The 57,411-nt window shown below is 42.8% G+C and carries 63 protein-coding genes (1 of these 63 only partly in view); 41 read left to right on the top strand and 22 right to left on the bottom strand.

What is annotated here, in order from left to right; all coding sequences use genetic code 11:
- On the top strand, window positions 1-851 hold the 3' portion of the coding sequence (locus tag TV75_RS15705; protein WP_044339747.1) for a tripartite tricarboxylate transporter permease. 664 nt of this gene lie to the left of the window's left edge; only the last 851 of its 1,515 coding nucleotides appear in the window; its start codon lies beyond the left edge, outside the window; its stop codon occupies window positions 849-851.
- A 45-nt stretch (window positions 852-896) separates the two neighbouring features.
- On the opposite strand, the gene TV75_RS15700 is transcribed toward TV75_RS15705, so the two are convergent.
- Together TV75_RS15700 and TV75_RS15695 are read right to left on the bottom strand one after the other, a co-directional pair.
- Window positions 897-1,592 carry a response regulator gene (locus TV75_RS15700; protein ID WP_044339746.1) on the bottom strand — a complete coding sequence of 232 codons (696 nt, stop codon included), beginning with the start codon at window positions 1,590-1,592 and terminating at the stop codon, window positions 897-899.
- Window positions 1,593-1,604: 12 nt separating this feature from the next.
- Window positions 1,605-3,191 (bottom strand): ATP-binding protein, encoded by a 1,587-nt coding sequence (locus TV75_RS15695; RefSeq protein WP_082051314.1) that lies wholly within the window; start codon window positions 3,189-3,191, stop codon window positions 1,605-1,607.
- A gap of 154 nt (window positions 3,192-3,345) precedes the next feature.
- Between TV75_RS15695 and TV75_RS15690 the strand changes: the two genes are divergently transcribed.
- Both TV75_RS15690 and TV75_RS15685 read left to right on the top strand, forming a co-directional pair.
- Entirely contained in the window at window positions 3,346-3,759 is a 414-nt protein-coding gene (locus TV75_RS15690) for a potassium channel family protein (protein ID WP_044339744.1), read from the top strand.
- Between the two features lie 142 nt (window positions 3,760-3,901).
- Entirely contained in the window at window positions 3,902-4,267 is a 366-nt protein-coding gene (locus TV75_RS15685; protein ID WP_172655790.1) for a YbaN family protein, read from the top strand.
- Window positions 4,268-4,398: 131 nt separating this feature from the next.
- Here TV75_RS15685 and TV75_RS15680 read toward each other — a convergent pair whose 3' ends face one another.
- Window positions 4,399-4,845: a hypothetical protein gene (locus TV75_RS15680; RefSeq protein ID WP_044339743.1), complete on the bottom strand. Its 447-nt coding sequence runs from the start codon at window positions 4,843-4,845 to the stop codon at window positions 4,399-4,401.
- Between the two features lie 10 nt (window positions 4,846-4,855).
- Window positions 4,856-5,194 carry an ASCH domain-containing protein gene (locus tag TV75_RS15675; protein WP_044339742.1) on the bottom strand — a complete coding sequence of 113 codons (339 nt, stop codon included), beginning with the start codon at window positions 5,192-5,194 and terminating at the stop codon, window positions 4,856-4,858.
- 161 nt (window positions 5,195-5,355) lie between these two features.
- Between TV75_RS15675 and TV75_RS15670 the strand changes: the two genes are divergently transcribed.
- The 4 genes from TV75_RS15670 (at window position 5,356) to TV75_RS15660 (ending at window position 8,015) form a co-directional block, all read left to right on the top strand.
- Entirely contained in the window at window positions 5,356-6,294 is a 939-nt protein-coding gene (locus TV75_RS15670) for a DMT family transporter (RefSeq protein WP_044339741.1), read from the top strand.
- 141 nt (window positions 6,295-6,435) lie between these two features.
- Complete coding sequence (locus tag TV75_RS15665) at window positions 6,436-6,984, top strand: DUF3189 family protein (protein ID WP_044339740.1); 549 nt, start codon at window positions 6,436-6,438, stop codon at window positions 6,982-6,984.
- A gap of 110 nt (window positions 6,985-7,094) precedes the next feature.
- Entirely contained in the window at window positions 7,095-7,238 is a 144-nt protein-coding gene (locus tag TV75_RS22155; RefSeq protein ID WP_172655788.1) for a hypothetical protein, read from the top strand.
- 141 nt (window positions 7,239-7,379) lie between these two features.
- Complete coding sequence (locus tag TV75_RS15660) at window positions 7,380-8,015, top strand: FMN-dependent NADH-azoreductase (protein ID WP_044339739.1); 636 nt, start codon at window positions 7,380-7,382, stop codon at window positions 8,013-8,015.
- Between the two features lie 41 nt (window positions 8,016-8,056).
- Here TV75_RS15660 and TV75_RS15655 read toward each other — a convergent pair whose 3' ends face one another.
- The 4 genes from TV75_RS15655 to TV75_RS15640 all read right to left on the bottom strand — a co-directional run bounded on the left by TV75_RS15655 (window position 8,057) and on the right by TV75_RS15640 (window position 12,285).
- A complete protein-coding gene (locus tag TV75_RS15655) occupies window positions 8,057-9,331 on the bottom strand; it encodes an MFS transporter (RefSeq protein WP_044339738.1) in 1,275 nt (424 codons plus the stop codon).
- A 33-nt stretch (window positions 9,332-9,364) separates the two neighbouring features.
- On the bottom strand, window positions 9,365-10,660 hold the full coding sequence (locus TV75_RS15650; protein ID WP_044339737.1) for an ectonucleotide pyrophosphatase/phosphodiesterase: 1,296 nt from the start codon (window positions 10,658-10,660) through the stop codon (window positions 9,365-9,367).
- 172 nt (window positions 10,661-10,832) lie between these two features.
- Entirely contained in the window at window positions 10,833-11,624 is a 792-nt protein-coding gene (locus tag TV75_RS15645) for a polymer-forming cytoskeletal protein (RefSeq protein WP_044339736.1), read from the bottom strand.
- Between the two features lie 25 nt (window positions 11,625-11,649).
- Window positions 11,650-12,285, bottom strand: a complete 636-nt coding sequence (locus TV75_RS15640; RefSeq protein WP_044339735.1) for a DUF4004 family protein — start codon at window positions 12,283-12,285, stop codon at window positions 11,650-11,652.
- 215 nt (window positions 12,286-12,500) lie between these two features.
- Between TV75_RS15640 and TV75_RS15635 the strand changes: the two genes are divergently transcribed.
- Complete coding sequence (locus TV75_RS15635) at window positions 12,501-14,552, top strand: catalase (RefSeq protein ID WP_044339734.1); 2,052 nt, start codon at window positions 12,501-12,503, stop codon at window positions 14,550-14,552.
- A gap of 356 nt (window positions 14,553-14,908) precedes the next feature.
- Entirely contained in the window at window positions 14,909-17,035 is a 2,127-nt protein-coding gene (locus TV75_RS15630; RefSeq protein WP_044339733.1) for an ATP-dependent Clp protease ATP-binding subunit, read from the top strand.
- 138 nt (window positions 17,036-17,173) lie between these two features.
- On the opposite strand, the gene TV75_RS15625 is transcribed toward TV75_RS15630, so the two are convergent.
- Window positions 17,174-17,686: a CBO0543 family protein gene (locus TV75_RS15625; protein WP_044339732.1), complete on the bottom strand. Its 513-nt coding sequence runs from the start codon at window positions 17,684-17,686 to the stop codon at window positions 17,174-17,176.
- A gap of 115 nt (window positions 17,687-17,801) precedes the next feature.
- On the bottom strand, window positions 17,802-18,545 hold the full coding sequence (locus TV75_RS15620) for a Cof-type HAD-IIB family hydrolase (RefSeq protein ID WP_044339731.1): 744 nt from the start codon (window positions 18,543-18,545) through the stop codon (window positions 17,802-17,804).
- A 151-nt stretch (window positions 18,546-18,696) separates the two neighbouring features.
- Here TV75_RS15620 and TV75_RS15615 point away from each other — a divergent pair, with 151 nt between their 5' ends.
- The 4 genes from TV75_RS15615 to cphA all read left to right on the top strand — a co-directional run bounded on the left by TV75_RS15615 (window position 18,697) and on the right by cphA (window position 24,751).
- A complete protein-coding gene (locus TV75_RS15615; RefSeq protein ID WP_044339730.1) occupies window positions 18,697-20,466 on the top strand; it encodes an ABC transporter ATP-binding protein in 1,770 nt (589 codons plus the stop codon).
- Complete coding sequence (locus TV75_RS15610; RefSeq protein WP_044339729.1) at window positions 20,463-20,786, top strand: MGMT family protein; 324 nt, start codon at window positions 20,463-20,465, stop codon at window positions 20,784-20,786. Before TV75_RS15615 ends, TV75_RS15610 begins: the two co-directional genes overlap by 4 nt.
- A gap of 525 nt (window positions 20,787-21,311) precedes the next feature.
- Window positions 21,312-22,106 carry a cyanophycinase gene (locus TV75_RS15605; protein ID WP_044339728.1) on the top strand — a complete coding sequence of 265 codons (795 nt, stop codon included), beginning with the start codon at window positions 21,312-21,314 and terminating at the stop codon, window positions 22,104-22,106.
- 14 nt (window positions 22,107-22,120) lie between these two features.
- Entirely contained in the window at window positions 22,121-24,751 is a 2,631-nt protein-coding gene (gene cphA / locus TV75_RS15600) for a cyanophycin synthetase (RefSeq protein WP_044339727.1), read from the top strand.
- Window positions 24,752-24,826: 75 nt separating this feature from the next.
- Here cphA and TV75_RS15595 read toward each other — a convergent pair whose 3' ends face one another.
- The gene (locus tag TV75_RS15595; RefSeq protein ID WP_044339726.1) at window positions 24,827-26,449 is read right to left on the bottom strand and encodes an ABC1 kinase family protein; all 1,623 of its coding nucleotides are present in this window, start codon (window positions 26,447-26,449) and stop codon (window positions 24,827-24,829) included.
- A gap of 147 nt (window positions 26,450-26,596) precedes the next feature.
- Between TV75_RS15595 and TV75_RS15590 the strand changes: the two genes are divergently transcribed.
- The 3 genes from TV75_RS15590 (at window position 26,597) to TV75_RS15580 (ending at window position 28,258) form a co-directional block, all read left to right on the top strand.
- Entirely contained in the window at window positions 26,597-26,917 is a 321-nt protein-coding gene (locus tag TV75_RS15590) for a hypothetical protein (protein ID WP_044339725.1), read from the top strand.
- A gap of 87 nt (window positions 26,918-27,004) precedes the next feature.
- Window positions 27,005-27,346: a VOC family protein gene (locus tag TV75_RS15585; protein WP_044339724.1), complete on the top strand. Its 342-nt coding sequence runs from the start codon at window positions 27,005-27,007 to the stop codon at window positions 27,344-27,346.
- A gap of 411 nt (window positions 27,347-27,757) precedes the next feature.
- Window positions 27,758-28,258, top strand: a complete 501-nt coding sequence (locus TV75_RS15580; protein WP_044339723.1) for a DoxX family protein — start codon at window positions 27,758-27,760, stop codon at window positions 28,256-28,258.
- 95 nt (window positions 28,259-28,353) lie between these two features.
- Here TV75_RS15580 and TV75_RS15575 read toward each other — a convergent pair whose 3' ends face one another.
- From TV75_RS15575 to TV75_RS15570, 3 genes are all read right to left on the bottom strand, one after another.
- Window positions 28,354-28,539, bottom strand: coding sequence for a YfhD family protein (locus tag TV75_RS15575; protein WP_044339722.1), 186 nt, complete (start codon window positions 28,537-28,539; stop codon window positions 28,354-28,356).
- Window positions 28,540-28,644: 105 nt separating this feature from the next.
- Window positions 28,645-28,770: a YfhE family protein gene (locus tag TV75_RS21610; RefSeq protein WP_082051312.1), complete on the bottom strand. Its 126-nt coding sequence runs from the start codon at window positions 28,768-28,770 to the stop codon at window positions 28,645-28,647.
- Window positions 28,771-28,841: 71 nt separating this feature from the next.
- Window positions 28,842-29,747, bottom strand: coding sequence for a TIGR01777 family oxidoreductase (locus tag TV75_RS15570; protein WP_044339721.1), 906 nt, complete (start codon window positions 29,745-29,747; stop codon window positions 28,842-28,844).
- A 90-nt stretch (window positions 29,748-29,837) separates the two neighbouring features.
- Here TV75_RS15570 and recX point away from each other — a divergent pair, with 90 nt between their 5' ends.
- The gene (recX, locus tag TV75_RS15565; protein ID WP_044339720.1) at window positions 29,838-30,644 is read left to right on the top strand and encodes a recombination regulator RecX; all 807 of its coding nucleotides are present in this window, start codon (window positions 29,838-29,840) and stop codon (window positions 30,642-30,644) included.
- Window positions 30,645-30,703: 59 nt separating this feature from the next.
- The gene (locus TV75_RS15560; RefSeq protein WP_044339719.1) at window positions 30,704-31,117 is read left to right on the top strand and encodes a hypothetical protein; all 414 of its coding nucleotides are present in this window, start codon (window positions 30,704-30,706) and stop codon (window positions 31,115-31,117) included.
- A 43-nt stretch (window positions 31,118-31,160) separates the two neighbouring features.
- Here TV75_RS15560 and TV75_RS15555 read toward each other — a convergent pair whose 3' ends face one another.
- Window positions 31,161-31,832: an SDR family NAD(P)-dependent oxidoreductase gene (locus TV75_RS15555; protein ID WP_044339718.1), complete on the bottom strand. Its 672-nt coding sequence runs from the start codon at window positions 31,830-31,832 to the stop codon at window positions 31,161-31,163.
- Between the two features lie 522 nt (window positions 31,833-32,354).
- Here TV75_RS15555 and TV75_RS15550 point away from each other — a divergent pair.
- The gene (locus TV75_RS15550) at window positions 32,355-32,681 is read left to right on the top strand and encodes a YfhH family protein (RefSeq protein ID WP_044339717.1); all 327 of its coding nucleotides are present in this window, start codon (window positions 32,355-32,357) and stop codon (window positions 32,679-32,681) included.
- 39 nt (window positions 32,682-32,720) lie between these two features.
- Here TV75_RS15550 and TV75_RS21605 read toward each other — a convergent pair whose 3' ends face one another.
- Complete coding sequence (locus TV75_RS21605) at window positions 32,721-32,879, bottom strand: YpzG family protein (protein ID WP_082051311.1); 159 nt, start codon at window positions 32,877-32,879, stop codon at window positions 32,721-32,723.
- Window positions 32,880-32,910: 31 nt separating this feature from the next.
- Window positions 32,911-33,075 carry a small, acid-soluble spore protein K gene (locus TV75_RS15545; protein ID WP_044339716.1) on the bottom strand — a complete coding sequence of 55 codons (165 nt, stop codon included), beginning with the start codon at window positions 33,073-33,075 and terminating at the stop codon, window positions 32,911-32,913.
- Window positions 33,076-33,226: 151 nt separating this feature from the next.
- On the opposite strand from TV75_RS15545, the gene TV75_RS15540 reads away from it, so the two are divergent.
- Window positions 33,227-33,502 (top strand): YfhJ family protein, encoded by a 276-nt coding sequence (locus TV75_RS15540; protein ID WP_034762572.1) that lies wholly within the window; start codon window positions 33,227-33,229, stop codon window positions 33,500-33,502.
- 43 nt (window positions 33,503-33,545) lie between these two features.
- Here the strand turns inward: TV75_RS15540 and TV75_RS15535 are convergent, their stop codons facing one another.
- A complete protein-coding gene (locus tag TV75_RS15535; protein ID WP_044339715.1) occupies window positions 33,546-34,532 on the bottom strand; it encodes a metal-dependent hydrolase in 987 nt (328 codons plus the stop codon).
- Between the two features lie 90 nt (window positions 34,533-34,622).
- On the opposite strand from TV75_RS15535, the gene TV75_RS15530 reads away from it, so the two are divergent.
- Window positions 34,623-34,931, top strand: coding sequence for a hypothetical protein (locus TV75_RS15530; RefSeq protein WP_044339714.1), 309 nt, complete (start codon window positions 34,623-34,625; stop codon window positions 34,929-34,931).
- A 49-nt stretch (window positions 34,932-34,980) separates the two neighbouring features.
- Window positions 34,981-36,087, top strand: a complete 1,107-nt coding sequence (gene mutY / locus TV75_RS15525; protein ID WP_253275550.1) for an A/G-specific adenine glycosylase — start codon at window positions 34,981-34,983, stop codon at window positions 36,085-36,087.
- Between the two features lie 40 nt (window positions 36,088-36,127).
- Here mutY and TV75_RS15520 read toward each other — a convergent pair whose 3' ends face one another.
- A complete protein-coding gene (locus TV75_RS15520) occupies window positions 36,128-36,352 on the bottom strand; it encodes a hypothetical protein (protein ID WP_044339713.1) in 225 nt (74 codons plus the stop codon).
- Window positions 36,353-36,455: 103 nt separating this feature from the next.
- Here TV75_RS15520 and fabL point away from each other — a divergent pair, with 103 nt between their 5' ends.
- The 10 genes from fabL (at window position 36,456) to nikC (ending at window position 46,960) form a co-directional block, all read left to right on the top strand.
- A complete protein-coding gene (gene fabL, locus TV75_RS15515) occupies window positions 36,456-37,199 on the top strand; it encodes an enoyl-[acyl-carrier-protein] reductase FabL (RefSeq protein ID WP_034762580.1) in 744 nt (247 codons plus the stop codon).
- 76 nt (window positions 37,200-37,275) lie between these two features.
- On the top strand, window positions 37,276-37,482 hold the full coding sequence (locus TV75_RS15510) for a gamma-type small acid-soluble spore protein (protein WP_034762583.1): 207 nt from the start codon (window positions 37,276-37,278) through the stop codon (window positions 37,480-37,482).
- A 497-nt stretch (window positions 37,483-37,979) separates the two neighbouring features.
- Window positions 37,980-38,243, top strand: a complete 264-nt coding sequence (locus tag TV75_RS15505; protein ID WP_082051310.1) for a YgaB family protein — start codon at window positions 37,980-37,982, stop codon at window positions 38,241-38,243.
- A gap of 250 nt (window positions 38,244-38,493) precedes the next feature.
- Window positions 38,494-39,024, top strand: coding sequence for a nucleoside tri-diphosphate phosphatase (gene ntdP / locus TV75_RS15500; protein WP_044339854.1), 531 nt, complete (start codon window positions 38,494-38,496; stop codon window positions 39,022-39,024).
- 164 nt (window positions 39,025-39,188) lie between these two features.
- Window positions 39,189-40,937, top strand: coding sequence for an ABC transporter ATP-binding protein (locus tag TV75_RS15495; protein ID WP_044339712.1), 1,749 nt, complete (start codon window positions 39,189-39,191; stop codon window positions 40,935-40,937).
- Window positions 40,938-41,252: 315 nt separating this feature from the next.
- Window positions 41,253-42,269, top strand: coding sequence for an ABC transporter ATP-binding protein (locus TV75_RS15490; protein ID WP_044339711.1), 1,017 nt, complete (start codon window positions 41,253-41,255; stop codon window positions 42,267-42,269).
- Window positions 42,244-43,209: an ABC transporter ATP-binding protein gene (locus TV75_RS15485; RefSeq protein ID WP_044339710.1), complete on the top strand. Its 966-nt coding sequence runs from the start codon at window positions 42,244-42,246 to the stop codon at window positions 43,207-43,209. The genes TV75_RS15490 and TV75_RS15485 overlap by 26 nt, the downstream gene beginning before the upstream one ends.
- A gap of 74 nt (window positions 43,210-43,283) precedes the next feature.
- Window positions 43,284-44,873, top strand: a complete 1,590-nt coding sequence (locus TV75_RS15480) for an ABC transporter substrate-binding protein (protein WP_156142485.1) — start codon at window positions 43,284-43,286, stop codon at window positions 44,871-44,873.
- 157 nt (window positions 44,874-45,030) lie between these two features.
- Complete coding sequence (locus TV75_RS15475) at window positions 45,031-46,035, top strand: ABC transporter permease (RefSeq protein WP_044339708.1); 1,005 nt, start codon at window positions 45,031-45,033, stop codon at window positions 46,033-46,035.
- A gap of 28 nt (window positions 46,036-46,063) precedes the next feature.
- Complete coding sequence (gene nikC, locus TV75_RS15470; protein WP_044339707.1) at window positions 46,064-46,960, top strand: nickel transporter permease; 897 nt, start codon at window positions 46,064-46,066, stop codon at window positions 46,958-46,960.
- Window positions 46,961-47,007: 47 nt separating this feature from the next.
- Here nikC and TV75_RS15465 read toward each other — a convergent pair whose 3' ends face one another.
- Together TV75_RS15465 and TV75_RS15460 are read right to left on the bottom strand one after the other, a co-directional pair.
- The gene (locus TV75_RS15465) at window positions 47,008-48,090 is read right to left on the bottom strand and encodes an FUSC family protein (protein ID WP_044339706.1); all 1,083 of its coding nucleotides are present in this window, start codon (window positions 48,088-48,090) and stop codon (window positions 47,008-47,010) included.
- 273 nt (window positions 48,091-48,363) lie between these two features.
- The gene (locus TV75_RS15460) at window positions 48,364-49,650 is read right to left on the bottom strand and encodes a glutamate-1-semialdehyde 2,1-aminomutase (RefSeq protein WP_044339705.1); all 1,287 of its coding nucleotides are present in this window, start codon (window positions 49,648-49,650) and stop codon (window positions 48,364-48,366) included.
- A 202-nt stretch (window positions 49,651-49,852) separates the two neighbouring features.
- Between TV75_RS15460 and TV75_RS15455 the strand changes: the two genes are divergently transcribed.
- From TV75_RS15455 to perR, 8 genes are all read left to right on the top strand, one after another.
- Window positions 49,853-50,863 (top strand): ABC transporter ATP-binding protein, encoded by a 1,011-nt coding sequence (locus TV75_RS15455; protein WP_044339704.1) that lies wholly within the window; start codon window positions 49,853-49,855, stop codon window positions 50,861-50,863.
- A gap of 49 nt (window positions 50,864-50,912) precedes the next feature.
- The gene (locus TV75_RS15450) at window positions 50,913-51,704 is read left to right on the top strand and encodes an ABC transporter permease (RefSeq protein ID WP_044339703.1); all 792 of its coding nucleotides are present in this window, start codon (window positions 50,913-50,915) and stop codon (window positions 51,702-51,704) included.
- Between the two features lie 3 nt (window positions 51,705-51,707).
- A complete protein-coding gene (locus TV75_RS15445) occupies window positions 51,708-52,493 on the top strand; it encodes an ABC transporter permease (RefSeq protein WP_044339702.1) in 786 nt (261 codons plus the stop codon).
- A 61-nt stretch (window positions 52,494-52,554) separates the two neighbouring features.
- Window positions 52,555-52,959 carry an ion channel gene (locus TV75_RS15440; protein ID WP_044339701.1) on the top strand — a complete coding sequence of 135 codons (405 nt, stop codon included), beginning with the start codon at window positions 52,555-52,557 and terminating at the stop codon, window positions 52,957-52,959.
- Between the two features lie 78 nt (window positions 52,960-53,037).
- The gene (gene bcp, locus TV75_RS15435; protein WP_044339700.1) at window positions 53,038-53,502 is read left to right on the top strand and encodes a thioredoxin-dependent thiol peroxidase; all 465 of its coding nucleotides are present in this window, start codon (window positions 53,038-53,040) and stop codon (window positions 53,500-53,502) included.
- Window positions 53,503-53,728: 226 nt separating this feature from the next.
- A complete protein-coding gene (locus TV75_RS15430; protein ID WP_044339699.1) occupies window positions 53,729-54,679 on the top strand; it encodes a D-2-hydroxyacid dehydrogenase in 951 nt (316 codons plus the stop codon).
- 1 nt (window position 54,680) lies between these two features.
- Window positions 54,681-55,229, top strand: a complete 549-nt coding sequence (locus TV75_RS15425) for a cob(I)yrinic acid a,c-diamide adenosyltransferase (RefSeq protein WP_044339698.1) — start codon at window positions 54,681-54,683, stop codon at window positions 55,227-55,229.
- 93 nt (window positions 55,230-55,322) lie between these two features.
- A complete protein-coding gene (perR, locus tag TV75_RS15420; protein WP_374056235.1) occupies window positions 55,323-55,763 on the top strand; it encodes a peroxide-responsive transcriptional repressor PerR in 441 nt (146 codons plus the stop codon).
- Window positions 55,764-55,844: 81 nt separating this feature from the next.
- Here the strand turns inward: perR and TV75_RS15415 are convergent, their stop codons facing one another.
- Window positions 55,845-56,195, bottom strand: a complete 351-nt coding sequence (locus TV75_RS15415; protein WP_044339696.1) for a YgzB family protein — start codon at window positions 56,193-56,195, stop codon at window positions 55,845-55,847.
- Window positions 56,196-56,349: 154 nt separating this feature from the next.
- On the opposite strand from TV75_RS15415, the gene TV75_RS15410 reads away from it, so the two are divergent.
- Window positions 56,350-57,216, top strand: coding sequence for a nucleotidyltransferase-like protein (locus TV75_RS15410; RefSeq protein ID WP_044339695.1), 867 nt, complete (start codon window positions 56,350-56,352; stop codon window positions 57,214-57,216).
- Window positions 57,217-57,411: the final 195 nt, after the last annotated feature.

The raw sequence follows: 57,411 nt of genomic DNA, 5'->3' as shown, positions 1-57,411 counted from the left end.
TCTCACGGAATGAAAATACATTGAAAGGGAAGAGTGCTGTTGGAAGTTTAAAGCTTGAGAAGAAGGAATTAAAGGAGATGGCAGGCCCGATTGGCCGTCATTCCGTCCTTGGCTTTATTCTGGGAGTCCTGCCTGGAGCAGGGGCAACGATCGCTTCATTCCTTTCCTATATTTCAGAGAAGCGTTTATCCAAAGATCCATCTTCCTTTGGAAAAGGGAATATCAAGGGACTTGCCGCTCCTGAAACATCCAATAATGCTGCGACAAGCGGGGCGTTTGTTCCGTTATTAACTTTAGGTATCCCAGGGTCTGGAACGACTGCTGTATTACTGGGTGCCTTACTTGTTGTGGGGGTGCAGCCCGGTCCATTGATGCTTCAGGATCACCCCGACGTATTCTGGGGAGTCATCGCAAGTATGTATATCGGGAACCTTTTTCTCTTGATCCTTAACTTACCCCTTATCCCGGTACTGGCAAAAATCTTATATATTCCGAAGCAGCTATTGATCGCCCTGATCATTGTGTTCTGTTTAATAGGGGTATACGCAGTCAGCTTCAATACGTTCCATCTGTACTTGCTTGTAGGATTTGGCGTGTTAGGCTACTTATTGAAAATGTTCAAATTCCCTGCTCCACCATTTATTCTTGCGTTTATTCTGGGTGGAATGATGGAGCAATCGTTCAGACAGGCGATGACGATTTCAAACGGGTCTTACAGTGTGTTTTTTCAAAGTAATATCACCATCGGATTACTGATTGTTTCATTCCTTTCCCTTGTTCTGCCTACCATCTTAGGAATTACGAGAAGAGGGAAGGCTACGGAAGCCCAGGATCTGAAAAAAGAAGCATAATCAATAGAAAAGCAGTGAAGGCCTCAGAACCTCACTGCTTTTCTATTATTTTTGAAAGAAATATTTTCTCTGGGGTCTCCCGACACCTCCATATGTAAGCTCCACTTTAATCTTCTTTTGTGAAACAAGATACTCCAGATAGCGTCTGGCCGTTGTACGGGTCACGCCGACTTCCCCTGCCATTTCCTCAGCCGTAAAACCTTGACCATGATCGGTGTTTGCTATCCTTTTGAGTATGGAATCCAATGTAAGCGTATCGATCCCTTTCGGCGGTTGTTGGACGGTTTGAATAGTACTCGTGCTTTTCTTTCTATTAAATAGGGTATCCACTTCATGTTGGCTTTCGACTTGAGAATCATTCATTCTTTCTTTATACTGTTGATATTTTAGTAGAGTATCCTGAAATCGGTTAAAGATAATGGGTTTCAGAATATAATCGAATGCCCCGCCACGGATGGCATTGGAGATATGTTCCGTTTCCTTTGCTGCTGTGACCAGGATGACGTCCGTGCTGCGATAATGCTTTCTGATCTCCCATAAAAAGTCACTCCCGGTTCCATCAGGAAAGTAGACGTCAAGTAAGATTAAGTCAGGTTTAATGACGGGTAAAACCTTTTTTGCTTCTTCGATGGTAGTGGCGATTCCGCCAACCTGAAATCTGTCCATTTGGGCGATATACTGACCGTTGATTTCAGCTGTTTGAATATCATCTTCTATAATGAGTACGTTCCACTTACGCAATACTTTCTCCCCCTAATGTTGCTTTGGAATACTGACGGTAAACAAAGCTCCCCCAAGTTCACTATCTTCCACTGTCATGTACCCGTTCAGATGCTCCACACTTCTTTGCACCAGGTGAAGTCCGATGCCCCTGTCTTTGCCGGCTTTTGTAGAATAGCCCCTTTCAAATACAGAGTCTATATCCTGGATTCCCGCACCGCTGTCTTCAATTTCAAAAATAAAATCATCACCTAAATCAGTCATAAACAATTGAACCCGCCTGTTATGCAATGGCTGGAATAAGACTTCTTCAAAGGCATTATCAAGGATATTCCCTATGATGGTAATCAATTTTTCTTGCTGCACATCTATAAGTGGCGTTGTAATTGAACTATCAGGATGAATCGAGAAAGAGACCTTCAACTCTTGAGAGCGATTATATTTCCCAATGATCAGACCTGCCAGGACAGGATCAGGAACCGCTTTCAATAGAAATTGAATTAAGTCTTCATATCCAGAGGATTCCTCCTGTATGAGGGCTAATGCCTCTTCGTGATGGTGAAGTTGAATGAGACCTGCAATCGTATTCAGTTTGTTCCTGTATTCATGTGTCTGTGAGCGCAATATGCCTGCATATTCCTGCACCTGGGAAAGTTCCTTAGTGAGCTGATCGATTTCATCTTTTCTCCTGAAGCTGGCTACCACTCCGACGATTTCGTCCTCTTCAAGAATAGGGAGCCTGTTGACGATGAGATCATGATGATTCAACAAAATCTCATCATCCAGCTGGCTTTCCCGCGTTTTTAGAACATCCATCATTTTCGTATCGGGAATGACTTCCAGAATATGTCTCCCCCTATTGGAGGATTGATGATCAAGAGCCAGGATACTGTGGGCTTTAGCATTTATTTCCGTAATTGATCCATGTTGATCGATTGCGATGATTCCTTCCCTGACCGATTCGATGATCGCCCGCTTTTCCTTGAACTGCATGGCGATTTCAGCAGGCTCCAAACCAAAAATAGCTTTTTTGATTCCTTTCCCTATAAAAAAGGAGCCGATGATTCCGAATAACAGAATGACGCCAACAAGTATCAGTACCTTAGTACGATAGGGAATGACGATGTCATGGATACTGTCTTCAAGAAATCCGACTGACACTACCCCGATGATTTCTTTTTGATCGTTTCTTATAGGAACTTTTCCTCTCACAGATGGTCCTAATGATCCCCGTGCATGAGAAACATAAGATTCACCCCTTATTAAGGCTCTTTCATTGTCTCCACCTACCATCTTTTTCCCGAGCCGTTCAGGCATGGGGTGAGAGTATCGGACAGAGTCTCTATTGCCTACAACAATAAAGGTGGCCCCTGTTTCTTTTCGAATATCTTCTACCAGAGGCTGGATGATCTCTTCCGGCTGATTCGTCTTAAAGGCTTCGATGACAGCAGGCATCTTGGATACAGACTGTGCCACCGCCAAGGCTTGCTTTCCTTTCAAATCCGTCAGCGTGTCTGATAACATTCTAAAGAAAATAATCGACAGGGATAAAATCAAAATCGAAAGAAGTGCCAATACAATAACGATAATCTTAGATTGAAGTGAGAACTTTTTCATCATGGGTTCCTTCTTTTCGGAAAATTCTATTATTACTAGAATAAAAGAGTTGATGGGTTTGTACAAGGGGAGACGAGAATCTACTATAGATGAGTTTTAAACATACAACACGTGGTATATGAAAAATAGTTCATAAAAGAGGAGGATTCACAACGTTTTGGCAAGTATCGTCACAATCGGAGCCATCATATTCATACTGGTAAACTTAATCTATTTCTTTAAGGATAAGCATTTCAAATACAGTTATTTTAGTACAACGCTATTTTATAAGCTGTTTTTCGTACTTCTCGGCATCATGATTGCATTTGCTGTCCTCTATTATGCCCTGTCAATTGATAATCCCATGCTGCGTGTCAGTTCACCCAGTGGCAAGCCGGTGGAGCATACATTTCTCAATTATCTCTATTATAGCGGGGTGACGATCCTTTCAGTCGGGTACGGAGACTATATCCCGACAGGCCATATCCGATTCTTTGCACTGCTTGAAGCAGCTATCGGATTGCTGCTTCCGACGGCTTATTTTATGAAGGTTTTGGAGTCGAAGGGAAAAGAGAATAGGGGGAATGAATAGAAGAGAGGATCTGATTTTGGTGAGAGTGTGCTGCATCAAGGTCAGGTTCTTTTTGTTTCTTGAAAGCTTCAATCATCATCAATAGAATAGAGAGGGAACGAACGGGTAAAAGGGAGTGGCCGTAATAAAGAAGATTAAGAAAATGATTTATATATTAGCAGGTTTTTTATTTATGGGGATCGGGGTTGTAGGCATCGTGCTGCCGCTAATCCCGACAACTCCATTACTATTGTTGGCATCCTTTTTCTTTGTGAGGGGATCCGAACGATTTGAAGTCTGGTTTAAAGGCACCAGTGTGTATAAGAAGCATTTAGAAGGCTTTATTCGTCATCGATCAATGACACTGCGGCAGAAGATTACGCTGCTTATTTTTTCAGACATCATGATTCTCATACCGCTGATTTTATCGGATAGTCTGATTGTTAAGGTGATCCTGAGTTTGATCATTGTGTATAAGTATTATTATTTTATTTTTAAGATAAGGACTGTAGCAGTACGGAGAGATTAATGGTGAGGGGGTCTTCACGGGAGTGTGGTCCTCGAGGCTTCAATCTTTAATGTAATTCCATTTCCAAAAATAGCGTGTACCAGGTACAAATGACATCCATTGTACCTGGTACACGCTTTGAGTCAGCTCCATTACACCCACAAATTCGGCTTCACGACCATAAACCACAGCATCGCGAGCAAAAGAATGAGATAAGTCCATACTGTTCTGTTTAATTTACCCACCAGCCATTCCCGGTCGGCGTCCTTCTCTGCAAACTTCCGTAGTGTCGGTGAGAACGCTCTTGCGAGAAAGAACAGGGAGCAGAACATGATGACCAGGGTCATGATGATCCACGGTGTAGTCCACGTCCAAGGTCCTAGCAGAACCAGGAGGATTCCTGTCCCGACAAGCACGTGTCCCGCATGCTTGGAAAGTCGGACAGTGAAGCGGAACGTGTCCAAGTACGAAGGAAGGACGGACTCAGAAGCGGTCCGTAATTTTTTCATCATCGGCAATAGGATGAAGAATGGGCCGATGGAAGCCACGACGCTGATCACATGAAGGTAGATGAGCGTTCTGTAAAATAAATACTCCATCCGTCGTACTCTATTCGTTCACTAATGTGAATTCATGCACCCATACTTTCATGCTGGGGTGCCATGGCATGCCGGGGTGATAAGAGAGGATCGTTTCTTTATACTCCTCCACCGTATTAAAGCCTTCCTGCTTGGCTTGATCATCTGTCAGCTCACCAAGTGATTGGGAGTAGACGCTTTCTACTATGTATTTCTTTCCTTGAAGCTCCATGATTTCTCCAATATCAGCGTATCGTCCGTTTCTGCGGGTTGCCGTTTTCTCACCCTTAATCACTTTCTCAACGTCCTCAGCTTTAGTAACCAGACGGTCGATCGTACACGTTTTTGGCGGTAGTTGTTGATTTGTCATTTTTAAAACCCCTTTCGACCTTTACTATAGCATAGTCCGGGTTAAGGAAGAATGTCGTGTGCTAAAATTGTTTCACGAATCGAAATGATTTTCTGGCAGAGAACGTCACCCGGTGCTATGATGGGGGAATACTAAATAAAGAAAGAAGGCCTCAGGGAGAAGTGAAAAAGTGGCAAACGTATTTGATACTTGTGTTCATCATGTTGATTTGGGGCTTTAATGTGCCTGCATTAAAGGTATTGGTGAGCGAATTTACGCCTGTAACGATTACATCCCTTCGCATCTTAACGGCAGGGATTACCGTATTTATCATTCTTGGTATCATGGGGAAAATTAGAAAACCAACGGCCAAAGAGTTCTTGTTCATTATCTCGGGTGGATTGTTGAATGTCGTCAGTCATCATTATTTTTTATCAGTTGGGTTGACCGGAACATCGTCGACTAATGGGGGACTGATCCTGGGAACGGGACCGTTGTTGACGGCTTTAATGGCGACGATCATCCTTCGAAACCGACCTACGGTGATTAAAATCCTCGGATTTCTATCCGGGAGTGTCGGGGTGACGATCATAGTGTTGTCGGGGGGAGAGGGATTAGGCGGCCTTAAGACCGGGGACCTGTTTATCTTTATCTCCATCTTTTCACAGGCCTTAAGTTTTATCATCATCAGCAGGGCAGCCAAAACGTTGGACCCCCGATTACTTACGGGGTATATGATGGTGTTCGGCTCCATTGTCTTGTTTGCCATTAGTCTGGTTACAGAACCGGGGGCATTAAAAGAAGTGGGAAGTGCCACAGGATCCATATGGTTTTTATTCTTTGCTTCTGCCATTTTAGCAACGGCAGTAGGGCACATGATTTACAACCATACGATTGGAAAAATTGGAGCCGCCGAAACATCGATCTTCCTGAACCTCAACACCTTTTTCTCCCTGGTTGGAGCGGCCATTTTCCTTAATGAAACCGTGACGTTTTACCACCTGATCGGATTGGTGTTCATCGTGCTTGGAGTCGTCTGTGGATCCGGTACCCTTGAAGAAATCGTCATCAGAAGAAAACAAAAAAGATTCCTAAAAGAAAAACAGAGCCATCAGATGTAGATGGCTCTGTTTTTTTTATTAACGGGATAATCATCCGGTAGACACAGGGGAATATAAAAACTACCTGCAAATGGCAATGTGGATAGTCCTCTTTCTTTCTGCCCATACTGAAGGAAAAGGTATCTCCGATAGGGTGGTTCAATGATATACATTTACAATGATTTTGGCGGGACTCATACAACCTCTCTTGCAGCAGCATATCACCTGCACATTTTAAAGCCTTCAAAAAGCCCATTAACTAAGAACGTCATCCTCGATATACCTTACTTCAACCAGCTGACGAAAAAAGAGGCAGGACAAATCCTTTTTCGCGGGATGGACGAAGAGAATAACCCCGTATATACAATAGGAAGGAGATCATCAAAGTATGTCGTACCGGCACTGACTGATTTGAGTACCATCCTCCTTAGAAGATACGGAGAAAAGGAGAAAGTCATCATTTCCAACACCTCGCCGACTGTTCCTCCCCTCATGACCGCCGGGGGATTCCTTTCCAGGGAGCTTGGAATCGATTGGATCGGTGTTCCCCTACTTGTGAAGGGGGCACAGCAATGTCACGAACTTATTTATCACCTCGTTAGGGAAACGAAACAAGCGGCCAAAGCTTCCCATGAGCAGGTAGTTATATTGGAAAATAAAAAATATCAATATAAAATTGGGAAAAAGGATATATTCTGGAAAAATAAATAGTATAATAAGTAGATACTACTGGGTAAAAGGTCTGTCTGCAGACAACTTGGGACGAACTGAATAGACCTGTACATAAAGGTAATACTACAGTAAAAACGGAGGTGCCGACATTGGAAGGTAAACCATTTCACTTTGATGGCAGTCACCATTTCGCAGCAGGAGAAACACAAGAGAACACTCCATTTGAACTAACAGACGAAATGAGAAAAAATATCGGGGGAAACCCCTTTGAAGCGGTCCGGGAAGAAGAGTAGTAATCACTTAACCCGATCAAGAATTGGATGTTGTCCATCAGACAGCATTCTTTTTTTGTTTATATCAGCGAAACTTGGATAATTCCATCTTTTCTTCACAAAATAATACGGCGAATATTATGAGTAAAGGATGGATGAAGAATGGCACAAGTATTGTATATTACGGCACATCCCCATGATGATACACAATCATACAGCATGGCGGTAGCAAAAGCATTTATGGATACATATAAAGAGGTGAATCCTGACGATCAAATCGTTCACATCGATCTGTATCGTGAACATATTCCCCATATAGACGCTGATGTGTTTAGTGGATGGGGGAAACTGCAAACGGGAAAAGGGTTTGAGGAGCTCTCATCAGAAGAAAAGTTGAAAGTGAATCGCCTCAATGAGTTATCAGAACAGTTTATTTCTGCTGATAAATATGTGTTCGTTACCCCATTATGGAACTTTTCCTTTCCACCAGTGATGAAAGCGTATATCGACTCTGTGGCAGTTGCCGGTAAATCGTTTAAGTATACAGACCAGGGACCTGTAGGATTATTGACAGACAAGAAAGCGATTCATATCCAGGCAAGAGGAGGGGTTTACTCAGTAGGACCTGCAGCCAGCATGGAAATGGGTCATCGTTATCTGGACATCATCATGCAATTTTTCGGTGTACCTTCCTTTGAGGGCGTATTTGTGGAGGGGCATGCGGCGATGCCTGATAAAGCACAAGAGGTCAAAGAGAATGCCATTTCAAGGGCGAAGGATGCCGCTCATACATTTTAAAAAAAGGGAAGAGCCTGAACATATGCGTTCAGGCTCTCTTTTTATACAATAGTAGGCTTCTCAATCTCATCTCCTTTTGGCTCAGGGACGAAGGCAAGAATGACAAGTCCGATGATGAAGAGGACAACGAGACTGAAAACACCGCTATTGGACTCGCCTGTCACCTGGGCGGTCACTGCCACTAACAAAGGTCCTAGGATCGAGGCGAATTTACCAAAGATATTGTAAAAACCAAAAAATTCATTTGCGTTCTTCTTCGGGATTAATTTTGCAAAGTAAGCCCGACTAAGTGCCTGTATGCCACCTTGGGAAGAAGCAACGAGCATTGCAAGGATCCAGAAGTCCATTGTGGTCTCCAGGAAGTAAGCGTAAATGCAGACGATGATATAAACGAATATCCCTACATACAACATCTTTTTCCCCGTGAATTTCTCTGCCAGCCTTCCGTAAAGAATTGCAAAAGGCCCAGCCACCACCTGAGTAACAAACAGAATGATCAAGAGATTAGTGGATGTGATCCCTAGGTCCGTTCCGTAGGCCGTGGACATCGTAATGATGGTGCCGACTCCGTCGATATAAAAGAAATAAGCAAGAAGAAACAAAAATAATGCACGGTATTTCCTGATTTCTTTCATCGTTCTACCTAGACGCTTAAAGCTATTGGCAACGGGATTCTTTTCACGCTCGATAAAGTAGCGCTGGTGGACATTTTTTAGTAATGGAATGGCGAATAGTCCCCACCATAAAGCGGTAATGATGAACGCGATTTTACTCGCAATGGTAACAGAGAAAGGAAGTACCCCATTTTGAGACAATATGATGATGGCGATACTTATGATAAAAGGAATCGTGCTTCCGATGTAGCCGAATCCAAATCCACGGGATGACACCCGGTTCATCCGTTCTTCTGTCGTTACGTCAGTTAAAAAGGCATCATAGAAAACATTGGAGCCTGCTGAACCGACCGCTGCCACTGTATAAAAAATTAACAGAAGCAGCCACTGATCACTTGGAACGAAAGCAAGCAGGGCAGTGAATATGACACCCAGGGCAAAGAAGAAGGTAAAGAATTTCTTCTTGTATCCTTCATAATCGGCAATCGTTCCGAGAATCGGACCGATCATAGCGAGAATAAAGGTGGCAATCGCAATGGTGTACCCTAAGTAAGCGGTTGAATTGGCGGCACTGACCCCTGCATTAGTAGCGGCAGCCTTATAAAATAGCGGAAAGACTGCGGTCGAAATGATGATGGAATACGCTGAATTTGCCCAATCATAAAAGATCCAGCTGCTTTCTTCTTTTGAAAAACGCTTCATTTTTCTTCCCCCTAAGGAAACAAAATCTTTTCTTTATATATCCAGCAATTCTTCGATCACTTTTCCATCTGTCTCACCCAGGTTAAGGCCCAGAAGGCGTGCAAGTGTTGGGCCTTCATCGACTAAATGCATAAATGGAATTTCAACATTTGACCGGATGCCTTTTCCGGAAGCCATGAAGATGGTGGAGTAGTCTTCTTTGTCAGGAGAATATCCGTGAGATCCATACGTATAACGCTTTTCATCCACATCCTCCGGGGTGATGACATGAATGAAGGATCCTGCTAATGTATCTTTAAAGTAAAAACCATGTCGTGCTTCGAGCATGAACGAACAATGTTCATCGGCTCCTTTTCTCCCGGCTTCTTCCCCATTGAGAATATCTTCAATTCCGTTAGATGGATCCATATGCAATTGCTGCAAAAGGGTTTGAACGGCATGTTTCGTTTCAGTATCCTTCACGTACACATAGGCAGAGCCATCACATCCTTTGCAATATGCTTTCCAGTCGATGACCTTTCCATGGTCATTCACTGTGATCAACCCATTTTCCTTTAAAAGAACGTTTAATTGTATAGCCTTTGATTCATCCAACGCACTATGATCCCCAAGAGCGACAATCGTAGACTCTTCATAGATGCCGTTGTCCTTCAATGCTTTCATGATTCTTCCCAAACGGGCATCATGGCGGCGTATGGCCGCATGTGCTTCTCCTGAAGAAAACCCATGGTAATGACGCTGTGTATCAAGATCCGTAAAATGCACAAGTAATAGGTTGGGCTTCTTTTTGATCGTGTCAACCGTCGATTCCAGAACGAAATCATCAAGTTCAGGTTGATTCAGGCCTTCCCGTATGTGACCGAAGAGACGATTCATGTGTAATTGATAGAGAGGACTTCCATTGAAAAGGGAAACAAGGATTTGATTATGCCATGGCCGATTGGCGAAGATCTCGGGCATGTTATAATCAATGTCCGCTTTCGCAGTCACAGGCCAAAGTAGAGCGGCAGTGGTCATACCTGCTTTCTTGGCTTCGTCATACAAAGTGGTACTCTTTATATGTCGCCGATGCCAGTACCAATCCGGGGAAACCCGGCCGGGCTGAATGAGAGTATTATTCACAACACCGTGACGATTGGGAAGCTTACCGGTGACAATGGTGGCGTGACAAGGATATGTCACAGAAGGATAAATGGTCTCAACATTTTTGCAAAAGGACCCTTTGGCAAGCAGTTCTTGGAAGTGAGGAAGACCTTTTAGAGTGGGGTAATCCAAAGCAGATAAACAATCGAAAGATATGACAATCAGATGATCGGTAAGACGAGTCATAATGACCTCCAGCTATCAAGTAGGATTGTACTATATACCTATTAATATAGCAGAACATTCAGAATAAAAATATGAAATTTCGATCATGCATGTTAATGAATTGTAAAGACGGGGATTCACATAAAAAAACAGAGATGATTAAACCCATCCCTGTGCTCAGTTAAACGATCATTTAAATCTTCACTTTTTCCCTGATTCGACTATTTTGCTTCATATCCAGGCTGCCTGAATATTCAACCGTATCAATGTCACAATTCTCACCGACCACAACATTCTTACCACGGACCAGTTTCGCCTTCGTGTTCTCAAGAAACACCTCGTCACCTTCGATCAGTTCTGAATATAAGTAATCCTCCTTTTGGAGAAGGAAGTTCACCATCTGTTTAATCAGTCCGTTGGAATTATGATGAGTCACCGCAATCGTTTCGCCACCGATTTCTTTAATCGAGGATTCATGATTGATTTCGATTTGAATCCGGTCAGCGTTGAGCAGCCCCTCGATATGGACCGAGCCGGAAGATGAGAAGGCTTCGACTTCACAATCCTTTTCTACTCTTAAAGAGCCGCTTGCTTTAATCGATCCCCCTTGGATCTTTCCTCCGACCTTACATGAACCGCTCACCTTAAATGTCTTAAAGATAAGGTCTTTCAATACTTTGCTTGAACCACTTGTGTTCATTTCAGCAGCCATCACCGAGCCTTCATATTTGGAGCTTCCACTTGTTGTAATCGTTTCTGCTTTTGTATCACCTTTAATGGTGGAAGAACCGCTCGTTTTAATGTATCCAGCTTTTACATCACCTGTAATCGTACCGGAACCCGAAATTTTAAGCTCACGGCAGTCGATGTCGCCGGCGATTTTTCCACTTCCACTGATCTTAACTGCATCAAATCTTCCACCGCCGGACGTACCGGATCCACTGATCTTCAAGTCATGCAGTTCTTTCTTTTCCACTGTATTCATGCATTTCTCCTCCAGTTCAGGGACGTTAGATCCCATTCGTATTCGTTAACGTCATTTTCAATTCTTCCATCATTTGCTGTAAATCGAATCTCAACACGACCTGAGCCAAATGGTCCACCAGAAAGTCTGAAGGGAGGGGCAGTAGCATCCATATATATGCCTCTCCTTTTCGGATACCGATAAGTTCGAGGGTAGATTCTTTAAGTGGAGTGAACTTCTCATGAAGAAAGAGGAATAAGGTTTGCTGTTGTTCTTTTGGAACCTGTAACCTTTGTGCCTTCTCTGTAATCATCATATTTAGAATGTCCGGGAATTCATATGCGTTTTTCACCCCTAATAGCGATGTACAGAGTTCTATCGTGTGTTCCGAAAGAAGGTTGTGTGAGCGTAATTCTTCTTCACTGATTTCAATCTTAGTGGGATTGGGGGAAAAGAATTCCGAAAGCTCATCCAAGGAGTAGCCATCCTTCATCTCTTTGATCGTATCGATGCGTGTAAGCATCTTTTCCCTTGGAAAGAACGTTTCCTGACCGGTGTAGCTGGATTTTTTGATAAACCAGCTTTCAGGTATGATATTCTTTCGTTTCCACCGGTAAAGCTGTCCATAGGATATGCCGGTGAGCTCCAATACTTCCTTCTTAGAAATAAGGTCTTGTTCCATTGAGGGGTCACCTCTTCTCGTAACAAAACATTGTTACGTTACTTTGATTACAGTTTAACAGAACAATGTTACGTTAGTAAAGTGTTATTGGAAAATTTTTAAAAATTGCCCGTTTCAACTGCCCAATAAATGTTTAAAGAAGGGGTCCAAGGGTACTAAAGAAACAGAAATGTTTTACATAGTAAACATTAATAACCGTTGAGAGGGATGAAAGAATGGGAGACGATCGCCGTACGAAAGTGAATGAGAAGAGCAAGGATGAACAGCTTGAACAGTATCGCGTGGAGGATGAAGGAAAGCATCTCACAACCAATCAAGGATTGAAGGTTTCAGAAGATGAGTTTTCTTTGAAGGCAGGTGAACGGGGGCCAACATTAATGGAGGATTTCCATTTCCGTGAGAAGATGACTCACTTCGACCATGAGCGCATACCTGAACGGATTGTCCATGCACGAGGCTTTGCTGCCCACGGAGAGTTCGAACTCTATGATTCTATGAAAGAATACACCCGGGCTAAATTTCTTCAGGACACTTCAACGAAAACCCCTGTCTTTGTACGTTTTTCAACTGTAGCCGGATCCAAGGGTTCCGCAGAAACAGTGCGTGATGCACGTGGATTTGCTACCAAATTTTATACGGAAGAAGGCAATTATGACCTGGTCGGAAACAATATTCCTGTGTTTTTCATTCAAGATGCGATTAAATTTCCGGATCTAGTTCATGCACTCAAACCGGAACCACATAATGAAATGCCTCAGGCAGCTTCTGCCCACGATACGTTCTGGGATTTTGTAGCGAATAACCAGGAGTCCGCTCATATGGTCATGTGGGCCATGTCCGATCGGGCGATTCCACGCAGTCTGCGTATGATGGAAGGATTCGGGGTCCATACCTTCCGCCTTGTGAACGCGGAAGGGAAGGCACATTTTGTGAAGTTCCACTGGAAGCCTGTATTGGGGACTCACTCTCTCGTTTGGGATGAGGCTCAGAAGATCAACGGGAAAGACCCGGATTTCCACCGCCGTGATTTGTATGAATCCATTGAAAATGGCGATTATCCAGAGTACGAGCTGGGAGTTCAGCTCATTAAGGAAGAAGATGAGTTTAACTTTGACTTTGATGTTCTTGATCCTACCAAGCTATGGCCAGAAGAAGAAGTTCCGGTGAAAATCGTCGGGAAAATGACCCTTAATCGCAATGTGGACAATGTGTTTGCTGAAACGGAGCAAGCGGCTTTCCATCCTGGTTCCGTTGTTCCCGGGATCGATTTCTCAAATGATCCGCTATTACAAGGACGCTTATTCTCCTATACTGATACACAATTGATCCGCCTCGGTGGACCTAACTTCCATGAGCTTCCTATTAACCGACCGGTATGCCCATTCCACAATAATCAACGTGATGGTTATGGCCGTCATACGATTAACAAGGGCCGGGTGAGCTACCATAACAACTCACTGGCTAAAAATACTCCAGCCCCTGCGAGTCAGGAAGAAGGTGGCTACACTCATTACCAGGAGAAGATGGAAGGGCGTAAAGTACGGGCAAGAAGTGAAAGCTTCAAAGATCACTTCTCACAGGCTACTCTCTTCTGGAATAGCATGAGTGAGCCTGAGAAAGAGCATATCATTCAAGCCTTCAGTTTCGAGCTTGGAAAAGTGAAGAGCAAATCGGTTCAGCAACAGGTAGTCGATATGTTTGCCAATGTAAGTCTGGATCTGGCAAAAGGCTTTGCAGAAGCGATAAGCGCGAAAGTTCCAAGCGGAGAAGGTTCAAAGGTAACCAAATCTTCTCCAGCTTTAAGCCAGGAAAATACGATTAAGAAACCTGCTACCCGTAAAGTTGGAGTCATCGTAGGAAGCGGCTTTAAAGGGGACGAAGTGAAAATGGTTCTGTCCGCTCTTAAAAAAGATGGCATCCAGCCTGAAATCATCAGTGACAAGCTGGGGATGAGAAAAGGGGATGACGGTACGGAGCTTGAAGTGGACCATACCTTCTTGACAGGGGAATCCGTGTTATTTGATAGCCTTTACGTAGTAGGCGGGGAGAATGTAGATAAAAAGTTCTCTCAAGATACAGCCTATTTTGTCAAAGAAGCGTATTCTCATTTCAAACCGATCGGTGCAACCCATGAAGGGATACACTGGTTGGAAGAAGCGGGTGTCAGCGGCTCTGGTGTGGTAACCGGGGAAGACATGAAGTCATTTGCAAAAGAATTCACAGCAGCCATCGCAGAACATCGTCATTGGGATCGAGAATTAGTATAAGATTTAACAGGAAGACTGATGACTTAATTTGAGAAGTGAGGCTGGGGCAAAATTGTCTCAGCCTCATTTTATATATATGGAGTCCAAACCACTTTCCATCCTCCAAATCAATCACTTGATTCACTTCGTTACACCTACTATACTCTTCAATCAACAGGCAAATCGGATTTGAAAATGAAAAAATTCCCATAAGCAAAAATCTTGAAAGTCAAAAAAGGTCAAAGTATACTATCGTTATAAGGTCAAAGAAAGTCAAAGTCAAATATATTTTAAAAGAATACTAAACACACTGACCTTATTCATCATACAATCTACAAAATTATTAATATAAACACTACTACAGGAGGTAATGTTTAATGAAATGTCAAGTATGTCAACACAATCAAGCAACGGTTGAAGTGTATAAGCAAGTCAATGGTCATAAGTCAAGTATGAAGATGTGTTCAGCTTGCTTTCAAAAGCAGCAAACACCTTCTGGAATACATGGAGGATTTCCACTTGATGAGTTGTTTAAAGGGATGAGCATGGGTGGAAACTCAAACCATGGCTTCCACAATCAGCAATCATCTCCACAGCAAGGCGGAAATGGAGGAAATGGCGTTCTCGATCAGTTTGGACGCAATGTCACAGGAGCAGCCAAAGCTGGATTGATTGATCCTGTTATCGGCCGGGATAAAGAAGTGGACCGCGTCATTGAAATTTTAAATCGCCGTAATAAGAATAACCCGGTACTCATCGGTGAGCCCGGCGTGGGTAAAACGGCTATCGCTGAAGGGTTGGCCCTTAAGATTGTAGCAGGTGATGTTCCTTCCAAGTTGTTAAATAAAGAAGTGTATGTGATGGATGTGGCTTCATTAACTGCAGGTACAGGCGTTCGCGGTTCTTTTGAAGAACGTTTAAAAGCCATCATCAGTGAGCTTCAGAATCGCCAAAACGTGATGTTATTTATTGATGAGATCCATCAATTAGTTGGTGCCGGTTCCGCGGAAGGTTCCATGGACGCAGGGAACATTTTAAAACCTGCATTAGCCCGGGGTGAATTGCAAGTAGTCGGGGCTACCACATTGAAGGAGTACCGCCAAATTGAAAAAGACGCAGCACTTGAGCGTCGTTTCCAGCCGGTTATGGTAAACGAGCCGACACCTGAAGAAGCTATTGAGATCCTTAGAGGATTAAAAGATAAATATGAAGACTATCATGGGGTCGAATTTACAGATGAGGCCATCGAGGCTTGTGTGAAACTATCCCATCGATATATTCAGGATCGATTCTTACCGGATAAGGCCATTGATTTAATGGATGAAGCAGGTTCTAAAGTAAATCTACAGTCAGAGGGTAAAGACAAGACTGCCCTTCTAAAAAAATTGAACGATGTAAGAGAGAAGAAGGATCTGGCAACAAAAGAAGAGAACTATGAACAAGCTGCCATCTTGCGCGATCAAGAAGCAGAATTGGAAAACAAAATGGGTGAAGATGGGTCAGACTCCAAAGCACTTGTAGAAAGAGAACTTATCCAGACGATCGTTGAATCGAAAACGGGTATTCCTGTCGGGAAGCTGCAAAGCGATGATCGGAAGCGAATGAAAGCACTGGAAGAAAACCTGGCGGGTAAAGTGATCGGACAGGAAGAAGCAGTGAAGAAAGTAGCAAAAGCGATCCGCCGCAGCCGTGCAGGATTGAAAGCGAAGCATCGTCCAATCGGTACTTTCCTCTTTGTAGGACCAACAGGTGTAGGTAAAACAGAATTGACAAAAACACTGGCAGAAGAGTTATTTGGATCTAAGGATTCGATGCTTCGATTAGACATGAGTGAGTATATGGAAAAACACTCTGTTTCCAAACTGATTGGTTCACCTCCAGGCTATGTAGGACATGAGGAATCCGGTCAATTAACTGAAAAAGTCAGAAGGAACCCTTACTCAATCATTCTCCTGGATGAAATCGAAAAAGCCCATCCGGATGTTCAGCACATGTTCCTGCAAATCCTTGAGGACGGACGCCTTACGGATAGTCAGGGAAGAACGGTCAGCTTTAAAGAGACTGTGATCATCATGACAAGTAACGCAGGTATGACGGACAAGAAGGAAGCAGTGGTCGGTTTTAATACAGGGGGTACAGATGCCATTAAAGAAACGAATATTCTTCAATCCCTCGGTGCCTACTTTAAGCCGGAGTTCCTGAACCGTTTTGATAGCATCATTGAATTTGAATCTCTTGAAAAAGAAGAGCTTCTTCAAATCCTTGATCTGATGCTGGACGAGTTGCAGGTTGAACTTAAAGAGCAGGGGATTGCTGTAACCATCGAAGAAGATGCGAAGAGTAAACTCGTTGAGCTGGGATATCATCCTGAATTCGGTGCACGCCCATTACGTCGTGTAATCCAGGAAAGAGTGGAAGATAAAATCGCTGATTTACTTCTTGATGTAGAAGGTGTTACGGACGTAGTCATTTCACTAGAAAACGACGAAATCATCGTCAAATAAGAAAAGAAGCACCCTATGAGGTGCTTCTTTTTTTATTCTTTCCTCTTCAAAAAAGTGATATATATTGCCATAGCTAAATAAACTCCTAAAACTAAGACAATAAATACAGGGGTAGAAAAGGAAGTCATAATAACACCCTCACTTTAGATCTTGTAAAGATGGATGGAAAATGAATAATAGAATTGCAATGATAGGTAAGGAAATAATGATGGCGAGTAATGGCTTTTTATGATGCAATCCTAAGATTGAAAACATGATGACATTAAACACAGCGGACCAGCCCAGATTCCAGCCATTTTCATAAAGGAAAAGTCCTTTTTTATGAAAAAGGTATTCGAGTAATGTGAAATAGGCAATCCAGCACGTAAGATACAGCCACTTCCTTTTTCGATATGGAAAATAACGCAGAAAAATCATGATGACAACTGGAATGATGAAAAACGTGAAGACGAGGTCAATAAACGTATGATTAAGCCAATCCAGAGTAACAGCTTTATATTCCCAAAGTGTGTGGTTATAAAAGATTACGTTATATGTGAGATTACAAATAATATAATATTGGACCGTTGGATAATAATCCTTCCAGTGCTTCCAATCAACAAAAAGCTTTGCGAATATCAGATAAACAACCACTACCAGTATTAAATACATATTTAGTACAATCCTTGTTTTTGTTACTCAGTATGGACGTAACATAAAAAGAATAGACATTCTGGACAGATTTAGTGCCTGATTCACATTGAATCAGGCACTATAATTGAAGTATTTATTCTATTTCTGACAGTATTCTATCAATTGCCTGGGCAACACCATGATCAGTATTTATGCCAGTGACCCAGTCAGCGGCTTCCTTCACGGCTTCCTGAGCGTTCCCCATCGCAACTCCGAAACCGGCTTCACGAATCATAGCTATATCATTCATACTGTCCCCGACCGCCATGACTTGTTCCATGGACAGGTCCAGCCATTTGCAAACCTTTACCAAAGCCGCTGCCTTATTGACCCCTGCAGGATTGATTTCAATATTCGTCGGGGAAGAATTTGTGATTTCAAGTGCTTCATTTTTCACCAGCTCGTCCATCATGACTTTGCGGACGTCATCATCCTGAATATCGAAACCAAACTTCAGCCAATTATAGGTATCGATCTCCTGATCAAAAGGCTTATTCGTATTGAAAAGTCCTTGGGAAGTGGAAGACCAGAAGTAGACATCATGCTCTTCTTTTAATTTCCAAAGCTGTTTCACAAGATCAAGATCAAGTGGGATGCTATCTACCAGATTGTATTCATGATCGTAAATTTCCCCGCCGTTCACGGTCACAAGATAAGATGAACGGCCAAGCTCATCTGAAATGTCCCTGCATGTGAAAAGGGAGCGGCCGGTACTTAACACCACATGAATACCTCTCTCCTTTGCACGCTGAATGGCTTGTGCGTTTTCAGGAGATACTTCTCCTTCGTGATTGACCAGTGTTCCATCCATATCCAGGGCAATTAATTTAATATCCATTTTACCTATCACGTCCTTCTATTAGTTCATACCCAGTGTAATATAATTCGAGCTAATCTTCTAGGAAGCCGACTTGATGAAGGGATTATTTCCTAAGTACTGAACTTCATATTACAATAGAAAAGAGTATATATTTGAGAGGGAGAGAACAATGGAGTCTACATATGAAATGGGTAAGTGGAAGCAGCTTATTACTTTAATAAAGGAAACCGATCCACCGAAAACCCTGTTTGGCATTTCTATATTCTTGAGCCTGCTTACAACGATTGCTGGCCTTGCTATACCATTATTAACAAGTAAGTTGATCGATGACTTCAGTTTAGATTCGCTAAGTAAAGGGGTCATCATCGGGATGATTGCTGCCTTTTTTGTTCAAGCGATAGCAGGAGGAGTGTCTGTTTACATATTGGCGAGGGTCGGGCAGCATGTGATTGCCTCCTTGAGAGAAAAGCTTTGGAGAAAGTTGCTGGTTCTGCCCGTTTCTTATTATGATTCACATGAAACGGGTGACTCTGTCAGCCGTATGACCAGTGATACGGGAGTGATCAAGAACCTGATCACCGAGCACCTGACTGGCTTTATTACAGGGATCATTTCTGTAATAGGTGCCATCATCGTACTGTTTTATTTAGATTGGCCCCTTACACTGGTGATGTTTTCAATCATACCACTGTCACTTTTGTTTCTTATCCCAATTGGCAAAAAGATGGCTGACATCTCAAGGGGATTACAGACAGAGACTGCAAGCTTTTCGGCTATATTAACGAGAGTCCTTTCGGAAATCCGTCTCGTGAAGTCATCCAATGCGGAAGAGATTGAATTTCAAAAAGGACAAACAGGTATCAAGAAGCTCTATGCCCTCGGATTAAAGGAAGGGATCATTCAAGCGTTAATGTCTCCAGTCGTTTCATCTTTAATTATCATCGTTCTTGTACTCATTATTGGATTCGGCGGTATCCGAGTGACCTCTGGAGCCATGACGGCCGGGGAACTTGTTGCTTTCTTCATCTACCTCTTTCAGATTATCATGCCGATCACCCAGATCATCGTGTTCGTGACTCAGTTCCAGAAAACAGTTGGGGCAACAGAGAAAGTGTTATCGATTCTCACTTTAGACGAAGAAAAACTTGAGGAAGGTAGGTCCGTCCCTCAAACGGATCGTGCCCTGGTCCTTGACGGGGTGACGTTTGGGTATGAAGAAGGGGAGAAAGTGTTAAAGGATGTGACGATAACGGCCGAAAAAGGGAAAGTGACGGCCATCGTTGGTCCGAGTGGGAGTGGGAAGACGACACTGTTTTCATTAATTGAGCAGTTCTATAAGCCACAGCAAGGAGAGATCTTACTGGGGGAAGAGACGATCAGTTCATACTCGCTAAAATCATGGAGGGAACTTCTTGGCTACGTCTCCCAGGATAGTCCGATCTATTCGGGAACGATCGGGGACAATATCTCTTACGGGCTCCATGTGGATATATCAGAGGAAAAGATGATAGCCGCTTCAAAAATGGCTTATGCCCATGAATTTATCAAGGACCTCCCTAACGGTTATCAAACAGAAGTTGGAGAAAGAGGGATCAAGCTTTCAGGAGGACAGCGGCAGCGACTTGCCATTGCAAGAGCACTATTGAGGGACCCGGATATCCTCATGCTGGATGAAGCCACTTCAAGCCTGGACAGTCAATCGGAAATTGTCGTGCAGGAAGCCCTTAAGAACTTAATGAAGGGACGGACGACCCTCGTGATTGCCCATCGCTTATCCACCATCGTGGATGCCGATCAGATCGTCTTTTTAGAAAAAGGAAGGGTGACTGGAGTTGGTACACATGAGGAGTTGTTTACGTCCCATCCTTTATACCGTGACTTTGCGAGACAGCAGTTAAGAATAGGGAATCATCCTGATGCGGGAAGTGAATTAGCATGAAACCTTTTACTGAACGAGTGGTGAAAATCATACAGGGAATCCCTTCCGGTAAAGTGATGACGTACGGTCAAATCGCTGCACTAGCCGGCAGTCCGAGAGCTGCCAGGCAGGTCGTACGAATCCTTCATTCCATGAGTGAAAAGTATAAACTTCCCTGGCACCGGGTTTTGAATAGCAAGGGGGAAATTGGGTTCGGGGATGAAGAGCAAGCGATGCACCAAAGGCTATGTTTGGAAGCTGAGGGGGTTCATTTCATTGGGGAGAATCGGATTAGGTTAGAGGAGTATCGGTATGAGTCCGAACAGGAGTGGGACATCTAATGATAAGGATGTTTTTAAGAGTGCATAGATAAAGATTTCATTTTTATTGGTTCAGGCTAAAGGTACCGGCCGATTCCAATGTGAGATCTCTATGTCAAAACTTTAACAAGGTTTCAATCAAGAAAGCCGAAAACAATGACAAATAAAGACGTAAGTGCTATGAATGCAATGATTACGTATCCGATGAACCGAATTCCCAAAGGCAGACTTCCCATTTCGGGTTTAGTCATGGGGTTCCTTCGATTTTTGAAATATGTTCAGTCACATCATTAAACGGTTTTTAGGATTTGTCATAGGATCCCCCCTTGAATTAATTTACCGTATATTTGAAAACGAAAAAAAGCAAAACGATAGGAAAATGACCGAGCTCCACCTTAAATAAGGATGGACCCGGTCATTTTCTTTTTTGCTTAGGTTTGAACAATGGTTAAAAGTGGTATAGATGCTTTGTTGAAAACAAAATATATTTTAAATTTTCAACTATATCTTTGGAAAATTAAATAAGAGCGAAGAGGTTGATGAAGGATGGCAAAAGGTGATTTGCTGGTCATTGGGGGCAACGAGGATAAATCGGATGAGAAAGTCATCTTATCGAAGTTCGCTGCATTATGTCAAACAAGACAAGGCCCGATCGGGATCGTTACGACTGCTACAGCTTATCCTGAAGAAGTGGGGAATGAATACGCAAGCTTGTTTCACACACTCCATGGAACAAAACCATTATTACTCCATTTGGATTCACGGGAGAAAGCGGATAATCCTGCACTGAAGGAGCAGCTGTCATCACTATCGGGATTGTTCATGACAGGAGGGGATCAACTAAGACTCACAAGCATTCTTGGGGGGACCACCTTTTATAAACACTGCTTCCAGGAATGGAAGGGGGGACTGGTCATAGGCGGGACGAGTGCTGGCGCTGCTGTCATGAGCAGGTTGATGATCATATCATCCAAGATTTCAAAAAAAGAAGATGTCTCCATCCTGGAAATGGGCTCAGGCTTCGGTTTCCTTGAAGACGTCATTATTGATCAGCATTTTTCCCAGCGTGACCGATTTACAAGGCTGATGAGGGCAATTGCATTAAATCCTCAGATCATCGGTGTGGGAATTGATGAAAATACAGCCATTTGGGTCAATAGTGAACACAACCAATTTGAAGTGATCGGTGAATTCAATGTGAGTATTTTTGATGGGAAAACCTCTTCCTATGTAGATGTTGCTGAAAATAAAGAGAACATGACCATTTCAGATATTCGTTTTCACACACTGGGTGAAGGCGCGATTTTTGATTTAACCAAACGGGAATTAATTATATCTTAAGGAGAGAACATTCAATGAAAATCAATCGCGTCAATTACTTATCCGGCCCTAATTTATACAGTTTCAAACCGACGATCTGCATCGAACTCGATATAGAAGGGTTTGAAGAAAAACCCTCAAATCTTCTGGGAGGGTTTACTGACCGTTTGCTTGAGGTCATGCCATCCTTATTAACACATACATGTTCACGGGGGTATGCAGGTGGCTTTGTGGAACGCCTGTATGAGGGGACGTGGATGGGACACATCCTTGAGCATATCGCACTTGAAATCCAGCACCTGGCGGGGATTTCTGTCAAGCGCGGAAAAACCATCACGGGTGAAAGGAAAGGGATTTACTTTGTGACCTACGATTATGTGGAAAAGAAGTCCGGCTATTATGCGTTCGTAGCAGCGATGGAGATCGTTACAGCCATTCTTGATCATAAAGAGGTCAGTGCCGATCCTTACATATCAGAAACATCTGATCTCTATCATTTGCATAAAATGGGACCGAGTACAGAAGCGATATATCAAGCAGCCAAAGACCGGAAGATACCGGTTGAAAGGACGGGTACAAACAGTCACTTGAGACTCGGGACCGGTAAGAAACAAAAATTCGTCCAGGCGACCATATCGAGTCAATCCTCTTACCTTGCTGTAGAGAATTCCTGTGATAAAGATGAGACAAAACTATTATTGAAGAGAGCCGGACTTCCTGTTCCTGATGGGGACGTGGTTTCGAACGAATTCGAGCTTCTTCAGTCTGCTGAGAAACTCGGATTTCCCCTCGTGATCAAACCTGTCAATGGACGTCAGGGACAAAATATCGTGACGGATATCCAGAATGACCTTGACCTGTTGACGGCATTTCGCTGTGTATACAGTGAAGGGACCGATTATATCATCGAGCGTTACTATAAAGGGAATGATTACCGGTTTCTGGTCGTGAATGGTGAACTGATTGCAGCAAGTCTTCGCCTCCCTCCTACGGTGATCGGTGATGGACGTAATTCAATCAAGGAATTAATTGAAAGCGAAAACAAAAATCCTTTGAGGGGAGAAGGACACGAGAAAGCGATGAGCAGAATCCCCCTCGATGAACGGACCGTTGTACATCTGGAGAAGGGCGGTCACTCCCTGGATTCCGTCCTCAAAAAGGGACAGGCTCTTGAGGTTTTGGGGAACGCAAATCTTTCGACTGGTGGATCGGCAATTGACGTGACAGATGATGTCCATCCACATTACCGGAAGATGGCAGAAGGAGCTGCGGCTGCGATCGGTCTTGATATTGCCGGGATCGATATCCTTTCATCGGATGTATCAGTCCCGTTCGAAAAGGGGGCTGCAGCCATTTTGGAAGTGAATGCTGCGCCTGGGATACGGATGCATCATTATCCATCAGAAGGAAAAAGCAGGGACGTCGGGGGAGCGATTGTAGACTATTTATTCTCAAATCGCGAAGAAGCGGCCATCCCCGTTGTCGCTGTGACAGGAACAAACGGAAAGACAACGACGTGCCGGCTGGTCTCCCACCTTTTGCAAAAGGAGAATGTAACCGTTGGCTTTACATGCTCGGACGGGGTTTGGATCGACGAACATCAGATTGATGAAGGCGATTGCAGCGGTCCGAAGAGCGCCAGGAAAGTACTCTCCCACCCTGGTGTTGACGTTGCTGTGCTTGAAACAGCCAGAGGTGGCATGCTAAGGGAAGGTCTGGCTTTCAGGCATTGTGATGTTGCCGTTGTAACCAATATCAGTGAAGATCATCTGGGCCTGAATGGCATAGATACTCTGGAGGATTTAAAAAAGCTTAAACAGACCGTGGTCGAAGTGGTTTTACCTGGAGGATCATGCATATTGAATGCAGATGACCCAAGATGTGTTGAAATGGCAACTGAAACATACGGGAAGGTTATCTACTTCTCCCTTTCCCTTTCCAATCCTGTGATACAGGAGCATATAGAGAATGGGCATGAGGCGTGGTACATGGATGAAGGGTGGGTCATGCATACCTGTGAGGGGAAAACCGAAAGATTCCTGCCTGTCTCCCATATCCCCCTCACCATCAACGGAGCTGCCAGGTACAATATCCTGAATGTGCTCGGTTCTCTTGCAGCCGCCCATTCGTTAGGGCGTCCACTTTCCGAACTTCGGAGTAAGGTGATCAGTTTTCTACCGACTGAAACCCAAAATCGCGGACGGTTCAATGTACAAACCGTGCAAGGAAGAACCGTCATTGTTGATTATGCCCACAATCCAGCGGGCTTAAGGGCCTTATTCGATACCATCGCTCATCTGAAGGATGGAAGAGTCATTACGGTTGGCTCAGCAGCGGGGGACAGGAAAGATGAAACGATTCATGATATGGGGATGATTTTTGGAGAACACTCGGATATCTTCATTATCAAGGAGGATCTGAATTTAAGGGGAAGGACACCGGGAGAAACCATCCATTTGCTGACCAGAGGAGTGAAACAATCCAAAGCACAACCATTGATTCATGTGCAACCTGAAGAAATCCATGCTTTGTTCATGGCATGGGAGATCTCACAACCCGGTGACACACTACTGTTTCTATATGACGATTACGCATCGATTCAAAGCTTTGTGGAAGAGGTCATGAAGAGCTCTGTTTCAAGGACCGAGTTTCAAAGGGCAGAATAAAACCGTACTTCCATAGCTCGAAGAAAAAAAGCTCAGAGGCGACTCTGAGCTTTTACTTTCAATAAGCACTCTCTGTTAATGAAGCTGCCCGTTCTTCAATTTCTTGAGCCATCTTCTTTGCCTTGTGGCAATAAACCAATACCCTGCCAAACCAAATCCTGCAAGTCCAAAGCTTCCTTGCAAGAGGAGCTCCATGTTGAAACCAAGCCCTGTGAAACCACCTGCGAACCCTGACAGTATAAGGATAAAAGCTTGCTTCTTTTGGCTCTCAAATATCTCAAATTGAAACTTGTTTTGCTGATGATGATCCTTTTGCTCGAGTGCTTTTTCCGGCACATCCAGGAGCTGATGGATTTTTTGCAACGTTTGAAACAGTGGCTGAGCGCTTATCCATTTGATAAGTAGCTCCCACTTGTTTGTGTTACTATCCTTAACCCAATCCATGAAGGCAGGTTTGACGACATCGAGGGTTTCCTCATCTGGACTCAAGGTATGAACAAGCCCTTCTATAGTTGCAAAAGACCGGCCTAAAAAGATAAAGCGGGTAGGGACTTGTACAGGCAATGATTTCACCATATCGTTGATTTCCTTCTTTACCGAAATCAGATCCATCTGTTTGAACTCCTCCATATCGAGAGTGACAAATTCCTTCAGCACAGGTTCAATGGTTTTCGGACTTGCATCAGGAAGGAGGAACCCTAATTGAGCCAGAGCTTCTGCTGCTTTCCGGAAATTCTTTAGAAGAATTCCTTCCAGAAGATCTTGAAAGTGAGTGGAATCCCTCTTGGAAATTTCCCCGATCATTCCATAATCCAGGAGAACGAAGGTACCATCCGGCTGAAGCAGTATATTCCCTGCATGTGGATCGGCATGGAAGATTCCGGGCTCAAGCCATTGGGGAAGGAAAAGGCGAAACAATTCCTTAGCTAGCTTCTGCCCGTCCAATCCATACGACTCAAATGCTTTTCGGTCATTCAATCGAACGCCATCCACCCATTCCATTACCAGTACTTTATCTGTACAAAGTTCAGGGTACATAGCAGGAATCTTCACGTTAGGATGGTCCTTGAACCGTTGTTTGAATGAAATAGCAGAATTCATTTCTTGTGAAAAATCTAACTCTTGTTCGATGACTTGCTTTAATTCCTTATAAAGCATTTTGAAATCAATGAAACCTTTTGGAACGGGTGCGAAATGTCTGGCAAACCAAATAATGATGGCAAGGGAGCGGAAATCAGTCCTAACCAGGGAAGGAATCTCAGGCCGCTGCACCTTGATAGCCGCTTGGGTACCATCAAACAGCGTCGCCTTGTATACTTCTCCGATAGAAGCTGAAGCGACGGCTTCCTGGTCGATGGCCTGTACCTTGGTAGTCACCGAGCCGTCCCATTCGCGTTCCAGAACCTTTTCAATCTCCTCCCATGGTGAAGGAGGGACGTGATCGACCAAATCCTGTATTTGATTGATGAATCCTTTCGGTAGCAGATCCTCACGTATACTTAACAGTTGTCCAACCTTGATCAACACACCATTTAATTCAAAGAGAGTTTCTTTAAACTCCTTTCCTATCCGTTCCCAAAGCTTATCTTTCTCCCATTGGGACTTACCGCGGAGACGGTACCAATAGACTCTGAACACAATCGATAACGCTAATGATAATACCTTCCACATTCTCCAAAGCTTCTTCTCTGACTTCATCGTTTCATCTCCCGTAACCGGCCTGTCTAGTTCTATTATGTAATACGGATAAAAAAGAAGAAAGTTTCTACTTCTATAACTATCAGAAGATTCTATCCTTTTAATGGTTTTTTATGGTAAAATACATCTTGTTGAAAGGAGAAATGTATGTTCGTAAAAGTCTATGAGTATCATATTCAGCCGGAAAAAATAGAAGAATTCTTTAAAGTACAAGAAAAGGCTGGTGAAATTTATAGAAAGTACTTAGAAAGTCATACGCTCTATTTGAAAAAGCAAGACGGAACAAAATGGATGGAGATTAATAGATACAAAGACGAAAGTGAATACAAAAAAAGCATAGAGTTGATTAATGAGCATGAAGAAATTCAGCATCTATTCACAGATTTTCAATCCCTACTTGTACCGGGCAGCGAAATAGTAGAAGAGGATTTTTTGCAGATTGAAGAAAAGAACTCATTAGGGATGTGAATGTTTGGGACTTGATTCAAAGCATGATGCGTGGGTGGGTACGATTTAGGGAATGGCCCAAAAAAATACGAAATTGAGGTGTAGTATATGAAACTGGCTTTTCTATGTCATCCGGTTAAAGATTTAACGGAATCTCTCCATTATTATCGTGATACTTTAGGGTTTGAAGAAGCATGGCGCGAAGGAGATCACACGATTGCTCTCAAGTTACCAGGTACGGATGTTCAATTGATGATCGAGAATGATGAGCCTGATTTAGGACCCGGTGGAATTTTCATCGTAGACAGCGTAGACGAATATTATGAACAACATCAAGAAAAACTTCATTTCATTAAAACTCCATGTGATATTCCTCCAGGCAGATATGCCATATACCAAGATGATAGTGACAACTTAATCCGGATCATTGATATGAGTGGCGAGCGTTAACGTAGGATTGGTGGGCGGTGATTGTTCATCTGTTAAAATATCGATGATTTTTACAAGTGAATTTGACAGTTAATAATCGGTGGATATTTAACAGTTGAAATTCCATTGAAAATCAGCAGCTGAAATCTTTCTTTAATTCAGCTGCTGAAAGATACCGTAAATTTATTTTCCACTAAAAAATATTAAGAAATAAACAACACACTTACCGATTTTGACACCTTTGTGAACTGATCAAAAGCCTATTGCATTAAGGATGGAGAAGAGGTATATTATAAGTGTAAAGAACATGTGAAACATTTCACAAACAAAACAGCTACCATATCAAAAATCAACATAAACTTTGAACAACTGTTTTTTTAATCATTCTTGTGAAATTTTTCACAATACGCATCCTAAAGGAGATGATCCATCATGAGATGGTGGGAAGATCAAAAGGTGAGCATGGTTTGGACAGTGATTAGAATTTGGTTGGGCGTTCAATGGCTGGAAGCGGGTTGGCATAAGGTGAATGATGGTTTTGATGCAAGTGGCTTCCTGCAAGGGGCATTGGCTAAAGCGACGGGAGATCATCCAGCCGTTCAAGGGTGGTATGCAGAATTTCTAAAAGGTTTCGCTATACCGAATGTAGATTTATTCAATGTTTTGATTCCTTGGGGAGAAGTGCTGGTGGGAGCTGGCTTGATTGTCGGATTCATGACAATACCGGCGTTACTGGCAGGGGCATTCATGAATTTAAACTTCTTATTAGCTGGAACAGTGAGCACGAATCCAGTTCTCTACACAGTTGCCATCATCCTTCTTTTTGCCGGCAGAGGGGCAAACTGTTGGGGAGTTGACCGCTGGGTGATGCCGTACCTGAAACATATGGTTCTAGCTAAAGACAAGCATCATAAAAAGCCGATCGTGGTATGATAGTACGTTTAATTAAAACCACCCATGCAGTCACTGCATGGGTGGTTTCTTAATGAATTCCTCAGGACCTATCTTTTTTACCTACCGGGATTGCTCTATTGGTTTTTCTTCACTCGTGCACGCTGGTTAGCAGCATTGGCGCGAGCTTGTGCTTCCATATCAGCCTGGTCGGCAAGTTCACGTGAGAACTCTTCGTCAACACCGTCAGATTTGAGCTGAGCGGGTGTTTGAGGCAAGCTGTTTTTGTTTCCTCGTTTACTATTTCCGCGTGATCTGCCCAATATGAACATCCCCTTTTCAGTTGGATAAAAAATAAAGGTACAGACTAACGAGTCTGTACCTTTATTCTTCTTCAAAGTAAGGTTTTTTAGTTAGGTAATAATTGACTATCTGTGGGATTTGGAAGTGAAGCCGCCTGCACGATCTGCTGCTTTGAATTCCCTTGAATACGTTACTTCCTGTGCACTGGATAGAACTGATTTGTTTTTGTCTTTCTTTTTCTTATTATCCATTCGTATGTACTTCCCTTCTTTTCAAGATTAATTCTATTTTTGCCTTGAAAGGAAGGGGGCATACCTGTGATTTAATGATAAATATCGATCAAGGCACTTTTAAGTTCAGGGTATTCAAATTGAAAACCGTTTTCTGAAAGGACACTCGGAAGTACCTTTTGTCCTTCCAGCACCAAGGCGCTCATTTCCCCCATGGCTACTTTTAAAGAAATGGAAGGGACTGGGATCCAGTGTGGTCTGCCAAGCACGGCCCCGAGTATTTTCCCAAACTCTTTCATGGTAACGGGAGAAGGTGCTGTCACATTCACCGGTCCGGAGATGGATTCTGTTTCCGCAATGAAATGCACCGCTCTTGCGATGTCTTTTATATGGACCCACGACATCCATTGGTCCCCGGGCCCGACCGTTCCTCCTACAAACATTTTATAAGGAAGAGCGATACGGGGGAGGGCGCCATCGTCTTTCCCCAGAATAATTCCGAAGCGTGCATATGCAACCCGGATGCCCAGCTGATTCGCCTTGCTCGCTTCCTTTTCCCATATTTGAACCGTTTCTCCTAAAAAGTTGTCTGCCGTTTCAGCTGACACTTCCGTATACGTGTTCGTTTTTGAAGAAGGGTAGTAGCCGATTGCACTTGCGTTGATAAGACACGTCGGTTTCTCTTTCAGTGCCTTAATAATGTTGATCACCTCTTGTGTTGAGTTGATCCGGCTATTGATGATTCGTTTCTTTCGTTCATCCGTCCAGCGGCCGCTGTTGATGGATTCCCCTGCAAGGTTAATGAAGGCTTGTATTCCTTCGAGCTCCTCTTCGGGTTTCGCACCGTCGGATAGCCATTTTACATAGGTAACACCTGAACGATTGTCGTATTTATCCGGATTTCGGGTAAGAATCATTACTTCATGTTGGTGTTCGAGTAGTTCCTCCGTCAAAGCCTGACCGACAAAACCTGTACCACCTGTTATAGCGATCTTCATCATCATCCCTCCAATATACTTATTATTTTACCTATCTACAGAATAAAAAACATATGCTGAATGTGTTAGGATTACTATGAGGTGGAAAATATGGGTAAGATTTCGAAAATAACGAAGCAAGTGAAGAACGATGAGCGTTACAATTTATTTATAGATGGAAAATATGCCTTCAGTGTCGATGAAGCAATCCTGGCGAAGTTTCAGCTCAGAAAAGGATTGGAGATCGATGAGCTTGAGATTTCTGAGCTACAATACGAAGACGATGTGAAAAAAGCATTCAATAAAGCCATACAATATTTAGCCTATCGAATGCGTACGGAAAAAGAGATTCGGGATCATCTACAAGAAGGGGATCCCGAAGATGGAATCATCCAGGAAGTGATTCATAAATTAAATGATATTAAATACATCAATGATTTAGAATTCGCACACGCATTTGTCGGGACTCACATGAATACATCTGATAAGGGTCCTACATGGATCCGTGGGGAATTAAGAAGAAAAGGGGTGGATGACCCTTATATCGAAGAGGCTCTTGCTGCATTCACAGTAGAGAAGCAGGTTGATAAAGCAGTCGGCCTTACCGAAAAACTTCTTCAGAAATACAGAAAAGACTCCAAAATGATTGCCAGGCAAAAGATTGAACAAAACCTGATGCGAAAAGGATACCCGGGTTCTGTTATGAAAATCGTCTGGGAAACAGTAGAATCAGATCGCGATGACGATGAAAAATGGGATGCCGTCTATCATCAAGGATTAAAGGCTCATAGAAAACTGAGTTCTAAATATGATGGATATGAGTACGTCCAAAAAATGAAACAAACGCTATATAGAAAAGGTTTTTCAATGGAGGACATCGAAAGACTTTTAGAAGAATTAAAAGAAAATGAAGAATGATTTGTTGTTTTCAAGATAGATTAGAGAGAACGAATGGGGTATGACAAGGGGGAATTCTGGTGGAGATCTTTACGATTCTATTTGTTTGTTTGACACTATTGCTGCTGATCGGTACGACTAAAAAGTTCAAGCTTTATGCAGGTGGAGTAGTGGTGGGGGCAGCCGCACTGTTTGTCATTGGTGAAATCATCATTAAAGTCCGAACCGGATTCTATACACTGGGGAAGCAAGAGTGGTATAACCAGGGGTACGCCGAAACAATGGGGAAATGGGTGATGCCATTTTTTCTCTTGGGTGTGGCGGTATTCCTCATCCTCGTTAACATCCGGATGATTCAGCAGTTTCTAAGAAGAAAAGACGGTATCCGCTGGGTGTGGATGGCTCTTGTAGTCGTGATTGATGCCTTCGCTGTATTTTTGGTCCCCGTGTTATTATTTATCGTGGCCTTTATGTTCTTCCCATTTGCTCCATAATTGAGAGGGCAGTCTTCCTTTAGGGAAGGCTGCCTTTTACGTTTTATTTTTTTGATTCAATGACGATTTCCTCTTTTTCTTTAAATTCATTCACAATCAATTCCGCAACCTCTTTAGGAGAGCGAAGCCTTGAAGGGTCACTGATATGATCACTGTTCTCCCAGAATGGAGTATCCATTCCACCCATATATGCATTCACGATGCGAAGGTTCGAATCTTCGTATTCTCTCTGTAAGCTCTCACCAAATCCTCTGAGGGCAAACTTGCTAGCTACATACAATGATTCGTTCTTTTTACCTCTAAGACCAGCTGTTGAAATAATGTTAATGATGGTGCTATTTTGGTCCAGTTGATTTAGAAGTGCCTTGGTAAGTCGAATGGGACCCAGTGCATTTGTTTCAAACATGTTTACTAATTCCTCATCGTCTGAATCCTTGAAGGGACCGAAATAGCCTACTCCTGCGTTATGTATGAGTAATTCAACAGTATGATCATTAAGATGATTTTTGCCGAATTGTTGAATGTCTTGAGTTGAACGGATATCCAACGTGTCAAATGAAACCTGTCCGCCTAAGCTTTCGATTTCTGCTGCGGCTTCTTTTAAACGGTCTTCCGTTCGCCCAAGAAGGAAGATATGATATCCTTGCTGACTAAGCAGTTTTCCTAATTCTTTTCCGAGGCCCGAGCCTCCTCCTGTGATGATGGCTGTTTTCATGAAAGTGTCATCCTTTCTTGTGAATGTGGTTACATAATTATCTTGGAATAAGGGTCCGACTTATGCTTGTCGGGGCTGGCCAGTCGTCTCCGCTTTTCTTATTGTCCAGCTGCGACTCCTAGCCCCTCGAGGTCATTTCCAATCAAACAGTTGAGGGCAAAGAGCGCCCTCATCTGTTTGCTCGGAAATGCTTGTCGGGGCTGACCAGTCGTCTCCGCTTTTCTTATTGTCCAGCTGCGGGGCTTAGAGGCTCGAGGTCATAAGTCCAGCCCACCAAAAAGGCAAAGAGCGCCTTTCCGGTGGACTTGCCTTATGCTTGTCGCCTCTGGGCAAAGCCCCTCCGCTTTTCTTATTGTCCAGCTCCAGCGGCTAGCCCCTCGAGGTCATAAGCCGTGATGGCCAAAAAGGCAAAGAACGCCTTTCCGGCCATCCTGTCTTATGCCTGTCGGGTCTGACCAAGCCGCTTCCGCTTTTCTTATTGTATCATTTTCTCTATACTACTATTAGTAGAGGTGATGAAGGATGGAACAAGAGAGAAGATATAGTGAGATGACGGAGCATGAGTTGAAGCAGGAAATTGCTTCGTTGAAGGAGAAGGCAAGAAAGGCTGAACAGTTGGGAATTGTGAATGAGTTTGCCGTGTTGGAGCGCAAGGCCCTTATGGCGCAGGCTTATCTAATGAATCCCGACAACTACAAGCCAGGGGGAATCTACGCGATAGAAGGAGATCCCGGTACATATTTCAGAGTGGACTACTTAAACGGGGTATTCGCCTGGGGATATCGCTTGGGTGGCGATGGAAAAGAAGAGGCTCTGCCCATCTCCCTTTTAGCAGAAGAAAAAAAATGATGAAGAGGTCCGTCATAGGGACGGACCTCGGGAAGCAGTCTAGGAACGCTTGCGTGTCTGGTTCTCTAGAATGATTAAGTCTTGAGTTTGTGTGGTTTGTCCATTAGCTTGGGAATGGGCATGCTTTGGATTGTAGAATGCCTTGTTAAATGGACTACTGTACTTATTTCGGTAGAAGTTGTTTTTCATGTTTGCCATCGTAACTACCCCCTAAACAAATTTCACTTCATTAAAGTGAGTCGTGATCTCTTTCTCCAGAAGCTTTCATACGTTCTTGAGGATGGGTATTGATGGTGCCGTTAGCCCTTTTAGATGCAAATTCCGCTTTAGCTCTCGGTTCACCTTCGAATTTATTGTTATTCATGTTAGGGAACCCTGTCGTTTTATTTCGCATAATGTGCCTCCTAAAAGGTGAAATGTACTTACTCATACCGTGAAGAAGCAAAGATTCACAACTAAGCTTAACCACGTACTTATAGTATGGGTGAAATGGTGTACATTATCATAAAAGCGGGAACTAAATATTTGGAAAAGGAGGAGACAAAATGGAGTCAACATTCCATGAATTAACTCAGTTGTTAATTGAAAAAAATAATAAGCTCTCGTATGAAAAAGCAAGAACCTGGATTGAACTTGTCTGGGAGGATTTCGAAGCAACATACGCAAAAGCAGGTTACGATTATAAAGGGAAAGCAGTAACGGAAAAAGTCGTTCGCCAATGGGTGAATACCTACGGAGAACAGATCCATGAATTCGCTGCACAAAACCCTAAATACAAACACCTGATCGACGATAAAGAAGATGATGATTTAGTACATTAAAGTGATGAGGGACGGACCTTTTAAAGGTCCGTCCCTCACTGCTTTAATCGATTAAAATGTCGATGTCCACTTTTGAGCGGAGTTTTTCTTCGCTGAAGACCCATCCTGTGTAGGAGCTGACGATGTTCAGGTCTTTGTCGAGCTGTACCAACGCGACGAATGGATAATGTCCGTTATTTCTGTAACGAAGATCGATAAAGCGTACTTCAAAGTGATCTTCGTATTCGTCCACTTCCCAGCGGTAGACCGGGGAAAAGGAAAGAAAGGCCGCTAGATTTTTATCTTTTTTAGCAGCATTGATTACTGGATTTTCAGGAATCGGTACCCGTTCAAATTTATCAAAAATTGTAATCGACCGTCTGAATGCCCTTGCGACATAATAATGCTCCTTCGTGACGATGGCTAATCGCCATTGGAAAAATCGGATGGTCGGGGAAACGATGATTTTTTCCGCATTCGGAATTCTTCGCTTCACGGCATTTTTCACGGCTTTTTGAACTTGGAATCTCAAGACATAATAAGCAAAAATCACAATGTACATGACCAAAAAGGTTTTTCCCGGGGGTAATCCAATGCCCCAGAGGATCAATCCCCCGATATGAATCCCGAAAATAATCGGGTCAAACGTGTTAATCACTCCTAAAGCGACCCATTTCGACGAAATCGGCCTGATGGCCTGGGTCCCATAGGCGTTGAAAATGTCGACAAATACATGGAGGAATACGGCCACAAATGTCCAAATCCATAAATGGAGCAAATCTGCACCCGGGAAAAATGGATAAAGACAAGCGACAATTAGAAGCGGCCATAGAGCAACAGCTGGAATACTATGGGTGATGCCTCGGTGATGACGTATATAAACAGCATTATTGCGTAATTTCAAAACGGTATCAATGTCTGGTATTTGAGAGCCGATGACTGCTGCAACCAGCACACTTTGAGAAGTGGCTGCACTTTCAGCAACAACGGGATCCAGGGTGGCTAAGCCCCCAAGAGCGAAACCCATGACAATATGAGTGCCTGTATCCAAAAAAAGTCCTCCCTTGGCTCATTTTCATCTGTTTTCTTTATGACTTGTATTCATTTTTGAACATGATATGGTTAAAAGGAGTTTATTTCAATGAAAAACACTTTACACATTTACTTAGAATATGAAATAAAACAAAATTTTCAACCTCAATATAAGCAGATTATGAATAATATCGTAGAGACATTACCACAATACGACGCCTTTAATATTCAATGGGAAAAGTCCGAAGCCGACTCTAATCGTTACATCGAACGGTTTATTGTGCCCACGGAATCCCATTTCCATGTTTTGAAACGTTTACGAACTTCCCGTCGTCATTTATTATTTGGATTATTGGACGAATGTATTTGTGGAGGATTAAAAGAAATAAACCTTGTTGGCTTAAAAAAACAGCTTTAATTATTTATTCCCTATTCAATGTAACATTTAACATCCTGGAGGTACAAAATTGACAGAAGAATCATTGAAACATTTACAGACCATTGACCGTGAGGGATTCCAGAAAGATTTAATCTCATGGTTTTCAAGAGAGCAGCGCGATCTTCCGTGGAGGAAGGATCAAGATCCCTATAAAGTCTGGGTATCTGAAATCATGCTTCAGCAAACGAGGGTGGATACGGTCATACCTTATTTTAACCGATTCATCGAGAATTTTCCTACCATAGATGCTCTTGCTTCAGCAGATGAAGAAGATGTCCTGAAAGCATGGGAAGGCCTCGGCTATTATTCGAGGGTCAGAAATCTTCAATCCGCTGTAAAAGAAGTGAAAGAGAAGTATGATGGTATCGTCCCTGACACACCTAAAGAGATTTCGTCTTTAAAAGGAGTCGGTCCATACACTGCGGGAGCGATCTTGAGTATTGCCTACAGCAAGCCTGAGCCTGCTGTAGACGGAAATGTCATGAGGGTATTTTCACGTATTCTATCCATCTGGCTCGATATTGCAAAACCAGCTTCACGCAAGGTGTTTGAACAAGCCGTCAGGAATCTGATTTCTGAAGAAAATCCATCATATTTCAATCAGGCATTGATGGAACTTGGGGCTCTGATCTGTACACCAACATCCCCTTCTTGTTTACTGTGTCCTGTCCGGGAGCATTGTCAGGCATTTGAAGAAGGGGTGCAAACGGAACTGCCGATCAAATCGAAAAAGAAATCTGCCCGTAAATTGAATATGGCGGCAGCCGTTTTGTTTACGGAAGATGATCGAGTAGTTATTCATAAACGTCCGAGTAAAGGACTGCTCGCTAATTTATGGGAATTCCCTAATTTCGAAGTGGGAAGTTCAAGCAGTGGCAGGAAGCAATTGCTTGATTTCCTGGAGGAAGAATACAAGGTTGATTGCTCTTTGAAAGCAGGGGTTGTCACGAAGATCCAGCATATATTCTCTCACATCATTTGGGATATTGAAGTATATGTTGGTTCCATCGATAGCACCACACTTGATGCAAGCGACCTGATTGCCGTTACAACTGAAGAAATGGATAAATATGCCTTTCCTGTTTCCCATCAGAAAATTTGGAAGGAAACCGGAGCAGGAATCCTGCAGAAATAAAAAAGAGCAGCCGAATGGTTGCTCTTTTTTTATAATCATCTCAATCGTAACTGATCCTTGTGCCGTGAGTATAATCTGCTTCGCCCCGCTTCAATCCACCGCGGTTTTCAATTTCCTCAATAATTTCTCGGTGAATCGATTGTCCTTCTGCGTTCAAATAGGGTACTATTTGTTGTAGTGAATGATGAAAGAAAGCGAGCTCGCTTTTCTCCCATTCATTTTTGGGAATCATCGAAAGCTCTGTCATATCTCTGCCTACATACATAACTCATTCCTCCATTTAACTTACATGCTCTTATTAGTTTGCATGCTAGAAGGACTGATTATGCCTTACACCAAATGGAAATGAAATCGAAAGGATGATCAACATGAGTCAAAAAGTAGCATTAGTCACAGGAAGCAGTCGCGGACTTGGACGGGAAATCGCGATTCAACTAGCAGAAAAAGGGTACGATATCGTCGTTAATTACGCACGAAGCAAAAAAGGTGCACTCGAAACAGCTGAACAGGTAGAGAAGCTTGGACGAAAAGCATTTGTCGTACGGGCAAATGTCGGGGACGTTGATAAAATCAAATCGATGTTCGAGCAGATAAAAGAAGAATTCGGCCGATTGGATGTATTGGTGAGTAACGCAGCATCGGGGGTTCTGCGCCCGGTCATGGAACTTGAAGAATCTCATTGGGATTGGACGATGAACATTAACAGCAAGGCACTATTATTCTGTGCCCAGGAAGCAGCAAAATTAATGGATAAGGGCGGACGCATTGTAAGCATCAGCTCATTGGGATCCATCCGTTATTTGGACAATTACACAACGGTGGGAGTATCTAAAGCTGCAGTCGAAGCTTTAACCCGCTATTTGGCTGTTGAGTTAGCACCAAGAGATATAATTGTAAATGCAGTATCCGGTGGGGCGATTGATACAGATGCCTTGAAGCATTTCCCTAATCGTGAAGAATTACTTGAAGATGCGCGCAGTAAAACGCCTGCAGGAAGAATGGTGGAGATCGATGATCTGGTGAAGTCGGTCATGTTCCTCGTTTCGGACGATTCTTCCATGATCAGAGGTCAAACCATCATCGTAGATGGCGGTCGCTCACTCCTAGTTTAGTGGAATGTTTTTCCTGAAAAATATCGAATAGTGAAATCCACGCTTGGTTATCTTAATAAGCGTGGAGGTGATTACAATGGCAAAACAACCAAACAAAACTCAATCTGGTACTAGCGTTCAACACGTGAAACAACAAAACGCTCAAGCTGGTCAAGCTCAGCAACAACAATACGGTACTGAGTTCGCTTCTGAAACAACAGCGGCTCAACACGTAAAGCAACAAAACCAACAAGCAGAAGCTAACAAAGCGAAAGCTTCTGGTAAATATGGTCAACAACAATAATTGAATTGTTCTTGACGGAAAAAGCACCCATTAAGTTGGGTGCTTTTTCGTGTTTTAATGGTATTTGCATCGTTTTTTAAAAGGTTTTACCTGGTTCGTGTACCAGCTCGGCTGAAAAAGCATGGGTAGGTTGATTTTAGAGAGTTGAACGATCTTCATTTTGAGGATGAAAGTACCTTTTGAAGGGGCAGGAAAGAAAGAATTGCATCATTTTCTTGATTTATGCGTCGTTTACATGGGTTATTGCGTCGTTTATCAATTTTATGCGTCGTTTATCAATTTTATGCGTCGTTTTCATGGAATATTGCGTCATTTTTTCAATATATGCGTCTTTTTCAGAATATAAGCGTATTTTAACATATAATGGAAGTTAAAAACCGATCACATCCTCAGATCCACATCGACAAAACTGGTGGGATTGTGACAGAAGTTGTCAAAGGGTTTTGGGGTGGAAAGGAGAATGTTTTAGGAGAGCTTGTTTAGAGGAGTTGGTTGGAGTGATACAGCAGCGATTTAATGAGTTGGTTACAGAGCAGTTAGAAACGATGGATAAGTTGTTATATCTTCAGTCTGAGATCGAACGTTGTCAGGAGCTGGAAGAGGAACTGCTTCAGCTCCAAGAGATGACGAAGGTTGAATCTATAAAGAGAGAGATTGCGTCAAAAAAGCAGGAACTGAAAGAGATTCAAAAAATGTTTCAAAGGCAAACAGATGAAGTCATCCGTTCCTATCAAAAGGAACAAGACAGTGTAACAACATAAAAAACTACATTAAACGTAAGGGTGAACAAGGTATGTTTCACTAGAACCCTTTCACACAAAGGAAATCAAGTAAAATGGCAGATCTCCAATTTTTATAATAAAAACCCATTTTGAACCGGAATCGGGCGATTCTTAGAGGATATTTTCTTTAAGGATAGCCCTTTTGTTTTAAATTTTCTGAGGAAACGTTATAATGATAGAATAGACAAGTATATATAAGGGTAATTTTGAAATGAAAGAAGGGGATACGATGGCGGTTCCCACTGAAGGAAAATCTGTACAAATACATAGCTTTAAGCATGATGGCAATATTCACCGGATTTGGAATGAAACGACGGTTCTGAAAGGAACAAGCAATCAGATTATCGGTGGAAATGATCGAACGATGGTGACGGAATCAGACGGCAGAACGTGGATGACCCGTGAACCGGCAATATGCTATTTTCATTCGGAGCTATGGTTTAACATTATTTGTATGATTCGTGAGGACGGTATTTATTATTATTGTAATTTAAGTTCACCATTTGTATATGATCATGAAGCGATCAAGTATATCGATTACGACTTGGATATTAAAGTGTTTCCTGATATGACATATACATTGCTGGATGAGGATGAGTATGAAGCTCATCGAAAGTTGTACGGTTACCCGGATGTGATCGATCACATCCTGAAGCGGAATGTAGAGAAGCTTGTTCGCTGGATCCGACAAAGAAAAGGGCCTTTTGCTCCGGACTTTATTGATATTTGGTACGAGCGTTATTTGACTCACAGGGGGTAACACAGCTGGAAAATCGAATAAGCTTTAAAGGGCTGACCCAGTAAGGAGCAACCTTTTCATTCCCAAACAGGACTTGAAGAGGAACAGTTGCTGCGTTCCATACAGGGTCATCCCTTTTTATTGGGGCAAAATAAATACTAAACATCTTAGAAAGGAGTAATCACTTGGATAGTATCAAACGCTACCTTCAATTTGTAAAACCTTATCGGTGGCAAATTATTGGTACATTAATTATAGGTATTATTAAATTTACGATTCCCTTATTAATTCCGATTTTAATCAAATATGTCATTGATGATATAGTAGGGGCTTCTGGCTTATCCCCGGAAGAAAAGACCGATCAATTACTCATGATCATGGGGATCATGCTTGTCCTTTTCTTACTTGTAAGACCGCCTGTAGAGTATTATCGACAATACTTTGCTCAATGGACGGGCAACAAGATCCTGTATGATTTGAGGGACCATTTGTTTTCCCATATTCAACGACTAAGCTTTAAATATTATTCGAATACAAGAGCGGGGGAAGTCATTTCCAGGGTCATCAATGACGTTGAGCAAACAAAGAATTTCGTGATCACGGGTCTGATGAACCTCTGGCTCGATGCAGCTACCATTGTCATCGCCCTCTCCATCATGTTTACCATGGATGTTTCTTTAACACTCGTTTCTCTTATAGCGTTTCCTTTCTATGCTTTCTCTGTCCGTTATTTCTTCGGAAGACTCAGAGGGTTGACAAGGGACCGCTCTCAGGCACTGGCAGAGGTTCAAAGTCACTTACACGAAAGGGTCCAGGGGATGGCCGTCATTAAGAGCTTTGCTGTTGAAGACTATGAACAGAAGCAGTTTCAGGATCAGAACAGCAATTTCTTAACGAAGGCCTTGAAGCAAACAAGCTGGAATGCGAAAGCGTTCGCGGTTGTGAATACCATTACGGATATTTCTCCATTAATCATCATCGGATATGCAGGGCTGCAAGTCATTGATGGGGATCTGACCATTGGTACGATGGCTGCCTTTATCGCATATATCGATCGTCTCTATGGACCGCTTAGACGACTGGTGAATTCTTCAACAACCTTGACTCAATCGATCGCCTCCATGGACCGTGTATTTGAGTTCATGGATGAGAAGTATGACATTGATGATGAACCAGGTGCGATTCCTTGTGAAAATGTACGCGGCGATATTCGTTTTAAAAATGTTTCCTTTCGCTATGAATCTGATGAGGAAGAGGTGCTGCGTAATCTCGATCTTGATATTAAAACGGGTGAAACCGTCGCTCTGGTGGGGATGAGCGGAGGAGGAAAATCATCATTCGTCAGTCTTATCCCCCGATTCTACGATGTCACAGATGGTGAAATTCTTTTAGATGGTACGGATATCAGAAGATTTCAGGTGAGATCACTGCGGGACAATATCGGAATGGTGCTTCAGGACAATATCCTCTTTAGTGAATCGGTCAAGATGAATATTAAATTCGGAAATCCTGAGGCGACGGATGAAGAAGTAGTAGAAGCTGCCAAGGCGGCAAACGCACACGATTTCATCATGAAATTACCTCAAGGCTATGACACGAAAGTAGGAGAACGAGGTGTGAAACTATCTGGCGGACAGAAGCAACGTGTCGCGATTGCCAGGGTATTCCTTAAGAACCCACCGATACTCATACTGGATGAAGCAACGTCAGCCCTTGATCTGGAAAGTGAGCACCTGATCCAGGAATCCCTTGAAATCCTGGCGAAAGAGCGGACGACCTTCATAGTCGCCCATCGTCTATCAACGATCACCCATGCTGATAGAATCATTCATATGGAACACGGAGAAGTTGTCGAAATGGGGACACATGAAGAGTTGATGGTGAAGCAGGGCCATTATTATAAACTGTTCCAAGTACAACAGCTTGATCAATAAAATGAAAAGTCATGACTTATCACGATACATGTGATAAAAGTCATGACTTTTTTTGTGTATCAAAAAAATATATCGAACTTATTACAGGTGTGTCGTGAAGAAAGTAGGACTAAATAACTTTATCTGGAAGGAATGAAAAGGATAAATGGACATATATTGAATTGAATTAGAAATGAAAGAGTATATGGAACTTGTGTAGAAAAATTCTGAAAATGGATTGCAACATTTGTAACATCTTGTATAATAAGAAACATATAAAATTTAGAAAATAAGCACTATTAAGAAAAGAGAGATAGTTTCAAGAGGAGGATTTGAATGAGCGAAGCGCGTCCTTTACTAAAAGTGGAAGATTTGAGGACCTCCTTTTTTACTGATGACGGAGAAGTTCCTGCAGTCGATGGAGTCAGCTTTCATGTGAATGAAGGGGAGGTGCTGGGGATCGTTGGGGAAAGTGGATGTGGTAAAAGTGTCACGTCCCTATCCATCATGGGTCTGGTACCGAAACCGCCAGGGAAAATAGTAGGTGGAAAGATTCTTTACAAAGATGAAGATCTGACACAAGCATCTGAAAAGCGAATGAGAGATATCCGGGGCAATGATATAGCGATGATCTTCCAAGAGCCAATGACATCTTTAAACCCTGTCTTTACTATAGGTGACCAATTAACGGAAGCCATACGCATACATATGAAAGTTGGAAAGAAACAAGCAAGAGAAAAAGCAATTGAAATTATGAAGATGGTTGGTTTACCGAGATCGGAAGAGTTGATCAAGGAATACCCGCATCAGCTATCAGGCGGTATGAGACAGAGGGTCATGATTGCCATGGCAATGGTGTGTGATCCACGGGTGTTAATAGCAGATGAGCCGACAACCGCTCTTGATGTAACGATTCAGGCCCAAATTTTAAAACTGATGAAACGATTGAATAAAGAGCTGAATACAGCGGTACTTTTGATCACTCATGATCTGGGTGTTGTAGCTGAAACATGTGAACGAGTGGTCGTTATGTACTCAGGTAAAGTGGTGGAAGAGGGGACGGTAGAAGAAATCTTCAAGAACCCTCAGCATCCTTACACGAAAGGGCTCATTCAATCCGTACCGGATATGAGAGTCAAGCAGCAGCGACTGCATTCGATTCAGGGGAATGTCCCTAAACCGGGATCCATCAAGACGGGGTGCCGATTTGCGGCCCGCTGCGAATATGCCTTCGATCGTTGTTTAGTCGAAACACCGGAGTTATATGAAACATCACAAGGACATTGCACTCGATGCTTCCTGTTCGATGAAGTGGAGGAGGGAGTTTATGACGGAACCGTTGCTAAAGGTTGAGAATCTTAAGAAACACTTTCCGATTACAGGAGGAATTCTTGGACGACCAGTCAGTTCTGTAAAAGCAGTCGACGGGGTATCTTTTACCGTGAATAAAGGAGAGACTCTGGGGATAGTGGGAGAAAGCGGATGTGGAAAGTCGACGACGGGCAGGATGCTTATGCGACTCATCGATCCGTCGGAAGGAAAAGTGACATTCGAAGATCGGGAGCTTACCAGTCTATCAAACTCAGAAATGAGAAAGATTCGCCGGGAAATGCAAATGGTCTTTCAGGATCCTTTTGCTTCCTTGAATCCAAGGCATACTGTTGAACAGATTCTCGAAGAACCATTAAAGGTCCACGGAATAGGTTCAGCGAAGGAAAGAAAAAAGAGGGTTCATGAACTACTCAATATTGTTGGGTTAAGCAGCTATCATGCGAAACGGTATCCACATCAATTCAGTGGTGGACAAAGGCAGCGAATCGGTATCGCCAGAGCACTTATGACAAACCCAAAACTCATCATTGCCGATGAGCCGGTGTCAGCTCTTGACGTATCCATTCAGTCACAGGTCCTGAACCTGATGCAGGATTTGCAAAAAGAGTTCGGACTCACCTATATCTTCATTGCACATGATTTAGGTGTAGTTAGACATATAAGTGACCGGGTAGGCGTGATGTACCTCGGAAAAATGGTAGAGCTGAGTAATAGTGAAACTCTCTATGAAAAACCGCTTCACCCATACACCCAGGCACTGCTATCAGCGGTACCGGTACCGGATCCTGATTTTAAAAGAGAAACAATTCTCTTGCAGGGGGATATTCCGAGCCCGTCCAATCCACCCAGTGGTTGTACATTCCACACCAGGTGTCCGCATGCTACGGAGATATGTAAACAGAAAGTGCCGGAATTCAAGGAACACCAACCAGGGCATTATGTAGCTTGTCATCTTTACTAGAAGGCAAGTCTCATAAGTATATAAACATTATTCAGGAGGGGATTTAGTTGAGAAAAAAAAGCTGGTCAATTTTAATGCTGCTCATCCTACTCGTATCATCCGTTCTTTACGGATGTGGAGGGAATGAAAGCTCTTCAGGCGAAGGCAGCGACAGTAAAGATAGTGGAGATCCTAAAGTATTGATCTTTGGTCGCGGAGGGGATTCAGTAGCACTTGATCCTGCTGCGGTTACGGATGGTGAATCATTTAAAGTAACAAAGAATATCTTTGAAACTCTAGTTGAATTTGGTGAGCAGGATACAGAACCAAACCCGGGATTAGCTGAAGAGTGGAAGGTTTCTGATGATGGTTTGACGTATACATTCACATTACGTGAAGGGGTTAAATTCCAAGATGGTACAGATTTCAATGCTGACGCAGTCGTGAAGAACTTCGAGCGTTGGATGAATGGGAATGAAGAAGCATTCTACTACTATAAATCTATGTTTGGTGGATTTAAAGGTGATGAAGGTCATGTTATCAACGAGGTAAAAGCTGTTGATGAGAAAACTGTTGAGTTTGTCCTTAAACGTCCACAGGCTCCGTTCTTAAAGAACATTGCGATGAGCCCGTTTGCGATTGTAAGTCCTAAAGCCCTTGATGAGTTAGGTGACAAGTTAGGCGAAGCACCGACTGATGCAGGAACAGGTCCTTTCAAGTTCAAAGAGTGGAAGCGTAATGACAAAATCGTTTTAGTTAAGAATGAAAACTACTGGAAAAAAGATCTACCGAAATTAGATCAAGTTGTCTTCAAATCAATTCCTGAAAACTCTGCACGTCTTAACGCGCTGGTTTCAGGTGAAATCGATCTTGCAGATGGAATCAATCCAAGTGATGCAGCCCAAGTTGAAGGGAACGACCAATTACAATTATTCGAACGTCCTTCTATGAACGTTGGATACTTAGGGCTGACATCAACTCGTGAACCTTTTGATGATCCAAAAGTACGTCAAGCGATCAACTATGCAATCAACAAACAGGAAATCATTGACGCATTCTTCGAAGGAAGAGCTGAAGTAGCGAAAAACCCAATGCCTCCAGTTATTGGCGGATACAATGATGCACTTGAAGGATATGAATACAATCCTGAAAAAGCAAAGGAACTTCTTAAAGAAGCAGGACTAGAAGATGGATTTGAAATGGAATTATGGGCAATGCCTGTTCCACGTCCATACATGCCGGATGGCCAAAAAGTAGCTGAAGCGATTCAAGCCGATCTTGAAGAAGTAGGGGTAAAAGCGAAAATCGTATCTTACGAGTGGGCGACATACTTAGAAAAAGCCCGAAACGGAGAAGCGGATGCGTTCTTACTTGGATGGACAGGTGACAACGGTGATGCGGATAACTTCCTATATGTGTTACTTGATAAAGACAATATCGGAAGCAATAACTACACGTACTACAGCAATGATGAGCTTCATGAATTATTAATTGCTGCTCAATCTGAAACAGATCAAGCAAAACGTGAAGAGATGTACAAACAAGCTCAGGAAATCATCCATGAAGATGCTCCTTGGGTACCTCTGGCGCACTCTACACCATTATTAGCTGGTAGTGCGGCTGTGAAGAACTTCCAACCGCATCCAACAGGATCTGATTTCTTAGGTTCAGTAGACATGGAATAGTCGAAATAAGATTCAACCTAGGGGAGATGACTTTTTAGTCTCCCCTTTGTACATAGAAAAGCGGAGGCGGCTCGTTCAGCCCCGACAAGCATTACGAGAAAACGGTTTAAGCAAGCTTCCAAGAATACTAGAATCTCCTTTCAGAGAGGTGAACAAAATGTTTCAATACACCATACGAAGATTACTCCAATTAATTCCCGTATTATTAGGGATGACCTTTATCGTATTCTTTATCATCCGTGCAATACCAGGGGACCCTGCCCAGGTGATCTTGGGTCAACAGGCTTCTAAGGAAGCCATTGAGCAGCTTAGAGGTCAATTAGGTCTTGATAATGCCTGGTATGTTCAATATTTTGAGTATTTAAAAGGCCTGTTAACAGGTGATTTAGGCAGCTCCATTCGTACTAAAACAGAAGTTTCAAGTGAAATCTGGCCGTACTTGGCGGCGACAGCGGAATTGGCGATTGTAGCGATCATCATTGCAGTGGTCATCGGGGTGAATGCGGGTATCATCAGTGCCTGGTTCCAAAACTCATGGTTTGATTATACTGCTATGATCCTGGCTTTGGTCGGGGTGTCCATGCCGATCTTCTGGCTTGGTTTGATGGAACAGTGGATTTTCGGTATTCAGCTTGACTGGCTTCCGACCACAGGAAGGGAAAACATCCGCAACCCAATCGATGCCATTACGAATCTCTATATTATAGATACCATCATACAGGGGCGTTTTGATCAATTAAGTGAAGTGCTCAGGCATCTGATCCTTCCGGGAATTGCACTTGCTACGATCCCGATGGCGATCATTGCCCGTATGACCCGTTCAAGCATGCTTGAGGTAATGCGTTCCGATTATATCCGAACTGCCCGTGCCAAGGGTCTGAAAATGTTCTGGGTGGTGTACAAGCATTCTCTTAAAAATGCCATCATCCCAGTACTGACGGTAATCGGTCTGCAAATGGGGCTCCTATTAGGTGGAGCGATATTGACTGAGACAATCTTTGGATGGCCTGGAATCGGCCGCTATATTTATGAAGCGATCGGCTTCCGTGATTATCCTGTTGTACAGTCAGGCATCCTCGTAGTCGCAACGATCTTTGTGACGATCAACTTAATTGTCGATCTACTATATGCTGCTGTCGATCCGCGCATTAAATACAACTAACATCAGTAGAAGAAAGAGGTGAACTCTCATGGCAGAATTAGCAGAACCGCAAAAGGAGCTTCATCCTTCCCTGCAGGAAGAAACGGTTTCTCCCTGGAAGGAAGCGTGGAAAAGCTTTAGGAAAAATAAAATTGCTTTAGTCGGATTTTTCATCGTGCTTTTCTTTGTTGTCTTAGCCATTGCTGCGCCCGTCATTGCCCCGCAAGGCATCAATGAACAAGATTTATCGAAAAGGCTTCAAGCCCCATCTTCCGAACATTGGCTCGGCACAGATGACTTTGGTCGGGATATATTGTCGAGGATTATTTATGGGGCACGGATTTCATTATGGGTAGGTTTCTTTGCAGTAATCGGTTCCGCGGTAGTAGGAAGTCTACTGGGAATCGTGGCAGGCTATTATGGAAGATGGGTGGATACAATCATCTCACGAATCTTTGATATTATGCTTGCATTCCCGAGTATCCTGTTAGCGATCGCTGTTGTAGCTGCTCTTGGGCCATCCCTTAGAAATGCTTTAATTGCCATTGCGATTATCAATATCCCTAACTTTGGACGACTCATTCGGTCACGGGTGTTGAGTGTAAAGCAGGAGGAGTATGTGATGGCTGCGAAAGCCATCGGGATGAAAGACAGCCGTATTCTATTGAGTCATATCCTTCCAAACAGTATGGCGCCGATCATTGTACAGGGAACTCTTGCCATTGCGACTGCCATAATTGAAGCAGCGGCACTTGGCTTCCTTGGCTTAGGTGCACAAGCCCCGCAACCCGAATGGGGGAAAATGCTGGCTGACGCACGAACGTTCATGCTGCAAGCCCCGTGGACAATGATCTTCCCTGGACTTGCCATCATGCTGACGGTACTGGGATTCAACTTGATGGGGGACGGACTTCGGGATGCCCTTGATCCGAAAATGAAAAACTAAATAGAAGAAAAAACGGAGCAAAGGAAATGACATCCTTTGCTCCGTTTTTATTCTTCTTCTTCCCCGATCATCACTTCATTATCTTCTTTATGATACGATTGAAAACTTGTGATGAGTTTTTCAAGGTGCTCTAAATGCTCATCGTATTCAAAGATAGCAGAGAAAATATGCAGCAGATGGAAATTATGAATATTATCATCTTTACTGTGCTGTTTTACTTCCTGGATCATGATATTCATCAGTTCTTTTCGATGCATGCATACATCCTGCTGGGCTTCTGACTCTGCATGCGGATGCATCTTACCAAGGAACTTCAATAGAAGCTGTTCGTGATAAGTAAGGAGACAATCAAGCTGTCCCTTGATCACTCCACGTAATTCATCCGGTAGCTGAAAGATTTCATTTTCATAGCGGTTCAATCGCTTCAAGATGTCGAAGCTTCGATTCGTTGATGAAATCATCTGGCGGAAAATCACAAGCTTACGACTTTTGACAATCGAATTTTTCTTGAAATAATCCCGTTCTTCTTTATATAGAAGATACAATTGATCGACCTTTATAAGTTTTTCTTTAATGCGCTCCAAGTCTTTTTTCAAAAGGTGGAACTCTGTTGCATGTCTTGAACTTAATCGAATCCACTTTAAAATTTCCTCTGTTGAATCTGATATTTTATGGTAAAGCTTCGTTTCGTATTTCGGCGGCAGGAAAATCAGGTTAATAAGGAACGATGAGAATACCCCGATCATAATGGTAGAGAAACGGATGAATGCAAATTGAATAAAATCCTGATCCGTCACTTCCATAATCGCAATCAACGTTACCAGGGCCAGACCGATCGTGTTTTGAAGCTTCAATTTAAGAATGATGGCGATGGCTATGACAGCGGCAAGACCTACAATAAGTGGATTGCTACCGAATAAGAGAACGAATATAACAGCAATTCCAGCACCGATCAGGTTTGCTTGAATCTGTTCGATGATTGATAGATATGAGCGATAAATGGTGGGCTGTACGGCAAAGACCGCCGCGATTCCAGCAAATACTGGAGAAGGTATACCCAATAGCTGCGATACAAGTAAAGCTAATACAATCGCAATTCCCGTTTTTAGGATGCGAGCACCAAGTTTCATGGAATTAGGATCCTTTCTTGTGTAACTTTTTAATAAACAATACTGTACTATACATGTACTTACAAGTAATATCAATAGGCAAATCTAAATAAGTTTTTACAGAATATGTACCTTTTTGTGGAGGGGGATAAACAAGTCACAGCAACGGAATTCTTCTACAGAATGAATAGATATGCCAGCAAGAGAAGAGATATTCTACAAATCAATAAAAAAAGACTGCTCCCGCCATGGTACAATACCACGTGGAGCAGTCCTTCGTTTCTTTTGTTTCCATTACAATTGTGCGAATGCACGATCGACAGCTTCGATCGTTACCTGGATATCTTCTTCTGTATGAGCGGTCGTAATGAACCATGCTTCATATTTGGAAGGGGCCAGATTGATTCCCTGATTAAGCATAAGCTTAAAGAACTTCGCGAACATTTCCCCATCCGTTGCTTCGGCTTGCTCATAGTTCTCCACTTTTTCCGTCGTAAAGTAAAGTGTGAGAGCACCTTTCAATCTATTAATGGAAATTGGTGTGTTATGTTTTTCAGCTGCAGTAAGGATTCCTTTTTCAAGCATTTCCCCAAGATGATCCAATTTCTCATATACGCCTTCTTCCTTTAACACTTCAAGACATGCAATTCCTGAAAGGATGGATGCAGGGTTACCAGCCATTGTACCTGCTTGATAGGCAGGTCCTAACGGGGCAACCTGTTCCATGATTTCTTTTTTTCCTCCGTAAGCACCGATTGGGAGACCGCCGCCGATGATTTTCCCCAGCGCCGTCAAATCAGGTTTCACCTTTAGCATATCCTGTGCCCCACCGTACATGAATCGGAATGCAGTGATGACTTCATCGTAAATCACAAGGCTTCCTGCACTGTGTGCAATTTCATTTACCTGTTCTAAGAAACCCTCTTTAGGCTCCACAATTCCAAAGTTCCCGACAATCGGTTCAACGAGCACTCCAGCAATTTGATCTCCCCATTTTTCCATTGCTTCTTTAAATGGTTCGATGTCATTAAAAGGGACGGTAATGACTTCCTGGGCGATGCTCTTCGGAACTCCGGCAGAATCCGGTGTGCCTAGAGTGGAAGGGCCTGAACCAGCAGCGACAAGTACCAGGTCGGAGTGACCATGATAGCATCCGGCAAATTTGATGATCTTATCTTTTCCCGTGTACGCGCGTGCTACACGTATCGTCGTCATGACGGCTTCTGTTCCTGAATTCACGAAACGTACTTTGTCCATGTATGGCATTGCTTCTTTAATCATTTTCGCGAACTTCACTTCATGCCGGGTAGGCGTTCCGTAGAGGACGCCGTTTTCTGCTGCCGTTTTAATCGCTTCTGTAATATGTGGATGAGCATGGCCGGTAATGATAGGACCGTATGCTGCCAAGTAATCGATGTATTTGTTTCCATCTACATCCCAGAAATATGCGCCATGTCCTCTTTCCATCGCCACGGGAGAGCCTCCGCCTACTGCTTTATACGAGCGGGATGGACTGTTCACGCCCCCGACGATATGTTCCAGTGCTTCTGTATGTAAAGTTTCTGATTCTGTGAATTTCATGTTTTCCTCCTGAAAAATATATTTGATTATCTGGTAAGCTACAACTCTATTGTAGTACGCCTATTTGCACTTTAGCAAATAGGGAATCATTGGACACATTTATTTTCAAGCAGACTGTTCCAAGGGAAACTGTTCCCTGTGGTACACTATTCCTTGTTTGTAAAAGAGGCAACAATACTTATCGATTATAGGAGGACGCAGCATGAATGCAATCGAAGTCAATCATTTGCGTAAGGAATTCAAAGCTTTTTCCAGTCGTTCCGGGTTAAAAGGGGCTTTCAGGGATTTGTTTACGCGTAATTATAAAATCGTTCCCGCGGTGAACGATATCTCATTCAATGTAAAGCAGGGAGAGATGGTCGGATACATCGGTGAAAACGGAGCAGGGAAGTCCACCACCATCAAAATGTTGACCGGGATCTTGACCCCCACCGGTGGAGAGCTGACCGTCAATGGAATGAATCCTCACCGTGACCGTGAAAAATTTGTTCAGACAATCGGTGTTGTGTTCGGACAGCGTTCACAGCTCTGGTGGGATATTGCGGTTCAGGAATCCTTTCAGCTTTTAAAGAAAGTGTATAAAGTACCTGATGAGCAATACAAGGAACACATGGATCATGTGATTGAAACTCTGGACATCGCACCGCTTCTGGATAAGCCTGTTCGTAAATTATCCCTTGGCCAGAGGATGAGGTGTGAGTTAGCGGCTGCACTTGTTCACAATCCGCCATTGCTATTTCTTGACGAGCCAACGATCGGGTTAGACGTTCTAGTAAAACTGAAAATCCGTCAATTTTTAAAAGAAATCAATGAAAAGTACAATACGACGATTTTGTTAACCACCCATGATTTATCTGATATTGAAGCTCTTTGCGAAAGGGTCGTCATGTTGGATGAAGGGAAAATCATTTATGATGGTGAACTGAGTCAGTTGAAAGAGAATTGGGGAGACCAAAAGGAAGTCGTGTTCCAATTTCTTGATGATACGTCCCTGACTGCTTTATCCGAGCTTACTCTAAATCAGAATATCTCCTGGTCTTTCGATGAGAAAAAACAGAGTTATTCGGCTTTAACTGAAGCGGATGATGAAGTCATCTCGCAACTGATAACGAAAGTCGTTGCGAACTGTAAAGTGAAAGACATGAAGATAGAAGAAACGACAACAGAAGAAATCATTCGAAACATCTATGAAAAAGGGGCTGTAACGAGATGAGTTTGGGATTGGAAGCTATCTGTTCAGCTCTAGTGTTTGGGAGGGTATCATGGCTAAGTATATCGAAATGATTCGCATCCGCTTTCTCATGATGCTGGCGTACAGAACTAATTATTATAGTGGAATACTCATTTATAGTATCAATATAGGTGCTTACTATTTCTTATGGCAGGCCATATACGGCGGAAAACAAGATATAGAAGGCTTCTCAATCATTCAAATGACCACCTATGTAGCTGTATCCTGGATGGCCAGGGCTTTTTATTTTAATAATATTGATCGAGAAATCGCTCAGGAAATTAAAGAAGGGAAAGTGGCGGTTGAATTTATCAGGCCCTATAACTATCTTGGGATGAAGACGATGCAAGGACTCGGAGAGGGAGTCTTCAGACTGTTATTTTTCTCGTTCCCGGGAATGATTATTGTAAGCCTCATCTTCCCGCTTCAATTCGGTACAGGACTGGATACATTGGTCTTATTTGCGATTTCAATCCTGTTTAGTTTCATTATCAATACACAAATCAATTTGCTGACGGGGATCACGACCTTTTTCTTATTTAATAACGACGGTCTCATCCGGGCAAAACGAGTGGTCATTGATTTGTTCTCCGGCTTATTGCTCCCGATTCATTTTTTCCCGCTTTGGGCGCAAAATGTGATGGGGTACTTACCGTTCCAGAGTATAAGTTATGTTCCCAGCATGATTTTCACCAATGGCTTTACGACTTCTGAATCATTCAATGCGATAATTATGCAGGGAGTATGGTCGTTGATTCTTCTTATACCAATCAAGATACTCTGGGTCATGGCAAAAAAACAAATGATTATTCAAGGAGGGTGACCCATGTTTTATGTGAAGATGTTTTTTCAATACGTCGCCCAATATATGAAGATCAGACTGCAGTACAGGGCCGACCTGGTTGTCGAGATTCTTTCTGATTTACTGTTTCAGGCAGTTAACCTCGTATTTATCCTGGTCGTGTTTGGCCATACTCAGTTGTTGAGCGGCTGGACAAGAGACGAAATTATTTTCATATATGGTTTCTTCCTGGTCCCGTTTGCACTATTCAGTTCGTTCTTCAACATTTGGGACTTTAACGACAGATATGTGGTGAAGGGAGAATTCGATCGGATCCTGACCCGTCCCATACACAGCTTATTTCAGATCATCTTAGAGCGAATGGAACTGGAGTCGCTTTTCGGAGTGGTTACAGGCCTCTCGGTTATGTTCTACGCCGGTGGAAGGCTGGATATTACCTTTGAATGGTACGAACCGGTTTTATTTATCCTGTTTGTCATTGGGGGAGCCCTTGTGTATGCAGGGATCTTCATCGCCCTTGCCAGTATCGGATTCTGGTCGGATGCGAAAACATCGATCATGCCGATGATGTACAATATCGGTAACTATGGAAGATACCCTGTTGATATCTATAATAAAGTGATTCGTTTCGTGTTAACGTGGATTCTTCCATTCGCGTTCGTTGGAGTCTATCCATCTGCCTTTTTCCTGGAAAAGACGGAATGGTATCCATATTCCTTTCTGACTCCATTTGTGGGCATCGGTTTTTTCATCTTCTCGATTGTGTTATGGAATGAAGGAGTGAAACGATACAGGGGTGCAGGTAATTAGAATGATTCCGGGGTATAAAGCGTACATATACTAAGACAAGCAGAAAAAAGAGGGTATGTACATGCTTTATATCATTGGGTTTTTCATTTTGTTCTGCATGGTGATGAGTTTACGGGCCTTATTCTATCCTTCCAGATGGAAAGAGCATCACGTTTCATTTCATCACTTCATCTTCCTTGGAATGAGTTATATCACAATCATGATCGGATTTGGCCTTCTGTTTACACTCCTTGAGCTTGAGGGTGTTCCGGTTCTCGTTGAAGGAGGGAAACCCTTAACGGGAGACTTTCTCGATCATTTTTTCACAACAATGTATTTCAGTGGCATCACCCTCTTCTCAGTGGGGTATGGGGATGTCACGCCCATTGGGATCGGGAGAGGGATTGCCCTCATTGAATCATGGCTGGGTTACACGATACCTGCCGCCTTTGTCGTGAAATCATTTCTAAACTACGAAAACAAGTAGCTTATGGTTTGAGTTTTTTCCTTCGATTGGGTACGCTAAAGTCAGAATACTTATCATATCCAATGGAGGGGAAGATACATGACAGTCGGTCAAAAAGCACCGGAATTTGAATTACTTGCAAGCAACGGAGAAAAAGTGAAGCTTTCAGATTATCAGGGGAAAAACGTGGTTCTTTATTTCTATCCAAAGGACATGACACCTGGCTGCACGACAGAAGCATGTGATTTCAGGGATCAGCATGAAAACTTCGAAAATCTGGATGCGGTTATCCTGGGAGTGAGCCCGGATCCTGTTGAAAAGCATGAAAAGTTTGTAGACAAGCATGGACTGCCATTCCTTCTACTTGTAGATGAAGATCACAAGGTGGCGGAAGATTACGGCGTGTGGAAGCTGAAGAAAAACTTCGGGAAAGAGTATATGGGAATTGAACGTTCTACCTTCATTATCGATAAAGAAGGAAACCTTTCTAAGGAATGGAGAAAGGTGAAAGTGAAGGGACATGTGGAGGAAGCTCTGCAATACATTCAAGAGAACCTTTCCTAAGCCTATTTTCAAGCCTATTTTGACAGAGTCAAGGCTTTTGTCCATTCACAAAACGTGTAAGGTCATATAGTAAGAGTAGGGCAACCTCCTCAAATAAGTCAGTCTCATCCGTGTAGAAGGATCGACCATGTCGGTCCTCTTTTTTTATATCCTAAGGATGCTAAAGCTAGGGCGATTCCTCTCCCGTATGGTAAAATAATGGGTAATAGTGATGGGGGGCAGCTACATGAAAATCATCTTTACATTCCAACCTAAGGAAGAATTCGTCTCAGACTTGAAAAACAGCTTCCCTGAGGTTGAATTTCTCTTTTATAAAAAAATCAAAGAAGCGGAAAATGAACTTCCAAACGCCGAGGTGATTGCCACTATGGGTGAAGATCTAACGGACGACCATATTGAAAAAAGTGCGAATTGCAGATGGATCATGGTCACTTCGGCAGGGATGGAAAAAATGCCATTTGAAGCCATCAAAAAGAGAGGGATCCTGGTGACCAATGCAAGGGGGATCCATAAAATTCCCATGGCTGAGTTTACAATCGGATTAATGCTACAGTATGCGAAACAACTTCAATCGGTATGGAAACAGGAAAGCGATAACGTGTGGAGCAGGAGACTTCCCACATCGGAACTTCATCAAGCGTCTCTCCTTATACTCGGAGCCGGAGCGATTGGAGGAGAAATCGCCAGGTTGGCAAAAGCTTTTCAAATGAGAGTGGTGGGTGTGAACTCCAGCGGTTCTCCTGTAGAACATTTTGACAGCATGTTCACCCTTGAAACTTTCACAGAGCAGCTTCCGCACGCAGATTTCATCGTATCCGTTCTCCCAAGTACTGCGAAAACGAAGCATCTCCTAAAGGTAGAACACTTTGAACAAATGAAGGACACGGCTGTATTTATCAACATAGGCCGTGGTGATTTGGCAGAGGAATCCGTTCTTCTTGAGGCCAGTGGAAAGAAGTTGATCGGTCATATGTATCTTGATGTATTTGAGAAGGAGCCACTACCCAAGGGTCATCCGTTCTGGTTGAATAAAGGGATAACAGTGACACCTCATCTTTCCAGCATCACAAAAAAATACATGCCAAGAGCACTTGATATTTTTAAAAAGAATTTAACTACATATAGTAAGAAGAGTGAAGGGTATATAAACGTGATCGATGCAGAGAGGGGATATTAGGATGAAAATCTATACAAAAACGGGAGATAAGGGAACGACGTCTTTAGTATATGGAACGAGAGTGTCAAAAAAAGATCAGCGGGTAGAGGCATACGGGACATGCGATGAAGCAAATTCCATGATTGGTTTAGGTCTAAGCTACCTTAAAGCTGAATACTTTGATGGAAAAGAAAAGTTCGAGGAGTTCTTTCATAAGGTACAAACCATTCTCTTTCATGTTGGTGCGGAACTGGCCACTCCTGCAGGGAAAGAAGTGAAATGGAAGCTTGAAGAATCACATATCAAAGAACTGGAAGAGCAAATCGACTTTCTTGAGGGTGCCCTGACGCCACTTAGCAATTTCATCCTTCCTGGAGGTCAGCCTGCCGGGGCTGCACTTCACACAGCCAGAACAATCGTGAGAAGAGCCGAAAGAGAAGCGGTTGGAATTGATGAAGACATTAATCCTTTGGTCCTTTCTTATCTGAACAGACTTTCTGACTATCTTTTCGTTGCGGGCCGCTATATAAACCAGCAGCTTGGGGAACAAGAGAAAAACTTACACGAGTAACTAGGGAGAAAGATTGACAAAAGGGACCGTTGATTAGTACACTATTTATAAAGATTATAAAATAATAATTCTTATGAAAAGAGGTGCATGGCGATGTCTGAAGAAGGACAATTAAAAGAAGCGATTTCGACATTGAAGGAAACGGGAGTCCGTATTACTCCTCAACGTCATGCGATATTAGAGTATCTCATTGATTCAATGGCTCATCCAACTGCTGATGACATATATAAAGCACTTGAAGGGAAATTCCCGAATATGAGTGTCGCAACTGTTTATAATAACTTACGCGTATTCCGTGAAGTGGGTTTAGTGAAAGAGTTGACCTACGGTGATTCTTCCAGTAGATTTGACTTCGTGACAACGGATCATTATCACGTCATCTGTGATGGCTGCGGAAAAATTGTTGACTTCCATTACCCGGGACTGGATGAAGTGGAACAACTGGCTTCCCATGTCACTGGATTTAAAGTGAATAACCACCGTATGGAAATCTACGGAACATGCTCTGACTGCTCTACAAAAGAAACCCATTAGATAAGAATGGTTCTGTTATCAGAACCATTCTTTTATTTTCGCAAAAAAAGACCTTCAGTAGAAGGTCTTCTTTCATGCATATTATCTCTTCTTCTTATTATAATCCTCATCAAACTCTTCGCCTTCCAAGTTCGGGTCAAGAGTCAATGGTTCATTACAATACATACACATATCTACACGCCCAAGGACCTTGGTGACCCTTCCGCAATTAGGACATGTCACTTGCACGGCCTTAGTGGAGAGCATCCCGATCCAGAAGTAAACGACTGTGCTTCCGATGATTCCCAGAAAACCCAGCAGCATAAATGTTGTCATAACCCATGGGTGTTCTCTAAAATATATACCTACGTACATAATGATAAATCCGATGAAAACCAAGCTTAAGGCAAACGTTCGGATTTTATTGATTTTACTAGAATATTTCTTAGCCATTTGTTTGTCCCTCCTAAAAAAATACTATACCATATTTGTTGTAATAAGAGGGATGCGAAACGGTTTTGTCGAAAAATGACTATATTCAGAGAAGGAAATCCCCTTTGAATGTCGAAATAGTAACCAACCAATGTGTGATGTGGAGGAGTATGAAATGGAAGACATTTTACGACCGTTATACCAAGAGCGTACAAGTCACCCCAATACTTTAGGAGCGCTTTTAATAGAACAAAGCAAGAAATCCAGCCCGTTGACAGATACGTTTGATATTGTGCTTTTTTTAGTTGTGAAAGAAGCTGAAGAACCAGTATTCATTAAACACTATTCCTATAAAGATCAAAAGGCAGCCTTGCATATCGTAACGGAAGCTAAGCTAAACGAGTGGATCTTACTAGGGTCCAACCGTAAAGTAATCGATTGGCTCTTCAATGGTAAAGTGCTGTTCGATCGCAACGAATATATTCATAATCTTAAAACAGAGTTAAGAGATTTCCCCTTCTATGGAAGAAAGATCAAGATGGGTATGGAATTTGCCAAGTTGATTCGTCGTTACATGGACGGTAAGGAATTCTTTGAAAGTAAGCATTATTTAGATGCATACAATCACATCGTTCATTCACTGCACCATTTAGCAAGGCTTGCGGTAATCGAGAATGGTTTTCATCCAGAGGTAACAGTATGGAACCAGGTAAAACAAATCGAGCCTGAAATTTACAAGCTATATGAAGAGCTTGTAACAAGCGATGAAGAAATTGATAAACGACTCGAACTGCTGTTTCTGGCAAGCGAATTCCTCATCCACTCAAGAATGAAGGTTTCGACGGAACATCTCTTGAACATTCTGGACCAAAAAGAACACTGGACGTTTCAGGATCTTCTTAATCATCCAGAAGCAAGACATTATTCAGTGGACTTAAGCATGCTCATCGAATATCTAACCGATAAAGGATTCGTCGAAATCGTAGATGTGGAGACAAAGGGACAAGGGATTTATCACCGCTATTATCGAGCCGTAAAATAATTATAGTAAAATATTAATTTTTCGTTGACTTCAATTTGAAACCTTGTTATATTAGTAAATGTCGCTGCTGAACGACGGCAACGAGCGGTCAGTGGCGACTTAAAAAAACTTAAAAAGTTGTTGACATAAACTCCACAACTTGGTAAGATAAAAAAGTCGCTTAAACGAAGCGCTTACACATTGAACCTTGAAAAC

Source organism: Rossellomorea aquimaris (assembly GCF_000935355.1).
Taxonomy (GTDB): domain Bacteria; phylum Bacillota; class Bacilli; order Bacillales; family Bacillaceae_B; genus Rossellomorea; species Rossellomorea aquimaris_B.
Note: the sequence above shows the minus strand (reverse complement) of the source record. Positions and strands in the feature narration are given on the sequence as shown.

Bases quoted from the DNA above. Each gene is read 5' to 3' on its own strand.
- TV75_RS15695 (WP_082051314.1), bottom strand. From the start codon at position 3,191: ATGATGAAAAAGTTCTCACTTCAATCTAAGATTATCGTTATTGTATTG.
- TV75_RS15685 (WP_172655790.1), top strand. From the start codon at position 3,902: ATGATTTATATATTAGCAGGTTTTTTATTTATGGGGATCGGGGTTGTA.
- TV75_RS15680 (WP_044339743.1), bottom strand. From the start codon at position 4,845: ATGGAGTATTTATTTTACAGAACGCTCATCTACCTTCATGTGATCAGC.
- TV75_RS15675 (WP_044339742.1), bottom strand. From the start codon at position 5,194: ATGACAAATCAACAACTACCGCCAAAAACGTGTACGATCGACCGTCTG.
- TV75_RS15665 (WP_044339740.1), top strand. From the start codon at position 6,436: ATGATATACATTTACAATGATTTTGGCGGGACTCATACAACCTCTCTT.
- TV75_RS15660 (WP_044339739.1), top strand. From the start codon at position 7,380: ATGGCACAAGTATTGTATATTACGGCACATCCCCATGATGATACACAA.
- TV75_RS15655 (WP_044339738.1), bottom strand. From the start codon at position 9,331: ATGAAGCGTTTTTCAAAAGAAGAAAGCAGCTGGATCTTTTATGATTGG.
- TV75_RS15650 (WP_044339737.1), bottom strand. From the start codon at position 10,660: ATGACTCGTCTTACCGATCATCTGATTGTCATATCTTTCGATTGTTTA.
- TV75_RS15645 (WP_044339736.1), bottom strand. From the start codon at position 11,624: ATGAATACAGTGGAAAAGAAAGAACTGCATGACTTGAAGATCAGTGGA.
- TV75_RS15640 (WP_044339735.1), bottom strand. From the start codon at position 12,285: ATGGAACAAGACCTTATTTCTAAGAAGGAAGTATTGGAGCTCACCGGC.
- TV75_RS15635 (WP_044339734.1), top strand. From the start codon at position 12,501: ATGGGAGACGATCGCCGTACGAAAGTGAATGAGAAGAGCAAGGATGAA.
- TV75_RS15630 (WP_044339733.1), top strand. From the start codon at position 14,909: ATGAAATGTCAAGTATGTCAACACAATCAAGCAACGGTTGAAGTGTAT.
- TV75_RS15625 (WP_044339732.1), bottom strand. From the start codon at position 17,686: ATGTATTTAATACTGGTAGTGGTTGTTTATCTGATATTCGCAAAGCTT.
- TV75_RS15620 (WP_044339731.1), bottom strand. From the start codon at position 18,545: ATGGATATTAAATTAATTGCCCTGGATATGGATGGAACACTGGTCAAT.
- TV75_RS15615 (WP_044339730.1), top strand. From the start codon at position 18,697: ATGGAGTCTACATATGAAATGGGTAAGTGGAAGCAGCTTATTACTTTA.
- TV75_RS15610 (WP_044339729.1), top strand. From the start codon at position 20,463: ATGAAACCTTTTACTGAACGAGTGGTGAAAATCATACAGGGAATCCCT.
- TV75_RS15605 (WP_044339728.1), top strand. From the start codon at position 21,312: ATGGCAAAAGGTGATTTGCTGGTCATTGGGGGCAACGAGGATAAATCG.
- cphA (WP_044339727.1), top strand. From the start codon at position 22,121: ATGAAAATCAATCGCGTCAATTACTTATCCGGCCCTAATTTATACAGT.
- TV75_RS15595 (WP_044339726.1), bottom strand. From the start codon at position 26,449: ATGAAGTCAGAGAAGAAGCTTTGGAGAATGTGGAAGGTATTATCATTA.
- TV75_RS15590 (WP_044339725.1), top strand. From the start codon at position 26,597: ATGTTCGTAAAAGTCTATGAGTATCATATTCAGCCGGAAAAAATAGAA.
- TV75_RS15585 (WP_044339724.1), top strand. From the start codon at position 27,005: ATGAAACTGGCTTTTCTATGTCATCCGGTTAAAGATTTAACGGAATCT.
- TV75_RS15580 (WP_044339723.1), top strand. From the start codon at position 27,758: ATGAGATGGTGGGAAGATCAAAAGGTGAGCATGGTTTGGACAGTGATT.
- TV75_RS21610 (WP_082051312.1), bottom strand. From the start codon at position 28,770: ATGGATAATAAGAAAAAGAAAGACAAAAACAAATCAGTTCTATCCAGT.
- TV75_RS15570 (WP_044339721.1), bottom strand. From the start codon at position 29,747: ATGAAGATCGCTATAACAGGTGGTACAGGTTTTGTCGGTCAGGCTTTG.
- recX (WP_044339720.1), top strand. From the start codon at position 29,838: ATGGGTAAGATTTCGAAAATAACGAAGCAAGTGAAGAACGATGAGCGT.
- TV75_RS15555 (WP_044339718.1), bottom strand. From the start codon at position 31,832: ATGAAAACAGCCATCATCACAGGAGGAGGCTCGGGCCTCGGAAAAGAA.
- TV75_RS15550 (WP_044339717.1), top strand. From the start codon at position 32,355: ATGGAACAAGAGAGAAGATATAGTGAGATGACGGAGCATGAGTTGAAG.
- TV75_RS21605 (WP_082051311.1), bottom strand. From the start codon at position 32,879: ATGGCAAACATGAAAAACAACTTCTACCGAAATAAGTACAGTAGTCCA.
- TV75_RS15545 (WP_044339716.1), bottom strand. From the start codon at position 33,075: ATGCGAAATAAAACGACAGGGTTCCCTAACATGAATAACAATAAATTC.
- TV75_RS15540 (WP_034762572.1), top strand. From the start codon at position 33,227: ATGGAGTCAACATTCCATGAATTAACTCAGTTGTTAATTGAAAAAAAT.
- TV75_RS15530 (WP_044339714.1), top strand. From the start codon at position 34,623: ATGAAAAACACTTTACACATTTACTTAGAATATGAAATAAAACAAAAT.
- TV75_RS15520 (WP_044339713.1), bottom strand. From the start codon at position 36,352: ATGTATGTAGGCAGAGATATGACAGAGCTTTCGATGATTCCCAAAAAT.
- fabL (WP_034762580.1), top strand. From the start codon at position 36,456: ATGAGTCAAAAAGTAGCATTAGTCACAGGAAGCAGTCGCGGACTTGGA.
- TV75_RS15510 (WP_034762583.1), top strand. From the start codon at position 37,276: ATGGCAAAACAACCAAACAAAACTCAATCTGGTACTAGCGTTCAACAC.
- ntdP (WP_044339854.1), top strand. From the start codon at position 38,494: ATGGCGGTTCCCACTGAAGGAAAATCTGTACAAATACATAGCTTTAAG.
- TV75_RS15490 (WP_044339711.1), top strand. From the start codon at position 41,253: ATGAGCGAAGCGCGTCCTTTACTAAAAGTGGAAGATTTGAGGACCTCC.
- TV75_RS15485 (WP_044339710.1), top strand. From the start codon at position 42,244: ATGACGGAACCGTTGCTAAAGGTTGAGAATCTTAAGAAACACTTTCCG.
- TV75_RS15480 (WP_156142485.1), top strand. From the start codon at position 43,284: ATGCTGCTCATCCTACTCGTATCATCCGTTCTTTACGGATGTGGAGGG.
- TV75_RS15475 (WP_044339708.1), top strand. From the start codon at position 45,031: ATGTTTCAATACACCATACGAAGATTACTCCAATTAATTCCCGTATTA.
- nikC (WP_044339707.1), top strand. From the start codon at position 46,064: ATGGCAGAATTAGCAGAACCGCAAAAGGAGCTTCATCCTTCCCTGCAG.
- TV75_RS15465 (WP_044339706.1), bottom strand. From the start codon at position 48,090: ATGAAACTTGGTGCTCGCATCCTAAAAACGGGAATTGCGATTGTATTA.
- TV75_RS15460 (WP_044339705.1), bottom strand. From the start codon at position 49,650: ATGAAATTCACAGAATCAGAAACTTTACATACAGAAGCACTGGAACAT.
- TV75_RS15455 (WP_044339704.1), top strand. From the start codon at position 49,853: ATGAATGCAATCGAAGTCAATCATTTGCGTAAGGAATTCAAAGCTTTT.
- TV75_RS15450 (WP_044339703.1), top strand. From the start codon at position 50,913: ATGGCTAAGTATATCGAAATGATTCGCATCCGCTTTCTCATGATGCTG.
- TV75_RS15445 (WP_044339702.1), top strand. From the start codon at position 51,708: ATGTTTTATGTGAAGATGTTTTTTCAATACGTCGCCCAATATATGAAG.
- TV75_RS15440 (WP_044339701.1), top strand. From the start codon at position 52,555: ATGCTTTATATCATTGGGTTTTTCATTTTGTTCTGCATGGTGATGAGT.
- bcp (WP_044339700.1), top strand. From the start codon at position 53,038: ATGACAGTCGGTCAAAAAGCACCGGAATTTGAATTACTTGCAAGCAAC.
- TV75_RS15430 (WP_044339699.1), top strand. From the start codon at position 53,729: ATGAAAATCATCTTTACATTCCAACCTAAGGAAGAATTCGTCTCAGAC.
- TV75_RS15425 (WP_044339698.1), top strand. From the start codon at position 54,681: ATGAAAATCTATACAAAAACGGGAGATAAGGGAACGACGTCTTTAGTA.
- perR (WP_374056235.1), top strand. From the start codon at position 55,323: ATGTCTGAAGAAGGACAATTAAAAGAAGCGATTTCGACATTGAAGGAA.
- TV75_RS15415 (WP_044339696.1), bottom strand. From the start codon at position 56,195: ATGGCTAAGAAATATTCTAGTAAAATCAATAAAATCCGAACGTTTGCC.
- TV75_RS15410 (WP_044339695.1), top strand. From the start codon at position 56,350: ATGGAAGACATTTTACGACCGTTATACCAAGAGCGTACAAGTCACCCC.